Genomic DNA, 57,671 nt, shown 5'->3' on the forward strand with positions numbered 1-57,671 from the left:
TTCCCGCTTCATCTCGTCGTTCGTTTCGGCGCTGCTGTCCTCGACCAGGTCGTATCCGTCATCCAGAAGCGTCTTCGGAACGGTGAGCCGGTACGAGGCCGCCGGAAAATCGCCCGAGGAGCTTCCCGAGGAAGCGCTCCCCCGGTTACCGAGGTAGGAGAGAACGAGAAGCCCCACGACCGACGCCGCGACGATGCCGAGGATCAGCCCGGTCCGGTTCTTGCGCGGCGGCGGCCCCGGAGGGAACTGCCCCCAGGGCGCCTGGCCGGCGTACGGCGGAGGTGGCTGCTGGTACTGCTGGTACTGCCCTGGCGGATACGGGTGGGAGGCGTACGGGTTGGGCTGCTGCGGGGGTCCGTACGGGCCCGGGGGTTGGTGGGGCGGCGGTGGCATGGTCATGATCGCGAATCCTACGCACGCGGCAGATGCGCGCCCTCCCACCCACTGCGCACAAGACGGCCGATCACGACGATGTCCGCTTGAGCGCGATGCGTTCCCCCACGGCCGCCGGAAGCGGATACTCACGCTCCACCGGCAGCAGGGCAGTCACTTCTTCGTGATCCCCAGCACGAACCGCCTGCTCAATATCGCCGACCATGCCGGTGATGTCGGTCATGCCGACGATCCAGTCATCCAGATACCTCTCGACCGCTTCCCCCGACAGACCGATCTGAATGGCGCGCCGGGACAGCGCATTCAGCCCGGTATCGCGGTCCGGGTCCCACTGCACCCGGACCGGACTCGACTCCAGCTCCGCCCGCCACTCCGCCTTGTCACGAAAGCGGGTGCGGTCGAGATGGCTGAGGCACGCATGGGAAAGAGCCCACTCGAATCCGTCCCTCGTGATCTCGATGGACAGGATCCGCTCCTGGTCCGGTTTCGTAGCCCAGCCCGAGCGATACATCATCCAGAGGAACGAGGGCTTGATCCACGTCATCCGGGTGCGCTTGAACGGATCGACGAATGTTCCCGCGGCCACTGCGGGATCAGCGATCCTCGCCGGATAGGCCTGATACACCGTGACGGTTTCTTCCGTGAAAACCGCACGAATTTTCTCAGTCATACGGATTCCTCTGCTGCCCATACCTCTGGACGCCTGAGGATCGGACCTTCGACCTCACGCGCACCGCACGCGTACAGAAGCCAACGCAAATCCTCCCACGCGAAGGACGGCTCACCCCAGGTATCGGCCCAAAGTCTCAGCCCTCCGTTCGGCAGGGACGTCAGATCCCACCACGACCACCCCCGCACCTCCACTTCCGGATCAAATCGGTACAGCCAAGACCGCAAAGCCCAGGGACCTCTTCCAGTCTTCTCGGCGTAGCTCAAACTGCCCATTCGGGCGAAATCCTCGACGAGACCATCACCCTCGTGGCACACTGCACTGAACCAGGCGGGTATGGTATCAACGGGAAAATCATCATCCTCGAACTCCTCCGACATCGCGAGTGTCAAAACCGCGCTCACGGCAGATCGAAGCCGAATCGAATACTCGGCAGCAGGTACCTCGATCGCCAGATCAAAGTGAGCAAGGACCGGAGGGGCGGATGAAAAATCTGGACGTTCAGAAGTGCGAGACCTCTCCAGTTGGAGGTCTCCGATTTCATGCAACATTTATTATCCTCATCAGGCCGCTACTCATTCTGAATAATTTTACCAGAGCCGGGAATAATATTCCTTCGGAGCTCTTCCAGCAGATTTGCTGGAATTCCGTACAGATCATCCCCTCTACTTGGGTCTGAAATTTCCGGATAATCCCTCTTCAGTTCTTTCCACTCCCTTTTGGTGAAGCCCATTTCGGGAGGATTCTCCTGGGGTACGGCCTCCCTTCGGACATGCTCGATATAGCTCCTCTGGACGTCGAACGATACAATCTGCCCACCGTCTCCCGATCGGAATTCAAGCGTATGCCGTATATCTCCGCTCATGTTTAGGTAGAGCTGCTGATTTCCAGATATGTTTACGTTTCCGTTCGCATCAACGTGCACCCGCTGGCTGAGTGGGTGCGCCGTCTGCTTCCGATAGACCGTGGTCTTGCAGTCGTCCGGAGCGAGACCCAGATGGTCAGACCAGGTATGGGGATTACGGACATACGTCGCCGGATTCGGAGCCGGCCCCAAGCCCAGCGGATCCTGGCTGAGGTAGCGGCCCGTTTCCGGGTCGTAGTGGCGGAAGTAGTTGTAGTGCAGGCCCGTTTCCGGGTCGAAGTACTGGCCCGGGAAGCGCAGCGGCGTGTACGCCGTGGCCCTCGTATTCCAGGTTGTCGTGCCCCAGAGGGTGGTGCGGGTGTGCCATGCCGTGGCGCCGTGGTCGTCGATCAGTTCCGTGGGGGTGCCGACCAGGTCCGTGACGATGGCGAAGAAGCGTTCGTCGATGACCTCCTGGGTGTCCGTCGACGTGATGCGTTCGGTCTGGGTCAGGGGGTGCAGGCCCTGGTGGTGCCAGGTGAGGGTGATCCGGTGGGGCTGGGCGGGGGTGTGGGTGGTCTGTTCGCAGAGGGTGGTGCCGTCCCAGGTGAAGTCCACCTGTTCCTCGACCGTAGCGCCGTCGGCCGCCAGGCGCTGTTTGGCGGTGCGGCGGCCCAGGGGGTCGTAGAGGTAGTGCCAGTGGGTGCCGTCGGGGGTGGTGACGTCCGTCAGGCGGTCCTCGGCGTCCCAGGTGTAGCGCCAGGTGTCGGGGGTGCGGGAGAGGCGGGTCCTGCGGCGCTCGGTCGTGCGGCCCTGGGCGTCGTGCGTGTAGTGGACGCCGCCCGCGCGGGTGATGCGGGTGCCCGTGTAGGTGCGGGGGCCTGTCGCCTCCGCGCCGGGGTGGGTCGCGGGCCAGGTGGCTTCCGTCTGGTTGCCCGCCTCGTCGTACGCGTACCCCTCCGTCCAGTCCCTGGCATGGACGGCGGTCACCCGGCCCGCCCCGTCCAGGTCGTAGCGGCGGGCGCCGGTGAGCTGGTCCTCCATGGCGGTGAGGTTGCCGTCGGCGCGGTAGCTGTACGTGCGGCGCTGGAGGCCGCGCACCGTGCCGGAGACCGTGTGCGCGGTGAGGCGGCCCATCGCGTCCCACTCCTGGGTGAGAGTGACGGCGTCCCCGATGCGGCGGGCGAGTTCATTGCCGGCCGCGTCCCGTTCGAAGGTGATCGTGCGGCCCGCCGTGGTCAGGGAGGTGCGCTGATCCGCCGCGTCGTACGTCCACTCCGCCGTGGCTCCCGTGGGCGTGGTCCTGCGTGTGCGCCGCCCCAGGGCGTCGTACGCGTACGAGGTCGTACGGCCCGCGACCGTCTCGGAGACCAGGCGGCCCGCCCGGTCGCGGAGCAGGGTGAGCGTGGCGTCCGGGCCGACCGCCTCGGCAAGGCCATCGGTCAGGTCGTACGCGTACCTCGTCACCGCACCGTCGGCATCCTTGGACTCGATCCTGCCGAGCACGTCGCGCTCGTAAAGGATCGTCTGGCCCATGCCGTTGGTACGGGAGTGGAGGGCTCCTGCCGCGTCATAGGTGTAGCGGAGGACACGGTCGTCGAAGTCCGTTTCGGATACGACGCGGCCGGTCGGGTCGTATCCGTACTCCCAGGTGAGGCCCTGCGGGTTGGTCACCCGGGTGAGGTTGAGGTCGGTGTCGTGGGTGAACTCGTAGCGGGCGCCGTCCGGTCCTGTGCGGGCCGTCAGGAGGTCGAAGTGGCCGTATTCGAAGCGGGAGACAGCGCCCAGCGGGTCGGTGTGGCCGGTGGTGTTGCCCTCGCCGTCGTACGTCCAGGACTCCGCCGCGCCGTCCGGGGCGGTACGCCGGGCGAGCCTGCCCTCCGCCGTCCACTCCAGGCGGGTGGTCGCCCCGAGCGCGTCGGTCAGGGTCACCGGGCGGCCGAAGCCGTCCCGTACGCAGCGCTTCACCGCGCCCAGCGGGTCGGCGACCTCCGTGATCAGCCCGGCCGGGTCGCACCGTACGCGGGTGGTGTGGCCGAGCCCGTCGGTCGTCGTCAGGAGGCGGCCCGCCTCGTCGTACGTGGAGCGCGTGGTGACACCGGCCTGGTCGGTGGCCGAGACGAGGTTGCCCCGGTCGTCGTAGGCGTAGCGCCGTACCGTGCCGTCCGTCGCGCGGACCGTGGTCGGCAGGCCCAGGGCGTTGTACGTCAGCGTTGTCGTCCGGCCGTCCGGGCGTTCGGCCTCGACGAGGTTGCCGTCCGCGTCGTACGCGAACCTCGTCGTCCTGCCGAGCGGGTCGGTCCGCGACAGCAGCCGGTGGTAGCGGTCCCGCTCGAAGCGGGTGACCGCGCCGGCCGGGTCGATCTCCGCGACGACCTGGACGTCCGCGTTGATGAGGTAACGGCTGCTGTGGCCGAGCGAGTTGGTGAGCGTGGTGACGCTCAGGCCGGAGCCCGGGTTCTCCGGGTCGGTCTCCTCGTAGCCGAAGGTGGCGGCCAGATGGCCCGCCGCGCCGCTCTGGTACGTACAGCGGTCGCGTGCGTCGTAGACGTAGTCGAAGCGGCTGCCGTTGGTGTCCGTCCAGGACGTGATGCGGCCGTGCTCATCATTGCCGAAACGCAGAGGCAGGCCCGAGGAGTTGGTGACCTCGGTCAGGTGGCCGTCCGTGTAGGCGTACCGAAGAATCTCCTGGTCGGTGCCGTCAGGAGCCGCCCCCACCAGATGCAGGGCGGTGAGGCGCCCCTCGGCGGTGGCGAGTTTCAGGTGGTAGCCGCCGTGGTGGGCGATCGCCGTGGGGGCTCCGGCGGCGTCGTACTCGAAGGCGATCCAGTTGCCGTTGCGGTCGTCGATCTGTGCGAGGAGCGCCAGGTCGTCGTTGTGTCCGGTGAAGTGGCGGACCTGGCCGGTGGCCGGATCCGTGACCGTGTAGCCGCCGTCCACGTCCCGGTCCAGCGGCCAGCGCTGCCCGTGGAACGGCAGGACGGGAACGCCCGGCGCCGGATGCGGGTAGGCGAGCAGGCTGCCGTCCTCCCCTACGAGGACCACGCCTTCGGAGTCGATCTCCAGCCGCTGGTCGACCGTGCTCGCCCAGGTCGGGCCGAACCAGCCGCCCGCGCGGTACGACGACTCGAAGGTCCGCGCGAACACCAGCGGAAGCGACCCGGGCAGCGCGATGTCCGTCTGGGGCAGGATCATCCTTCCCGTGGCGACATCGACCGGGTCCCCCTTGCAGGTCTTTTCGTCATGCCGCCTGCTGTTGCCCACGGGATCTTCCTTGACCCCCTCGCGCGCGCCCCGTCTTCCTCCCGCCTTCACACCGTCCTTGATCCCGGCACGTGTCACAGAGGCCGCCCGCCCCGCACCCTTCGTACCGAACAGTTCGGGCACGATCCGGCCGAAGAACTCGCTCGGGTCCTTCTTGGCCGCGACCCAAGCGTCCTTGAGTGCCTGATCGGGGTCGGCGCCCGTCGCGACCAGGCCTGCCAGCGTCATGTTGACGCTCTTGTAGTAGTCGGCCGGGTGCGTGATGTTGTAGGCGTCCATCGGGTTGACCGAGCGGGCGAAGTTGACCATGCCGGCCGTGGCCTTGACGGCGCCCGCGCCGAAGTGGGTCAGTTCCGTGGCCTCGCCGACGGAGGAGTCGAACAGGCCGAGTTTCGCCCGCTCCGTCGCCGAAGGAAGCGCGGGCGCGTGGGCCAGGGCCGCCGCGATCGCCTTGCTCGCCGTGTCGCCCGCCTCGTCGCGCTGGCGGCGGGCCTCGGTCAGGATCTCCCGCGCCCGTTCGCGCCGCGCCTCGCCCGGGTCGGTGAACTCGCCCGGATCGGGGAGGGGTTCGGGGCCGTTCCTGGCGGCGTTGTAGGCGTCGACCTTCTTGTTGTACGCGTCCACCGCCGCCTTGGAGGCGCTCTCACCCGCACGGTGGAGGGCGATCGCCTCCCTGGCCTCGCCCTGCGCCCAGGTGACGGTCGTCCCGTACGTCTCCAGTGCCTTCGCCGCATCCCCGAACGAGTCCGCCGCGCGCAGCCAGTCCCCGGCGAGCGGGGCGAACTTCTCCCGGAAGGTGTCGGCCGCCGCGCCCTTCCAGCGGCTGGGGTCCAGCTTCTTCATCCCGCCGCCGACCAGGTCGAACGCGTCGCGGAAGTCCTCAAGGTTCTTGACGCTCGCGGTGATCCTGGCCCGACTGCCGTGGATCAGCTCGTCGGCCTCCTCGCTCCGGCCGAGCTGCTGCTCCCCCACCTTCGCGCCCAGCGAGGACGCGGCGCTGTCGCCCCAGTCCTCGACCTTGTCCGCGAGGCCGTCGGCGCCCGCGTACTCCAGACCGGCGCCGGCCTTGTCCGTCGCCCAGTCGACGCCCTCGCCGACCTTGCGCTTGCCGGCCTCCCAGCCGGCCTCCAGCTTTCCGAGCCCCTTGTCGGCCAGTTCCCCCCAGTCGGTCACCGGCTGTCCGCCCCGGCATCCGGCGCGCCGCCCGTCCCGTACCGCTCATCCGCCTGCTGGACGGCCGCCTCCGAAGGGCCGAAGGTGTCGTGGAGCTTCCTCTCCCCGGCTTCTCCCAGTTCCGGGCTCACGACGCCCGCCTCCTGGAGGTCCTTCAGCGCTTTCCTCTCCGCCACGTACATGGTGTCGCCCCAGTTCTGCTTCACCTCGCCGTGCGCCTCCACCAAGGACTCGGTGCTGTAGTCGGCACCGTCCGTCGTCGTCTGCGAGCGGATCTCGTCCCAGCTCTTGCCCTCGACCTCTTCCTCGCCGAGGTGCGGGTTCCCGTTCACCGAGTTCACCGCGATCTTGAACGTGCCCTTGATGTACTGCTCCTGCTCGTGGAAGGCCCCGGCCGAAAGACCCACTCCGGAGGCGAAGTTGTTCCCTCGCCGCATCAGGGCCCGTACGCCCCACTCCCAGCGTTCGCAGAACGTGTCGAACTGCGCGGCCAGCCCCGCGTGACCCAACTCCAGGCCGGTCAGGGCGAGTTCCGAGAAGCCCCGGCCCGCGGTCGCCCGGCCGATCGCCCCGAGGTCCTTCAGTTCGCCGTGCGCCTTGTCGATGCCCTGGGCTATCAGCGCCAGCGCCTCGTCCGGGGCGTCGAGGTCCGGTACGTCGCCGCTCATCGCGTGCCACCCGCTCGTCCCGGGTCCACCGCCGCGGCGGCTCCGGCGTCCACCGCCGCCGTCTCCGGCACCACCCCGGCCACCGGCGGGAAGAGCGTCCCGCCGGGGCTGCCCGCGTCCAGGGCCACTCCGGCGGGCACGCCCAGCAGCGGCACCATCACGTCCAGCAGACGGGCGCCCAGCACCGTACGGTAGGCCCACTCCCGCGCCGCCTCCCCGCGCGCGAGCGCGAACCGGGCCAGCGCGGCCTCGTCCGAGAAGGCGCAGATCCACCGGATCCCGCCCTGCTCCGCCGTCCAGAGGCCGCCCTGGCCGTCGTCCGGGACGAGTACGGCCGTACGCCGGAATTCCCCCAGCAACGCCGCGAACTCCGCCCTCGCCGCCGCGATCCTGTCGGCGGGCGGCGCCGGCGGGGAGACCGGCGAGGGGCCCGGCGCCGACCGTTCCCCGGCCTCCGAGCGGGCCAGGTCCGCCAGTCTCAGGGGCCGTTCGCGCCCTGGTGTCGCCTCGCCGCTCGTGGTCATGAGCCGGATTCTCTCGTGATCGTATTACCCAACGCAACGCCGAAACAGCGGACCGCGAACGCGGCGTGGCCCGGAACCGTCCGTACGGTTCCGGGCCACGCTCACGAAGGACAGACGTCAGGCCGCGTGGACCACGTCCTTCTCCTCCGCGAAGTGGCACGCCGACTCGTGCGCGCTCCCGCTGTCCGAGTCCTTGAAGCGCTCCGGAATCGCGAGCAGCGGCACCTCCTCCGCGCACCGGTCCTGCGCCTTCCAGCAGCGGGTGCGGAAGCGGCAGCCGGACGGCGGGTTCGCCGGGGAGGGGACGTCTCCGGTGAGGATGATCCGCTCGCGGCCCTCGCGGGCCTCCGGGTCGGGGACCGGGACCGCCGACAGCAGCGCCTGGGTGTAGGGGTGCGTCGGGTGGTCGTAGATCTGGGTGTCCGTACCGATCTCGGCCATCTTGCCGAGGTACATGACGCCCACCCGGTCGGAGATGTGCCGGACGATCGACAGGTCGTGCGCGATGAAGATGTAGGAGAGGTTGAACTCGTCCTGGAGCTTCTCCATCAGGTTGATGACCTGCGCCTGGACGGAGACGTCCAGCGCCGAGACCGGCTCGTCGCAGATGATGACCTCGGGGTTGAGCGCGAGGCCGCGGGCGATGCCGATGCGCTGGCGCTGACCGCCGGAGAACTGGTGCGGATAGCGGTTGATGTACTCCGGGTTGAGGCCCACCACGTCCAGCAGGTCCTGGACCCGGCGCCGCCGGTCGCCCTTCGGCGCCACCTCGGGGTGGATGTCGAACGGCTCCCCGATGATGTCGCCCACCGTCATCCGGGGGTTGAGCGAGGTGTACGGGTCCTGGAACACCATCTGGATGTTGCGCCGTACCGCCTTCAGCGCCCGCCCGGACAGCTTCGTGATGTCCTGGCCCTTGAAGAAGACCTCGCCTGCGGTGGCCGTCTCCAGCATCATCAGCAGCTTGGCGACGGTGGACTTGCCACAGCCGGACTCGCCGACGATGCCCAGGGTCTCGCCCTGGTACAGGTCGAAGGAGATGCCGTCCACGGCCTTGACCGCGCCGACCTGCCGCTTGAAGAGGATGCCCTGCGTCAGCGGGAAGTGCTTGACGAGGTTACGGACCTGGAGGATCGGCTCGCCCCGCTCGACGGGCGCCTCGATCGCGGCGACGGAGGCCGACTCGGTCCCCGCGTCGACCACGTCCACCTCGGTGACGTTCGGGGTGGTGTCCACCGCGTCCGCGCCGTCCATGGCCTCGTCACGTTTCGCCGGCTCAGCCATGGATCGTCTCCTTCCAGAAGTGGCATGCGCTGCCGCGTCCCGGCAGCTCGCCGCCGTCCCGCTCGGTCACCTGCGCCAGGGCGGGGACCTCCGTACGGCAGATGTCCTGCGCCGAGGGGCAGCGCGGGTTGAAGGCGCAACCGCTGGGGATCTTCAGCAGGTTGGGCGGGAGGCCCTTGATCGCGTAGAGCTCGTGGCCCTTCTGGTCCAGGCGCGGGATCGAGTCCAGCAGCCCCCGTGTGTACGGGTGCGCCGGACGCTTGTAGATCTCGTGGACCGGCGCGGTCTCCACGATCCGGCCCGCGTACATCACCGCGATCTTGTCCGCGACATCGGCCACGACGCCGAGGTCGTGGGTGATCAGGATCAGCCCCATGTTGAACTCGCGCTGGAGCTCGGCGAGGAGATCCATCACCTGGGCCTGCACGGTCACGTCGAGCGCCGTCGTCGGCTCATCCGCGATGATCAGGTCGGGCTCCAGGGCCAGCGCCATGGCGATCATGATGCGCTGGCGCATACCCCCCGAGAACTGGTGCGGGTAGTCGTTCACCCGGTCCTTGGCCGCCGGGATACGGACCCGGTCCATCAGCTCGATGGACTTGGCCTTGGCCTCCTTCTTGGAGAGGCCCTGGTGCACCCGGAACATCTCGCCGAGCTGGTAGCCGACGGAGAGCACCGGGTTGAGCGAGGAGAGCGCGTCCTGGAAGATCATCGCGATCTTCCGGCCGCGGATCTTGCGCCGCTCGTCGTTGCTCATCTTGAGCATGTCCTGTCCCCGGAAGAGGATCTCTCCCTGGGGGATACGGCCGGGAGGCATGTCGAGGATGCCCATGATCGCCTGTGCGGTGACGGACTTGCCGGAGCCCGACTCGCCCAGCACGGCCAGGGTCTCCCCGGCGGCGACGCTGTAGTTGACCCCGTTGACCGCCTTGGCCACACCGTCCCGGGTGTGGAACTCCACGTGCAGGTCACGGACTTCCAGCAGCATGCCGCTGTCGCCGTCCGCGTTCTGCGGAGCGGAACGGTCCGCTGTCTTCTCGATGATGGTCATGTACGCCTCCCTCAGCGCAGCTTGGGGTCGAGGGCGTTGCGTACCGCATCGCCGAGCATGATGAACGCCAGAACCGTGATCGACACCATGACGGACGGGATGATCAGGACGAACGCGGCGTTACGGAGCTGCTCCTGGCCCGAGGAGATGTCGACACCCCACGAGACGGTCGGCTCGGCGAGGCCGATCCCCAGGAAGGACAGCGTGGCCTCGGCGGAGATGTAGCCGCCGAGCGCGATGGTGGCGACGACGATGACCGGCGCGATGGCGTTGGGCAGGATGTGCCGGAGCAGGATCCGGGTGGTCGAGGCGCCGAGCGCCTTGGCCGCCATCACATAGTCCGCCTGCTTGACGGTGAGCACCGAGCCTCGGGCGACACGGGCGATCTGGGTCCAGCCGAGGAAGGCCAGGGCCAGGATCACCACGTACACATGACGCTCCTCGAAGGAGGTCAGGACGACCATCGCGCCGAGGATGAAGGGCACGCCGAAGAAGATGTCGGTGATCCGGGACAGCAGCGTGTCGATCCAGCCGCCGAAGTATCCGGCGAGCATGCCGACGACCGTACCGAGCACGGTGACGAGCGCGGTGACGACGAGGGCGACCGTGATCGAGGCGCGGGCCCCGTAGATCACGCGCGCGTAGATCGAGCGGCCCTGGATGTCGTACCCGAACCAGTCCTCCTTGAAGAAGTGGCTCCAGTTCGGCTTCTGCAGGTAGTGGTGGGCGAGGTCCGCGTACCGCGGGTCCGCGCCGGTGAACAGCCCGGGGAAGACCGCCATCACCAGCAGCAGCGCGATCAGCACGGCCGAGACGAGGAAGAGCGGGTTGCGCCGCAGATCGTGCCAGGCGTCCGACCAGAGGCTGCGGGGCTTGCCCATCGAGCCGTCGGCGGGCGACGCCGGGTTCTCCGCCAGTGCCTCGGCCGGTTTCACCCCACCGGTGTCCTTGGTGGTGTCCTTGAGTGCCTCAGGCATAACGGATCCTCGGGTCCAGGACCGCGTAAAGCAGGTCGACGAGCAGGCTGGCGACGAGATACACGACCACGATCAGGGTCACGATGCCCACGACCGTGGCGCCCTCCCGGTGCCTGAGCGCGTCGAAGGTGGCGTAGCCGACACCCTTGACGTTGAAGATGCCCTCGGTCACGACCGCGCCGCCCAGCAGGGCGCCCAGGTCGGTGCCGAGGAAGGTGACCACCGGGATCATGGAGTTGCGCATCAGGTGCACTCCGACGATACGACGGCGCGGCAGCCCCTTGGCCACCGCGGTGCGCATGTAGTCGGAGCGGAGGTTCTCCGCGATCGAGGTACGGGTGAGCCGTGCCACGTACGCGAGCGAGAGGGAGCCGAGCACCACGGCCGGCAGGAACAGTTCGTCCCAGTTCGCTTCCCCGCTCACGTTCGGGTCCACCCAGCCGAGCTGGAAGGCGAAGAAGTACTGGCCGAGGAAGCCGAGCACGAAGGACGGAACGGAGATCAGCAGAAGGGTGATGATGAGCAGCCCGCGGTCCCGGAGGGTGTCGGCCTTCAGACCGGCGAAGACCCCCATCGATATACCGACGAGCACGGTGAAGGCGAAGGCGAACAGGGCCAACCGGACCGTGATCGGGAACGCCTCGGAGATGATGTCGGCGACAGGTCGCCCACTGGCGATCTGGGTTCCGAAATCACCCTGGAACAGGCCGGTCAGATAGTTCCAGTACTGGTGCCAGAGCGGCAGATCGAGCCCGAGATCCTTCTTCATCGCAGCGATCTGCGAGGGATCGACGGTCTGCTCGCCGGCGAGCGCGCGCACCGGGTCGCCGGGCAGCGCGAACATCATGGAGAAGACCAGCAGGGTTGACCCGATGAACACCGGGATCATCTGGAGCAGTCGCCGCGCGACATAACGCCCCATGTGTGCCTCCGAATGAATAACTTCAGCCCCGAAGGCCGCTCCCCGTGAAGGAGGGGAGCGGCCCCGGGACTACCGCAGTCGCGGTTTCTGGCCGAGTGGGGGGGGATGGCCCTCGGGCCGCTGTGTGAGCTACTTGACGGTGACGTCGGTGAGGACGTAGTCACCGTGGAAGTCGATCCCCACGTTGTCCACAGCCTTGGAGTAACCGCCGTTGGTCTTGTACTCCCACAGCGGGATCGCCGGCATCTTCTCCAGGAGCAACTGCTCCGCGTCCTGGAACGCCTTGACCGAGTCGTCCAGGGACTTGGCGTTGTCGCCCTTCTTGAAGGCCGCGTCGACTTCCTTGTCGGAGAAGAAGCCGTTGTTGGCCTCGGCGCCGGTGCCGTACAGCTCCTTCATGAAGTTGGCGTTCACCGGGTAGTCGGCGACCCAGCCACCACGGTACGCGGACTTGACCTGCTTGTTGTCACGCGCCTCCAGGTCGGTCTGGAAGTCCGGCTTGGCGTCCGGGACGCAGTCCACACCGGTGGAGTTACGGATCGACTCGCAGACCGCGGTCACCCACTCCTTGTGGCCGCCGTCGGCGTTGTACTGGATCCACATCTTGTTGTCCGGGACGCCACCGTTCTCGGTGACGAGCTTCTTCGCCTTCGCGGCGTCGAACGTGAAGACGTCGGTGTTCAGGTTCTGGTGGCCGGCGACACCGGGCGGGGTGAAGCTGGTGGCCGGGTTACGGGTGCCGTTGAGGACCGTCTTGGTGATCGTGGCACGGTCGATACCCATCGACAGGCCCTGGATGACCTTGGGGTTGATCCCCTTGAAGGTCTTCGAGTAGAACACCGGCGTGATGGTCTGGAGACCGGCCCACGGCTCATCGATCACACGGTCGCCGAGGTCCGCCTTGTACTTCGGCAGGTCCTTCGGGCCGACCTGCTTGATCAGGTCCAGGTTGCCGGAGAGCAGGTCCTGGTACGCGGCCTCGACGGTCGCGTAGTTCTTGAAGAGGACACCCTTGTTCTTGGCCTTGTTCGGACCCTTGTAGTCAGGGTTGGCCTTGACCTGGATGAGCTTCTTGTGGTCCCACTTCTCGAAGGCGTAGGGACCGTTGCCCACCGGAGCCTGGCCGAACGCCTTGGTGTCCTTGTAGAAGACCTCGGGCAGCGGCGCGAAGGTGGAGTAGCCGAGCTTGTACTCGAAGTACGGCACACCCTCGGTGAGCTCGATGGTGAAGGTCGTGTCATCGACGACCTTCAGTCCGGACATGCTGTCCTTCTTCGCCTTGCCCTTCTCCGGGTGGACGTCGGCGTAACCGGCGATGTCACCGAACCAGAAGGCGTTCTGCATGTTGTTGTCGACGTTGGCGTACCAGTTCCACGCCTTGACGTACGACTCGGCCGTGACGGGGGTGCCGTCGTGGAACTTCCAGCCGTCCTTGAGCTTGACCGTCCACGTCTTCGAGTCGGTCGTCTTGATCGACTCGGCGTTCGTGTAGACGATCCCGCCGTCCTTGTCGAACTCCAGCAACTGGGTGAACAGCGACCTGATGACGTTGGAGCCCACCGACTCGTTGGTGTCGGCCGGGATCAGCGGCTTCTGAGGCTCACCGTTGTCCATGGAGATGTAGCCCGCAGGCTTGCCCTTCTCCTTCGACGCCGAGTCACTGCTGTCATCGCTTCCGCCGCCGCAAGCCGTCGCCGAAAGGGCCACGACAATCGCGCCCACTACCCACTTGGCGCTCTTGGCACCGCGCATGGGTTCCTCCTCATGAGTCCACTAGTCACTACAAGAAGGGCACTGTCTACGCGCGCTGACACCCCTGACAGCGGACTGGTCGGCAGTACCCCGAGTGTGCTCGTGAGTCGGCGCTCCCCATCGCGCATGACCCATTGACCCGAGCTCAACGGAGCCAACTATTGAGTACGACTGACCTGTAAACCACACTTAAAGGGTCTCGTTTTGACAACATCGACCGGCCATGCTCGCCCGAAATCCGGACAAACGAGAACAGACAGACAGGCCCGAAACGGACTGTTAACACATGTTCCGGAGAGTGCGATCCGATATCCGGACGTTCTGGTCGAGCCCCGGGGTGTTCCAGGGGTGTGAATCGCATGGACGAACGGCCCGGTCCGACGCGCTTCCGCGAGGGGCCGGGCCGTCGTTCCGCGTACCTGCTCCGGTCCTGATGACGTACCCGTCCAGGACCGTACGGCGGGTGCCGGCCGGAGCCGGTCCCGAGCGCCGGCCGCGCCCGGACGGAGCCGCGTCGACCGCGTGTCCGCCGGGTCCGGCCGGAGCGCGTCAGCCGTGCTTGGCGCGCGAGGCGGTACGGCCGCGCTGCTTCTGGTCCAGGACGACCTTGCGGATACGGACCGTCTCCGGGGTCACCTCGATGCACTCGTCATCGCGGCAGAACTCCAGGGACTGCTCCAGCGACAGCTTCCGCGCCGGCACCACGTTCTCCGTGGTGTCCGCGGAGGCGGCGCGCATGTTGGTGAGCTTCTTCTCCTTGGTGATGTTGACGTCCATGTCGTCGGCGCGCGAGTTCTCGCCGACGATCATGCCCTCGTACACCTCGGTGCCGGCCTCGGTGAAGATGACACCGCGCTCCTGGAGGTTGACCATCGCGAACGGCGTCACCGAGCCCGAGCGGTCCGCCACGAGCGAGCCGTTGTGACGGGTGCGCAGCTCGCCGAACCACGGCTCGTGGCCCTCGAAGATGGAGTGCGCGATGCCGGTGCCGCGGGTCTGCGTGAGGAACTCCGTACGGAAGCCGATGAGCCCGCGCGACGGAACGATCCACTCCATGCGGATCCACCCCGAGCCGTGGTTCGTCATCGTCTCCATACGGCCCTTGCGGGTCGCCATGAGCTGCGTGATCGGGCCGAGGTGCTCCTCGGGGGAGTCGATCGTCATGCGCTCGATCGGCTCGTGCGTCTTGCCGTCGACCTGCTTGGTGACGACCTCCGGCTTGCCGACGGTCAGCTCGAAGCCCTCGCGGCGCATCTGCTCGACCAGGATGGCCAGCGCCAGCTCACCGCGGCCCTGCACCTCCCAGGCGTCGGGGCGCTCGGTGTCCAGGACGCGCAGCGAGACGTTACCGATCAGCTCGCGGTCGAGGCGGTCCTTGACCTGGCGGGCGGTGACCTTGTGGCCCTTGCCGCCCTTGCCGACCAGCGGCGAGGTGTTCGTACCGATGGTCATGGAGATCGCGGGCTCGTCGACCGTGATCAGCGGCAGCGCGATCGGGTTCTCGGGGTCGGCCAGGGTCTCGCCGATCATGATGTCCGGGATACCGGCGATGGCGCAGATGTCGCCGGGGCCGGCCTTCTCGGCGGGCTTGCGGGTCAGGGCCTCCGTCATCATCAGCTCGGTGATGCGGACGTTGGACATCGTGCCGTCACGCTTGATCCACGTAACGGTCTGGCCCTTCTTCAGCTCGCCCTGCTCGACGCGGCACAGCGCGATACGGCCGAGGAAGTTGTCGGCATCCAGGTTGGTGACATGGGCCTGGAGCGGCGCGGACTCGTCGTACTCGGGGGCCGGGACATGGGCCAGGATCGTGGAGAAGAACGGCTCCAGGTTCTCGCTGTCGGCCGGGACCGTGCCGTCCTCGGGCTTGGTCAGCGAGGCGACGCCGTCGCGGGCGCAGGCGTAGACGATCGGGAACTCGATCTGCTCCTCGGTCGCGTCCAGGTCCAGGAAGAGGTCGTACGTCTCGTCGACGACCTCGGCGATCCGGGAGTCGGGGCGGTCCGTCTTGTTGATGCAGAGGATGACGGGCATCTTCGCCTGGAGGGCCTTGCGGAGCACGAAGCGCGTCTGCGGAAGCGGGCCTTCCGACGCGTCGACGAGCAGGACGACCGCGTCGACCATCGACAGACCGCGCTCGACCTCGCCGCCGAAGTCGGCGTGGCCGGGGGTGTCGATGATGTTGATCGTGATGGGGTCGCCACCCGACTTCGGGTGGTACTTCACCGCCGTGTTCTTGGCGAGGATCGTGATGCCCTTCTCACGCTCCAGGTCGTTCGAGTCCATCATCCGGTCGTCGAGGTGCTCGGCGGCGTGCGCGGCGAAGGCGCCGGCCTGCTTCAGCATGGCGTCGACCAGAGTGGTCTTGCCATGGTCGACGTGGGCGACGATGGCGACGTTACGGATGTCGTGGCGCGTGGGCATGCTGGCTGGCGCTTCTCTCGATCGTGGGTGCGGCGTTTTTCCTCGTACGCCCGCCGGGCGGACACGCCACGGCTCTTCCATCGTACGGGGCCAAGGCGTATGGGGCTTCCCGGCCCGATCGGAGAGGGATGGATCACGGTGGTGCGGGGGTGGGCGCGGGGGGGTGCGCGCGTGCTCGTGCGGGGTGTGAGCGGTGGATCTCGCGGGGGGTGTGAGCGGTGGACACGGAGGGTGGAGCAGGGTGGAGACGCCCGGGTCAGGGACGGGAACGAGCTTGCCCGCCGGGGTGGCCGGCGGGCAAGTGAATTGATGGGTTCCTGAGCTTACGAAGCGGCGCTGACCTGGCGCTTCTCGGCTGTTTGCGGGCCGCTTCCCGTTTTCCGCCCCGTCCCCTTCTTCTCCCGTTCCTCGCGCCGCCTCCTGGTGTCGGCTACTTCTTCTTGTTGGCGTTCGGGCCCGCGTCGCCCGGCTTCTCCCAGCCGATGTCCTCGTAGCGGGGGGCGGCGAAACCGAAGGCGCCCGCGTTCACCACTCCCGGCTTGACCGCCACGAGCTGAGGGCGCTGGTAGAGGGGGATGGATCCGGCGGCGGCCCAGATCCGGGCGTCCGCCTGCCGGACGAGCTCGCGGGAGGCCTTCTCGTCGAGTTCGGCGGCGGCACGGTTGAAGAGCTGGTCGATGTGGTCCGTACCGACCCGGGTGTAGTTCTGCTCCACCAGCAGCGATCCGTCGCTGGCGGGGACGGGCTTGGCGTAGATCGGCCGGCCGTCGGTGGCCGGGTACGGGCTGGCGGGCCAGGAGTAGAGCGCCAGGTCATAGTCGCCGGAGGCGATGTGGTCCTTGAAGTAGCTGTCGTCGGCGACCTTGGTGACCTCCGTGCTGATCCCGACGCGGTCGAGCATCCGCGAGATCCGCTCGCCGACGGCGCGCAGCGACTCGGTGCCCTCACCGGCGGGCAGGACGAAGCGGAGGGTGAGGGGCTTGCCCTCCTTGCCGAGCGGGCCGCCGACCGGGACGGGCGAGGCGGACGCGGAGCCCTTGGCCCCGGCGCTGGGCGCGGGGGCCTCCGTACCGCGCGGGGCGTACGCGCCCGCCATGCCGCCCGGCCGGTCCTGGCTGTCCTGGGCGGCCTTCACGGCCTGCCGCGCGGTGTCGGTGTCGTCGACCGCGGCGGCCTGGCGCAGCAGTGCGGTGGTCTGGAGGGCGGCGACCGTCGCGGGGGCGAGGACGTACGTGGCGGCCTCGGAGCGGGGCGCGGGGCGGCCCGGCTTGCCGTCGTCGCCGACGATGTACATGCCCTCGTCGGTGGCGGCGTCGTCCGCCGCGTCGTCCGCGTCCCGCTTCTTCCCGCTCGCGGCCTGGTCGGACTCCTGGCCGGGCCGGCCGCGTTCGGTGCGCTTCTCGTCGGTCGTCGACTCGTCGGACTCGTCGGTCGTCCCGCCGTCCTCGCCGTTCTCCCCGGCGGCCTTCTTCCGCTCGCCCGCGCTCCCGGCCTTCGTCCCGTCCGGCTTCTTCACCGCGCCGCCGGGCGTCCAGCCCGCGTCGGCCAGCAGCGCCAGCGCCTCGTGCGTGTCCTGCTTGCCGAGCGCCCGGCTGCTGTCCGCGTACGCCTGCTGTCCGGCCAGGGCGAGATGGCTGCCCGGCGGCTTGGCCGGCAGGTCGAGCGGTTTGAGTACGGTCTCGGCCAGCTCCTTGCGGTCGAGCGCGCGGGCCACGGCGCGCCGCACCCGCTCGTCGGCGAGCGGCCCGGACTCCCCGTTCAGGGCGAGCTGCGTGTAGGCGGGCTCCAGCGACTTGCGGACGAGGATCCCGCTCAGTCCGCGCTGTTCGGTCGCGTACCGCTGGACGGCCTCGGCGTTCTCCTTCCTGGCCTCCTGCGCCAGTTCGGCCGACTCCTCGTCGGAGCCGTGGGCCAGCGCCCAGGAGCGGAGGGCGGAGGCGGGGGTGGTCTCGGAGCCGGGGCCGTGGGTGAGCGCCTGGCCGCCGGATCCCTTGTCCTTGATCGCCAAGGCGATACGTTTCGCCGCGCCGCTGTCGATCTCCGCGAGATCGAGCTTCCCCGCGGCGAGTTCGGCGGCCCGCTTGGAGCGCGGTACGGCGCTCAGCACGAGCGAGTCGAGCTTGGCGGGCTGTCCCCACCAGCGCGGGTCGCGGACGAGCGTGACCTGCTTGCTCTTGCGGTCCACCTTCTTGAGGGTGAAGGGGCCCGCCGTCTTCTTCAGAGCGGTCCTGGCGCCGTCGTTGAAGGCGTTGGGCTTCCCCGTCACCTCCTTGGGATAGAGGGGGGTGAACAGGGACTTCCAGTCGGCGTAGGGCTTGTTGAAGGTGACACGCACCTCCAGGTTGTTCGCCCCGCGCTCGATCTTCTCGATCCGCTCGTAGCCCGCGTTGCGCGCCGTCCAGAACGCGGAGTCCTTGCCGCGCAGGGCGTGCCACTGCGCCACGAAGTCCGGTGCCCCGATCTCCCTGCCGTCGCTCCACACCGCCTGCTGGTTGAGCTTGTAGAGCACGACCTGCTTGGGCTCCCGCTCGACGATCTTGGCGGATTCCAGATAGTCGGGGTTGCGCTGCGGCCGCCCGGCCTTGTCGGTCCGGAAGAGCGAGGGCAGTACGGCGTCGGCGATCCGGCCGGTGGCCGCGTCCGCGTCGGCCTGGAAGGCGTTGAGGGTGGCGGGCATGGTGTCGATCGCCCAGCGTACGGAGCCGCCCTGTTTGACCCCGTCCCGGTGGGTGGCCGCGATGTCCGGGGCGGCGGCGGCCGAGGCCTCGCTCCCGTCCGTCTCCGAGGTGCATGCGGACAGGGTGGGCAGGGCGAGCACACCGGTGGTCAGAAGCGCGACGGAGCGGAGCGTTCGGGAGCATGTCCTCCCGCGTGGGGCGCCGACGTGGGACATGGCTTGTACCTCTTCGTCCTGTTTGTGGAATTTAGAGATGATCACACCTATTGCCCACTCACTGAAGGGGACGGGACAGGAGTGACGGCGCAGACACGTCGGCGCGCGCCGTGAATGCCACCCGCACGGCGCAACGCGCCCCGGCGCGCACCCGGGCGGGCGTCCCGCGAGGACCGGCCGGGCCCCGTTCCGAAAAGACCGGCCGACACCTTCACAACCGGGTGTGTGACGCGCGACACTCGCAGCCGCACACAGAGAGCGTCCGACGGGTCACCCGGCGGATCCCCGCATGCCACCGGCGATCGTGGAAGTGAGGGCAACTCATGTCCCTGCAAGACGAGATGGCAGCGGTCCTGCGCCGCCTCGACGACCTGGAGTCCACCGTCGAGCGGCTGGAGGGCCTACTGGCCCAGGCCCGCGAGAACGAGTTCCGGCCCGAGCGCGACCGCCCGGCCGACGACCTGGTCACCATCCCCGACACCCCGTACGACGCGGCCCTGTGGACGGACTCGGACGACGAGGGTCTGGGCGTACGGGACCGGCGCGCCCCCTGAGGACCCGCGCGGCCCGGGCGCCCAGCCGCCCCGGCCTGCGCCCTTCGTCCCTGGCCTGCGCCCTTCGCCCTCGCCCTCGCCGCTGCCTTCGCCCCGGCACGGGCGCGGGCCCCACGCCCGCCCCCGTGCCCCCTCCCGGCCCCCGTACTGCGAGGAGACCTCGTTGGCCACCGGTACTCAGCCCCCGGCCCCCGGCACCGAAGCGCCCCGCGGCGGACGCGGTGTGCGCGGCGCCTCGCGCGCCGCCATCGCGCCCCGCCATCTGCGGACCGACCGCTGGTGGCTCGCGCCCGCCGGGACAGCCGCCGGGCTCTTCGCCTTCATCGTCTACTCGACCTGGCGCGCCTTCGCCAACGGCGACTACTACGCGGCGCCGTACGTCTCACCGTTCTACTCGCCGTGTCTCGCCGAGAGCTGTGTCCCGATGCGGCACGGCCCCAACTGGGAGCTGTTCGGAAGCTGGTGGGGGCTCTCCCCCGCGCTGCTGATCCTGATCTTCCCGCTCGGCTTCCGGCTGACCTGCTACTACTACCGCAAGGCCTACTACCGGGGCTTCTGGGCCTCGCCGCCCGCCTGCGCCGTCGCCGAGCCGCACGCGACGTACACCGGCGAGACCCGCTTCCCGCTGATCCTCCAGAATCTGCACCGGTACTTCTTCTACGCGGCGGTGCCGGTCGCCGGGATCCTCTCGTACGACACGGCCCTCACGTTTCGCGACGAGCACTACGCCTGGGGCCATATGGGCCTGGGCACGCTGCTCTTCCTCGTCAACATCGGGCTGATCTGGGCGTACACCCTCTCCTGCCACTCCTGCCGGCACATCGTCGGCGGCCGGCTGCGGCACTTCTCGAAGCACCCTGTGCGCTACCGGCTCTGGGGCTGGGTGGGGAAGCTGAACGCGCATCACATGCGGCTCGCCTGGGCCTCGCTGATCAGCGTCGCCCTCTGCGACTTCTACGTCTATCTGCTGGCCACGGGCGTCTTCGACGATCCGCGCCTCTTCTAGTGCCGCCGGTCACAACACCGGCCGCAACACCAGCCATTCCGACAGCCACTCCGAGGTGAGCCTTCACATATGACGCAACTGGAACGCCGGCCGTGGGACGTCGTGGTGGTGGGCGCGGGCGGCGCGGGACTGCGCGCCGCCGTCGAGGCGCGCGAGCGCGGTGCCCGTACCGCCGTCATCTGCAAGTCCCTCTTCGGCAAGGCCCATACGGTGATGGCCGAGGGCGGGATCGCCGCCTCCATGGGCAACGTCAACGCGGGCGACAACTGGCAGGTGCACTTCCGTGACACCCTGCGCGGCGGGAAGTTCCTCAACCAGTGGCGGATGGCCGAACTGCACGCCCAGGAGGCCCCCGACCGGGTCTGGGAGCTGGAGACCTGGGGCGCGCTGTTCGACCGTACGCCCGACGGCAGGATCTCCCAGCGCAACTTCGGCGGCCACGAGTACCCCAGGCTCGCCCATGTCGGCGACCGCACCGGCCTCGAACTGATCCGTACCCTCCAGCAGAAGATCGTCGCACTCCAGCAGGAGGACTTCCGGGAGTACGGCGACCACGAGGCGCGCCTGAAGGTCTATCAGGAGTGCACGGTCACCCGGATCCTGAAGGACGGCGGCGGGCGGGTCGCCGGGACCTTCTGCTACGCGCGGGAGTCCGGCCGCTTCTTCGTGCTGGAGGCCCCGTCCGTCGTGCTCGCGACGGGCGGCATCGGCAAGTCGTTCAAGGTGACGTCCAACTCCTGGGAGTACACGGGCGACGGCCACGCGCTGGCGCTGCTCGCGGGCGCGCCCCTGCTGAACATGGAGTTCGTGCAGTTCCACCCGACCGGCATGGTCTGGCCGCCCTCCGTGAAGGGCATCCTCGTCACGGAGTCCGTGCGCGGCGACGGCGGGGTACTGCGCAACTCCGAGGGCAAGCGGTTCATGTTCGACTACGTGCCCGATGTCTTCAAGGAGAAGTACGCGGAGTCCGAGGAGGAGGGCGACCGCTGGTACGAGGACCCGGACCACAACCGGCGCCCGCCCGAACTGCTCCCCCGCGACGAGGTGGCCCGCGCCATCAACTCCGAGGTGAAGGCGGGCCGCGGCTCGCCGCACGGCGGGGTCTTCCTCGACGTCTCGACGCGGATGCCCGCCGAGGTCGTACGGCGGCGGCTGCCGTCGATGTACCACCAGTTCAAGGAGCTGGCGGACGTCGACATCACGGCCGAGCCGATGGAGGTCGGCCCGACCTGCCATTACGTGATGGGCGGCATCGCCGTCGACTCGGAGACCGCCGCCGCGGCGGGTGTGCCGGGGCTGTACGCGGCGGGCGAGGTGGCCGGGGGCATGCACGGCTCCAACCGGCTCGGCGGGAACTCCCTCTCCGACCTGCTGGTCTTCGGCCGGCGGGCGGGCCTGTACGCGGCGGAGCACGCGGCCGGGTTCGCGGACGGGGCCGAGGCCGGGGCCGGGGGTGCCGGGCGTCCGGTCCCCGACGAGGCGCAGATCGACGCAGCGGCGGCCGAGGCGCTGCGCCCCTTCAGCGCGGAGGGGCCGGTGGACGGCCCGGGCGGCGGACCGGCCGAGAACCCGTACACCCTGCACCAGGAGCTCCAGCAGACGATGAACGACCTGGTCGGCATCATCCGGCGCGAGGGCGAGATGGCGCAGGCCCTGGAGAAACTGGCCGAGCTGCGCGTACGGGCCGCACGCGCGGGGGTCGAGGGGCACCGGCAGTTCAACCCGGGGTGGCACCTCGCCCTCGACCTGCGGAACATGCTGCTGGTCAGCGAGTGCGTGGCGCGGGCGGCCCTGGAGCGTACGGAGAGCAGGGGCGGCCATACGCGGGAGGACTGGCCGGGCATGGTGGCCGACTGGCGCCGGATCAATCTGTACTGCCGTCTCACGCAGGGTCGTATCGAACTGGGCCGGCGGACGACGGAGCCGATCCGGCCGGACCTGCTGGCGCTGTTCGACAAGGAAGAGCTGGTCAAGTACCTCGCCGAAGAGGAGCTTCACGAGTGAGCACAGAGACGGGTGCGGGCGCGAGTGGGGGGACGGGCGCGGACGCGGGGACGGGCGCGGGCGCAGGGGCCGGCGCGGACGCGGGGGCAGGCGCGGCCTCCTCCTCGTACGAGGCGAGGTTCAGGCTCTGGCGCGGCGACGCGGAGGGCGGGGAGCTGACGGACTTCGCGGTCGAGGTCAACGAGGGCGAGGTCGTCCTCGACCTCATCCACCGGATCCAGGCGACCCAGGCCCCGGACCTCGCGGTGCGCTGGAACTGCAAGGCTGGCAAGTGCGGTTCGTGCAGCGCGGAGATCAACGGCAGGCCCCGGCTGATGTGCATGACCCGGATGTCGGTCTTCTCGCGGGAGGAGACCCTGACGGTCACGCCGCTGCGCGCCTTCCCGGTGATCCGTGACCTGGTGACGGACGTGTCCTTCAACTACGCGAAGGCGCGGGAGATCCCGGCGTTCGTACCGCCGCCGGGAGTGGCCGCCGGTGACTACCGGATGCAGCAGATCGACGTGGAGCGCTCGCAGGAGTTCCGCAAGTGCATCGAGTGCTTCCTGTGCCAGGACACCTGTCATGTGGTGCGGGACCACGAGGAGAACAAGACAGCCTTCGCCGGGCCGCGCTTCCTGATGCGCGTGGCCGAGCTGGACATGCATCCGCTGGACGCGGCCGGGGAGTCGGGGCTCGACCGCGGGAGGACGGCGCAGGACGAGCACGGGCTGGGGTACTGCAACATCACCAAGTGCTGTACGGAGGTGTGCCCCGAGAACATCAGAATCACGGACAACGCCCTGATCCCGCTCAAGGAGCGGGTGGCGGACCGGAAGTACGACCCGCTGGTGTGGCTGGGCAACAAGATCCGGCGCCGGGGCGCGTAGCGACGCCGGCCCTGGTCAGCCGAGCAGCTTGATGATCTCGTCGGTGGTGCCGGTCTCGCCGAGCGCCGGGAAGATCCGCTCGACGGAATTGCGGTGGGCGGCCTCGTCCATGTCGGTGACCGCGTCCGTGGCGACCGTGACGTGGTAGCCGTGCTCGTAGGCGGCGCGGGCCGTGGACTCGACGCCCTTGCTGGTCGCGATGCCGGTCACCACGGTCTGGGTGACGCCCAGCCGGCGCAGCAGCAGATCGAGATCGGTGCCGTGGAAGGCGCCCCACACGCGCTTGATGACGACGAGGTCGCTCTCCTCGGCTCCCAGGCCGTCCGCCGGGTCGGCCCAGTCGGCGGCGGGCCGGCCGCCGCCGCGCATCGGCCTCTCCGTACGGCCGGGGGCGGCGGCCACGGCGCGGACGAGGACGACGGGCAGGCCCTTGGCCCGGAAGGCGGCGGCGAGTTCGGCGGAGCGGGCGACGATGTCCTCGGCCGGATGGGCGGTGGGCAGGCCGACGACGCCCTTCTGGAGGTCGACGACGACCAGGGCGGTCCTCGGGTCCAGGGTGGTGGCGGTCATGGGGGTGGCTCCTTGCGTGAGGCGTGAGGCGTGAGGGACAGGGACAGGGGGAGGGGGAGGGGGAGGGGGAGGGGCTTCGAGGGGGCCGGCCGTCATCTCCCGCCGAGGCGGCGCATCAGCACCGTGGCGTCGGCCAGCGCCCGGCGCTCGCCGGGGTCGAGTTCGTCGGCGATCGCCCGCGAGAGCCAGTCCTGCTTGGCCGCGTACACGGCGGCGAGCGTCCTGCGGCCGGTCTCCGTGACGGAGACGACGGACTGACGGCCGTCGTCGGGGTCGGAGGTCCGCTCGACGAGGTGCTGCTCCTCCAGGGCGGCGACGGTCTGCCGCATGGACTGCGGCCGTACATACTCGGCGCGGGCCAGCGCGGCCGTGGTGGCCGGGCCCTCGCCGCTCAGGCGGGCCATGACCGAGCGCTGGGAGGGCGTGAGGCGGTCGTCGGGCGAGGTGGTACGGAGCCGGCGCATCAGCCGGCCGACGACGGCGGTCAGCTCGGCGGCGATCTGCTCGGGGCTCGGCTCCCCGCTCTCGTACGGTGCGGGCGGTCCGCTCGGCTCGGGCATGGGCCCACCGTACGAGAAGAGCAGGCAACCTTGCAAGGTTGCCTGTCTTTCTTACCTGTCTTTCTTACCTGTCTTTCTTGCCCGTCTTTCTTGCCCGTCTTTCTTTCTGGCGCCTTTACCGTGCGCGGGCGCTCAGCCGTTCCGCGAAGAAGCGCCGGCGCGCCGAGGCCAGTTCCTTCGTCTCCTGCTCACCGCCCGCGTGCTCGAAGTGGCCCGCCGACAGGACACGCAGCTCACGCGGGCCCGCCAGCGCGTTGTAGACGGCGAACTGGCCCGGCGGCGGCACGGCCGGGTCGAAGAGCGCCGGCGCCACCAGCACCGGCACCCGGGTCCTGCTCGCGGCCGTGGCGGCGTCGAAGCGGGACAGGACCTCCGTGACCTCGGGGTGGTCGCGATGGCAGCGGGAGCGGTACGGCGTCGCCGGCGTCCTGGCGTCCGCCGTAGCCGTGCCCGACGACGAAGCCGTGCTCCGCCGGACCGTCGGCGGGCGCCGTCGCCACCCGGCGCGCCGCCTCGTACCGCGCCTGCCAGAACGTGTCGAAGTCCGGCGGTGCGGCCGGCGCGGGGAGGGCGAGGAGCTGGTCGAGACTCCGGCCGTACGCCGGATCGAAGGGGAAGCCATGCTCGAACACGGACATGATCGCGACATTAGCGGACCGGTCGGCCACCGGACAGGACGTGCGGGTGAGGCGGCCTGCGGCCCCTCGGCGGTCCCGTCGCGGCCCCTTCGACGGTCCGGTCGCGGCCCCTTCCGCACGGACATAACCTCCGAAATGTGACGCCCTTCGAGAGCCGCCCCCCGCCCCGTACCGCCGTTCGGCCGCTGGTGGCCCTGCTGGTCCTGGCGTACTGGCTGCTGCTGCCCGGGGCCGGGGGCGCCCGCGCCGAGGACCCGGTCACGCTCTCCCGGCAGGGCCGGATCACCGACCGGGTGGGCGCGCTCGACGGCCACACGGCGCAGGTCGCCACGGCGCTGAACCGCCTCTACGACAGTCATCGCGTCCAGCTCTTCGTGGCGTACGTACGGGACTTCTCCGGCCGGCCGGCGCAGAGCTGGGCCGATGCCACGGCGAGCCGCAACCGCCTCGGCCAGAGGGACATCCTGCTCGCCGTCGCCACCCACGACCGGCGGTACGCCTGCTCCGCCGGCGCCGGTTCGGCCCTCACCGGGGCTCAGCTCGCCGATGTCGCCAGGACCGCGATCGAACCCGCCCTGCGGCAGAACGACTGGGCGGGCGCGGCGCTGGGCGCCGCCGGCGGGTACGGCGCCGTGCTGGCGGGCCGGCCCGTGCCCGCCCCGGCCGTCACCCCCGGCGAGGCCGATCCGGGCGGCGCCGCGGCGGACGCGGGCGCCGCGACCAATCTGGTGCTGCCGGTCGTCGTGGTGGTCGGCGCGGGGGCGGTCGCCACGTACGCCTTCGCCAAGCGCCGGCGGCGGTTCGGCGCCCGTACGACGCCGGGCCACGGCCACGACGGCGGCTGGGCGGCGGGGAGCCGCGAGCGGGAACCCCCGGTGCCCCCGCTGCCCGAGCTGGACGCGGCGGCGAAGCGGCGGCTGGTCGAGACGGACGACGCCCTGCGCACCAGCGAGGAGGAACTCGGCTTCGCCAGGGCGCAGTTCGGCGAGGAGGCGGCGGCGCCCTTCACCGACGCGGTGGCGTTCGCGAAGGGGGAACTGACCGTGGCGTTCCGGCTGCGCCAGGAGCTGGACGACGCGTATCCGGAGGACGAGGCGACCCGCCGCGGGATGCTCGACGAGATCATCGCGCGCTGCGCGGAGGCCGACCGCAGGCTGGACGCGGAGTCCGGGGCGTTCGACCGGCTGCGGTCCCTGGAGCGGACCGCGCCGCAGGCGCTCGCCGCGGTCCGTGCCGCCTTCCGTGAACTGGGCGAACGGGCCGGCACGGCGCGCACCACCCTCGCGGGGCTGCGCGAACGGTACGCGGAGTCGGCGTCCGCGCCGGTCGCCGACTGCCCCGCCCAGGCGGAGGACCGGCTCGTCTTCGCGTCCGACAGCCTGGACACGGCGGGCGGTTTCGTGGAGTCGGGCGAGAACGGGCACGCCGCCGTCCATGTACGGGCCGCCGAGGGCGCCGTCGGGCAGGCGGCGACGCTGGTCGACGCGGTCGAGCGGCGGGCGCGGGAGCTGACGGAGGCGGCCGGGAAGCTCCCCGGCGCGCTCACGGAGACGGAGACGGATCTCACGGACGCCCGGGACCTGCTGAAGGGCACCCCGGCCGGTGTGCCGACCACCGACCTCCAGGGGCGGATCGGCCGGGCCGAGGCGGTGACGGCGGAGGTGCGGCGCGCGGTCAACGCGGGACCGTACGACCCGATCGACGCGCTGCGCCGGGTCGAGGAGGCGGACGCGGTGCTGGACGAGGCGCTGACCGGCGCGCGACGGCGGGAGGAGGGCGACCGGCGGGCGGGCACGCTCCTCGACCAGGCGCTGCTGACGGCGCGTTCGGCGGTCGGCGCCGCCGCCGACTACGTCACCACGCACCGCGGGGCGGTCGGCAGCCAGGCGCGGACCCGGCTGGCGGAGTCCCAGCGGCGGCTGGAGTGGGCGCGGGCCCAGGCGTCGACGGGCGGGATCCGGCCGGCCCTGACGGAGGCGCAGCGGGCGGACGCGCTGGCGCGGCAGGCGCAGGAGCTCGCGGAGCGGGACGTGCTGTCGTACGGGAGCCACTACGGCGCGGGCGGGGTACGGGGCACGGGCGGCGGGGTCGGCGGGGCCATGCTCGGCGGCATCCTCCTGGGCGGCCTGTTCGGCGGCGGACGCGGGACGGGCGAGGGCGGAGTCGGGGGCGGAGTCGGGGGCGGATTCGGCGGGGGGTACGGCGGCGGGCGCGGTCCCGGCAGCTTCGGCGGCGGCGGTACGCGCGGCCGGATGGGCGGCAGCGGGCACCATCGTTAATCTCCGGCTGCTGGAACAGGACCACCTGGAGGGCACCGAGGCGGCCCGGGAGTGGGACGCGAAGGCGGTCGCGGCCGGCAGGAAGGCCGACGAGCTGCGGGCGGCGGTCCAAGGCGCGGGGGGCGATGGGCAAGCGGGAGCCGGCCGCGCTGAAGGCGGCCTGACGCGCGCCGGGGCGCGGGGCTGGGCGCAGGGCGGGGAGCACGGCGGGGAGTGCGGGCCCGGAGGCTGCGCCGTACGCCCGCCGGGGCATCCCAGAACGCTCAGAACATGCTCGCCTCAGAACATGCTCAGAAGCTGCTCCACGGTCGGCTCCGCCGTCGAGTCCCCGTCCGGCAGCGCGAGTTCGAACCAGACTGTCTTGCCGCGCGGTGTACGGCGCGAGCCCCACGCCGCGCTCAGCAGCCCGACCAGTTGCAGCCCCCGGCCGCCCTCGTCGGTGTCGCGGGCCCGTCGCCGTCTCGGCTGGACGAGGCCCGCGTCCCAGACCTCGCAGACGAGCGTACGGTCGCGCAGCAGCCGTAGCCTGATCTCGCCCTCGCCGTACCGCAGGGCGTTGGTGACCAGCTCGCTGACGAGCAGTTCGACCGTGTCCACCAGCGGTTCCAGGTCCCAGGCGACGAGCTGGGCACGGACCAGCTCCCTGGCGCGGCCCACCGAGCGCGGCTCGCGCGGCAGGCTCCAGTCGCCGACGGCCTCGGCGGGCAGCCCCTGGATCCGGGCCATCAGCAGGGCGATGTCGTCCTCGCCGTGCCGGGTGTCGAGCGTGTTGAGGACGTGGTCGCAGACGTCCTCCAGCGGGCGGGCCGCGTCGCCGAGGGCCGCGCGGAAGGCGCTCAGCCCCTCGTCGAGCGGCTGGTCCCGCGACTCGACGAGGCCGTCCGTGTAGACGGCGAGCAGCGACCCCTCGGCCAGGTCGACCTCCACCTGTTCGAAGGGCTCCCCGCCCACCCCGAGGGGCATGCCGGGCGGCACGTCGAGCAGCAGCGCCGCCTCGCCCGGTTCGACGACGACGGGCGGCAGATGGCCGGCGTTGGCGAACGTGCAGCGCCGGGTGACGGGGTCGTAGACGGCGTACACGCACGTGGCCAGGTACACCTCGGAAAGCTCCGCGTCGCGGGACTTGTGGGCGACCCGCGACGCCTGTTGCGCGCCGCTGGGGGTGCCGAGACCGCGCGCGATCTCGTCGAGCGCGGAGAGCACCTCCGCGGGCTCCAGGTCGAGCAGCGCCAGGGTGCGTACGGCCGTACGGAGTTCGCCCATCGCGACCGCCGCGCGCAGGCCGCGCCCCATGACGTCGCCGACGACCAGCGCGGTCCGGTGGCCCGGCAGTTCGATGACGTCGAACCAGTCGCCGCCGACCTCCGTGGCGGTGTTGCCCGGCAGATAGCGGCAGGCGATGTCGAGACCGGCGGCCTCCGGGTCCCCCGGCGGCAGCAGGCTGCGCTGGAGGATCAGCGCGCGCTCGTGCTCCCTGCGGTAGAGCCGGGCGTTGTCGATGCAGACCGCGGCGCGCGCGGCCAGTTCGACGGCGAGCGCCCGGTCCTGGTCGCCGAAGGGCTCGCTGCCCTTCGTACGGGAGAACTGGGCGAGGCCGATGACCGTGTCGCGGGCGACCATCGGAACGGCCAGCGTGGACCGTACGAGACTGCCGGCCTGCCCCGGGATGGACTGCACCCGGGCGGTGCGCAGGGCGCTCGCGCTCAGCGAGCTGAACGGGAAGCGGTGGACCGCGCCGACGTCCGGTGACACATATCCGTCGCTGCCGCCCGGCGCGCCCAGGGGGCCGTCGGAGACCGCGCTGGCGAAGGCGACCCGGCGCAGCCTGGCGCTTCCGCCGCCGGACTCGGCCCCGGAGGAGCCCCACCGTCCCGGTGGCGCCTCCTCGCCGGTGAGCAGGGACTGGTAGAGGTCGACGGCGGCGAGGTCGCAGAAGCCGGGGACGGCGACGCCGAGCAGTTCGCGCGCGGTGGTCTCCAGGTCGAGGGAGTTGCCGATGCGGGCGCTGGCCTCGTTGAGGAGGGCGAGGTCGCGCCGGGCGCTGGCGGCCTCCCTGGCGGCGTTGTGACGGCGGGTGACATCCGTGCCGACCCCGGCGACGCCGATGGTCCGCCCCGAGCCGCTGTGCACCCGGTAGAGGTTGATCGACCAGTGCCGCCGCTCCTGATCCTCGGGGGCGGTGCCGACGATCTGGAGGTCACTGACGGTGTCTCCGGTCTCCAGCACCCGCTTGAGGGCCCCGGTCAGCCGGTCGGCCTCGGGGCGGGAGAGGTAGTCGTGGACCGTACGGCCCCGGTGGTCGCCGGTGGTGCCGCCGAAGACCGTCGCGAAGCGCTGGTTGGCGCGGCGCACCTTGAGGTCGGTGCCGAACAGCAGGAAACCGAAGGGAGATTGGCCGAAAATCGCCTGCGAAGAGGCCAGATCGGTTTCGATCCGCTGAAGCGCGCGCACGTCCACGACGAGACAGAGCGCTCCCCGATCGCCGCTCTCCGTCTCGCTCGGCATGACATAGATCTCGGCGAGCCCGCGCTCCACGCCCCCCTCGCCGGCCCGGAACGGGACCAGTCCGGTCCATTCCTTGCCGTCGAGGATCTCCTTGACCGCGCGGTGACCTTGTTGGCGCAGCTCCGCCGGTACGAACACCTCGACCGGGTCCCTGCCCCTGACCTGGTGCGCACTGATGCCGAACAGCTCGGCGGCGCGCCCGCTCCACTGGTCGACCAGCCCGTCGGGGCCGATCGAGAAGGAAGCCACCTTGATGTAGTCATAGATCGAGCCGGGTGGATTGCTCTGCCATACGACGTCACCCGCCGTCCCAGATATCTCGCTCACGCGACCGTCCCCTCCAGCTCACGCACCGGACCGGCCATGCCCGCAGTATTCAGCACTACGGCCCCGGCCGGCACGCCGTTCACGATCACAGCACAGTCTCGCTCTTTTTGAGCCGAGTCCGTCGTGATCGTTCTCCCTTCACTCTTCTAACCAGGGAGGGGCAGCTCGAACCACACGGTCTTGCCCGTCTTCCCGCGCCGGGTCCCCCAGCGCCGGGCGGAACAGGCCACGAGCCGCAGCCCGCGGCCCCCTTCGTCCTCGGGACCCGCGAGGCGTTCGGTCGGGGGATCGGGCAGCGGGTCGGAGACCTCCACCAGCAGGGCGGCGTCGGCCCCGGCCGTTCCCCCGGCGGCCTCAGCCCTCTCGGTCCTCTCGGCGCTCTCCACCGCGAGGGCGTGGACGGCGAGCCGTACGCCGATCGGCCCGGAGGTGTAGCGCAGGGAATTGGTCACCAACTCGCTGACGAGCAGGACCGCCAGATCACGCAGGGCGGCGGGCGCGCCCCAGGCGTGGAGGGTGTCGTGCACGGCGTGACGTGCGGTGCGTACGGTGTCGGGTTCGGCAGGGAAGGTCCACTCGGCGCGGGCGCCATCCGCTGTGTCGATCAAGCCGACCACATCCCAGGACCGACGGCACGCCCTCACCGTACGAGAGGGGCAGTTCGACATATACCCGGAATTCGGGACAACTACCCTCGTGGGTCCGCGAGAGCCGACGGGCGCGGAAGCGCGGGCCGGAACGGAAGCGCGGGCCGGAACTGAAGCGCGGGCGGGCCCGGGGCGCGGATCACGGGCGCCGGCGTCACGGGAGCCGACGGGCCGCCTCGGCGACCGCCGGGCGGTCCTGGTCGAGCCAGTCCACCGTGTGGATCTCGTCCGGGCCGAGCCAGCGCAGCTCGTCGTGGTCCTCAAGAGGCAGCGGTTCCGGCTCCCCGGCGAGCAGCCGGGCCGTCCACACCTGGAGCACATAGCCCGGCTTGAGCGGCCACTCACCGGGGACCCGCTCCATAGGGCGCGTCTCCACGCCCAGTTCTTCCCGCAGCTCACGCACGAGGGCCTGTTCGGGACGCTCCCCCGGCTCCACCTTGCCGCCGGGCAGCTCCCAGCGGCCGGCCAGCTCGGGCGGCGCACTGCGCCGGGCGGCCAGCAGCCTGCCGCGGTCGTACACGGCGCCCGCCACCACCACACGATCACTCATGCGCCGGAGCGTAACGTGCGGACGCCACCACGGAGCGGTGCGCCCTCCAAGGGCCCCGAGGGGCCGTGCTACGGGGTGGTCTGGCTGACGCGCTCCACCCAGTACATCTGCCGGTGTCCGCGCGTCCCGAGGTTGTCGGCCATCTTCTGGGCCTCGTCCTCCGTGGCGTACCTGCCGACGCGGTAGCGATTGCCGTTGTCGTCCTGCCGTATGACCAGCCATGGGAGCAGGGCTCCGCTGTCGTTCATCGAGCCCCTTCCACCGACGACCCGCGTCTCTCCGAGGTTCTCCAGGAAACCGCATTCCGCATATGCCCGAGCGTACGCCTGACCTTTACTGAGCGAATACGGGTTCACACAAAGAGGTACGCATCCGGCCAACAAAGCGCCGAAAACCAAGGGGAGGGGGCGCACTCAGCCGAACGCGCCCCCTGTACGGACCGGTCCCCCCGGCCCGCTCCCGGCCGGCGTCCGTTCACCCGGCGGGCCGCTCCGCCCCGGGGACGGCGTGGCCCAGGGGAGGGAATCGGCCATGGTCAGGCCCCTCACATCCGATCCGCACGGCCGTGGGAGCGGCGCGCGGGAGACAGGGCGCGTCCGCCGGAGCTCGCTCACCGTCACCACCGTGCGGGCGGGAACACCCGCCCTCCGGTCATTTGACCGAAAGGTGGTAGGCGATCCGGTAGCGGTCGGCCGGGACCACGACATCCGCCGTCTCCACCGCGCGCCCCGACGCGTAGTACGTCCGCTCCAGGACCATCACCACATGGCCGGGCACGCCGCCGAGCGTGATCAGCTCGTCCGCCAGCCCCGGGCGCGCGCCGACCTCCTCCAGGACGTTGTCCACGACGATGTCGATGGCCGCCATCCGCTCCACCACCCCGCAGCCGCCGAGCGGCCCCTCCTCGGGCAGCATCACCGGCGTACGCCCCGTCACCGCCAGGGGCTCCCAGGAGGTGGAGAGCATCATCGGATCGCCCGCCTCCCGGAAGACGTAGCGCGTACGCATCACCCGGTCGCCGGGCTCGATACCGAGCCGGGCGGCGATCTCCTGCGACGCCTCGCCCTGCTCGCTCCTCGACTCCCACGTGCCCCGCACTCCCGCCTCCGCCTGCTCCTGGCGGAACGGGCTGGACCCCACCGGCGGCCGGTAGCCGGACCGGGCGATCCGGCGCGGCACGGGACGCTCCCGTACGTACGTACCCGACCCGGAGCGGCCCTCCACCAGGCCCTCGGCCATCAGCACCTTGCGCGCCTCCAGCGCGACCGTGTCGGAGACGCCGTACTCCTGGCGGATGCGGGCCTGCGACGGGAGGCGGGTGTGCGGGGGCAGCGCGCCATTGACGATCTTCTCGCGCAGATCACTCGCCACGCGCAGATAAGCGGGCTGCTCACCGAAGGCCACGGGCCACTCCCATCAGGTTGACAGACAGCAACAGATTGGCAACCGTCGGTTGTGGACCGCAAGCGTGGGCCAGGGTTTCACTCGAAGTGATGATTTGCGTTTACGCTGCGGCTTCCCGGAGGAACCGCCCCACCGCCGGTCCCCGCGCCGCGCGCGCCGTGCCGGGCCGCTGGGCACGCCCTTCCTACCGTCGTACCCGTGACCCCCTCCCCTTCCCCCTCCCCGCGCACCCGGCTCGCCGCACCGCTCGTCGTCGCCGTCACGCTGCTGCTGGCCGTCCTGCCGCCCTCGTACGCGGACCCCGCCCCTGGCGCCCGCACCGTCCCCGGGCCCGACACGCCGTCAGAGCCGCCCTGCGGGCAGGAGACCGGGCCCGGCTGGTCCCCCACCGCCACCCGGTTCGATCCCGCCGGCAGCTACCACGCCTACACCGGCAACGGTTATCTGGGCGTCCGCGTCCCGCCCACCGGCGCCGGGTACGACGAACCGGGCGGCGCGACGGGGTGGCCGCTGTACACGCCCCGCTACGACGGCGCGTTCGCCGCCGGGCTCTACGCCCACGAACCGGACATCACCGCCGACCGCCAGGTGATCGCCGCCCTGCCCACCTGGACGGCGCTCGACGTCCGCGTGGGCGACGAGACCTTCGGCCCCGGGAGCCGGATCTCCCACTACCGCCAGCGCCTGCTGCTGCGCTGCGGGGTCGTCGTCACCAGCCTGCGCTGGACCACCGCCGACGGCCGCGCCACCGATCTGACGTACGAAGTGCTCACCGACCGCTCCGACGCGCACACCGGCGCCGTACGGCTGCGGCTGACCCCGCACTGGACCGGCGGGGCCACCGTCACCGGCGCGCTCGACTGGCGCGGGGCGCGCCGGCTGACCCGTACCGGAGGCGACGCGGAGGCCGACACCTTCCGTGCCAGGGGCACGGGGACGGCCGGCGCGATCGCCGCGGTGGCGCGGCCCGCGCTCCGGGGGCCCTTCGCCGTGCGGGCGGACCGTACGTACACCTTCGTGAAGTACGTCGGCGTCAACACCGCGCTGACCGCACGCGATCCGCGCGCCGCCGCCGTCGCCACGGCCCGGCGCGCGGCCGCCCGCGGCTGGCCCGTGCTGTTCGCCGCCAACGCCGCCGCCTGGGCGCCCCTGTGGTCCGCCGACATCGATGTCCTCGGACGGCCGGACCTGGGGGCGTGGCTGCGCGCGGCCCGGTACGGGCTGCTGACCGGCGCCCGGGAAGGCAGCGCCGACAGCATCGCGCCGACCGGGCTGAGCAGCGACAACTACGCGGGCCTGATCTTCTGGGACGCCGAGATCTTCATGTTCCCGGCCCTGCTGGCCACCAGCCCGGAACTGGCGCGCTCCGTCGTCGAGTACCGCCACCGCACCCGGGAGGCCGCCGCCGAGAACGCCGCGAAGCTCGGCTTCAAAGGGCTCTTCTACCCGTGGACCAGCGGCGGTTCCGGCTATCTGTGGACGGAATGCCAGTCCTGGAACCCGCCGCACTGCGTCACACAGAACCATCTCCAGAGCGACATCGCCCTCGCCGTCTGGCAGTACTACGAGGCGACCGGGGACCGCGACTGGCTGCGGGAGCGCGGCTGGCCGCTGCTGAAGGGCATCGCGGAGTTCTGGGCCTCCCGGGTCACCGCCAACGACGACGGCACCTACTCCGTCAAGGAGGTGGCGGGCCCCGACGAGTACAGCAACGGCGTCACGGACGGCGTCTTCACCAACGCGGGCGCCGCCACCGCGCTGCGCCGCGCCACCGAGGCCGCCGCGCTCGTCGGTGAGGAGCCACCCGCCGCGTGGACCCGTATCGCGGACCGGATCCGTATCCCCTACGACGCGGAGCGCGAGATCTACCTCCAGTACGCGGGGTACGACGGCTCGCGCATCAAACAGGCCGACACCGTCCTGCTGACCTATCCCCTGGAGTGGCCGATGCCCCCGGGCGCGGCGGCGGCCACGCTCGACCACTACGCGGAGCGCACCGATCCGGACGGGCCCGCCATGACGGACTCGGTCCACGCGATCGACGCGGCGGCCGTCGGGGAGCCGGGGTGCGCGACGTACACGTATCTCCAGCGGGCGATCCGGCCCTTCGTCCGGGGCCCGTTCGCGCTCTTCTCCGAGGCACGCGGCGACAAGGCGGGCGCGGACGATCCCCTCTCCGGCTCGCCCGCACAGGACTTCCTCACCGGCAAGGGCGGCTTCCTCCAGGTCTTCACCCACGGTCTGACGGGGCTCCGACCGCGTACGGACGGCGTACGGCTCGACCCGATGCTGCCGCCGCAGCTCGCGCGGGGTGTGACCGTACGGGGGCTGCGCTGGCGGGGGCGTACGTACGACGTGGCCCTCGGCGCGTACGAGACGACGGTACGGCTGAGGTCCGGCGCGCCGTTCACCGTGCACACCCCGGCGGGCGACCGCCGGCTCGACTCCACGCTCACGCTGCCCACGCGCCGCCCCGACCTGGCCGCGACGGAGAACGCGGCCCGCTGCCGACCGGTGAGCGCCACCTCGGAGCAGCCGGGTCTGTACGCGGCGGCGGCGGTGGACGGCAGTCCGGCCACCGCGTGGGTCCCCAAGGACACCACCGCGGCCCTCACGGTCGATCTGGGGCGCCCGGAGCAGGTCGTCTCCGTCACCCCGCGGTGGACGGACACGCCCCCCAAGGGGTTCGAGATCGAGACATCCACGGACGCGGCCCACTGGGGGCCGCTGCGGCCGGGCGCCCCGGCCCGCCACATCCGGGTCACGCTCCACGCCGAGGCGGCCGGCTCGGACGCGGGCATCCGCGAACTGACCGTCAGGGCCGCCCGTACCGGCGGCGCGGCACCGGCGGCGGGCACTTCCGGTTGAGAATTCACACACCCGGGGGCTGGATTGGTAAGGCTTGCCTTATATGCTGCCTTCGCTCCCGGAGTGACAGATGTCCCTGCGGGCATCACCCGGCCCGTACAGAAGGACCTGTCCCATGCGCACCACCACCCGCGGCGTGCTCGCAGCGCTCGCCCTACCGCCCCTGCTGGCCGGCTGCTTCGCCGCGAGCCCTGACTCCGCCTCCGGCCAGGGGTCCGGTCCTGACGGCACGAAGCGGCTGCGGGTCGCCCTCGCCGTACCGCCGGTCCAGGCGCTCTCCCCGTACAGCAACGACGCCACCGTGCTCAGCAAGCTCTCCGTCGCCGAGGGCCTGACCGCCCTCGGCGCCGACGGCACCGCGAAGGCGGCGCTCGCCACGTCCTGGAAGCGGACCGACGCCACCACCTGGACCTTCGAGCTGCGCAAGGCGTCCTTCCAGGACGGCACCGACGTCACCGCCGCCGCCGTCGTGAACGCGCTCGACCACGCGGGCGCCGCGAAGACCACACCGCGCGTGCTCAGCGACATCACGCTGACCGCGAAGGCCGAGGGCACCGGCACGGTACGGATCACCACCAGCGCGGCCGACCCGGTGCTGCCGCTGCGCCTCGCCAGCCCGGCGCTCGGCATCCTCGCCGCCGGCGCCTACGCGAAGGACGGCGCCGTCCATCCGGCGGGCAACGGCACAGGACCCTTCGAGATCACCAAACTCACCGGCACCTCCAAGGCCACCCTCCGGCGCTTCGACCACTACTGGGGCGGCAGGGCGAAGGCCCCCGGCATCGACGTCTCCTGGATCGCGGACGGCACCGCCCGCGCCAACGCGCTGCGCGCGGGCGACGTGGACATCGCCGAGTGGATACCCACCTCGCAGGCGAAACTCCTCGACGGGAAGACCCGGCACGAGGTGCCGTCCGTACGCACCGACAGCCTCGTCCTCAACACCGCGCGCGGCATCTTCACCGCCGCCCCGCTGCGCGCCGCCGCCCGCGAGGCCGTGGACGGCTCGGCGCTGGTCGACTCCGTCTTCGGCGGGTACGCCGACGCGCCGAAGGGGCTCTTCGGCCCCGGCATCCCCTGGGCGGCGGGCGACCGCGTCGCCGTGACGGGCCGCGCCGGGGCCGCGACCGCGGCGCAGGTGAGGTCCGCGACGAAGGGGAAGACGCTGCGCCTGGCCACGTACACCAACCGCGGCGAACTGCCCGAGGCCGCGACCGTGCTCCAGCAGCAGCTGGAGAAGGCCGGGTTCACGGTGAAGCAGGACGTCCGCGAGTACACGCAGATGGAGGCGGACCTGCTCGCCGGGAAGTACGACGCGCTGGTCTTCTCCCGCGTCACGCTGCTGGACACCGGGGACGCCGTCTCGTACCTCGCCAGCGACTTCACCGGCAAGGGCGTCTACAACATCGCCGGGCTCAAGGACCCGGCCGTGGACCGGGCCATCGCGGCGGCCGCCGAGGAAGGCGACACCGAGCGCAGGCGGCAGAAGATCATGGCGGCCGAGGCGGCGGTCCTGCGCACCGACGCCGTCGTACCGCTGGTCCACGAGAAGGTCGTGCAGGGCATCGCCACCGGTGTCGAGGGCGTCCTCCTCGACCCGCGCGAGCGCTCCCTGATCGACACCGACACCCGCCTGCGCTGAATGGCCGTCACCACCGGCACCACCGGCCCCGCCCCGTACCGCCGCCTCGCGTGGCGGGCCGGGGCCGGCCGGCTGGCCGCCGGCGCCGCCCTGCTGGTCACCGTCGCGCTGCTGCCCTGGCTGTCACGCACCGACCCGGCGCTGACCGTGCTGCGCACCCGGTCGGCCGAGCAGGACCCGACACCGCAGGCGCTCGCCGCCGTACGGGAGCAACTCGGCCTGGACGACGGGCCGCTCGCCCTCCTCGGCCGCTGGCTCGGCGGCCTGGCGCGCGGCGACGCGGGCACGTCATGGGTGTCGGGCGAACCGGTGCTGCCCGAGGTGACCGCGGCCTTCGGGATCTCGGGGACCCTGGTGCTGGGCGCACTGCTGGTCACGGCCCTGGTCGCCGGGGCGATCTGCGCCCGTACGCTCCTGCTCGGCTCCCGGCGGAAGCTGCGGTACGGCGGGGCGGGCGGAGTGGCGGCGCTGCTGGCCGCGCTGCCGAAGTTCCTGCTGGCGTCGACGCTGGCCACGGTGTTCGGGGTGGGGCTCGGCTGGTTCCCGTCGAGCGGCTGGGACGGCCCGGGCTCGATGGTGCTGCCCGCGCTGGCCCTCGGGGTGCCGTCCGGCGCGATGATCGGCGGGCTGCTGGAACAGTCACTGCCCGCCGCGTTCAACGAACCCTGGGCGCGCACCTGGCACGCCGCCGGCTTCCCGCCCGGTCACACCGCCCGGCACGCGCTGCGCCGGACGCTGCCCGGAGTGCTCCCGCAACTGCTGCCCACGCTCGTCGCGCTGGTCGGCGGCGCCGTCGCGGTGGAGAAGATCTTCAACATCCCGGGGCTGGGCCGGCTCGTCCTGGACGCCGCCGTCGCCCAGGACCTGCCGCTGCTCCAGACCGGCACCCTGACGCTGATCGTGCTCGGCACCGGCGCGGGCCTCGCCCTGGGCGGTCTGCGGCGCGCTCTGCTCGGCCCCGCGCTGCGCGCCGGCGCGCTGCCCGCCCTGCACCGGCCGCCGCTGCCCAGGCGGCGTTCCGTACGGTACGCCGCCTGGGGCTGCGCCCTCGTCCTGGTGGCCCTCGTCACGGCGGGGGCGCTACGCGATCCGCTGCACGTCGACACGGCCGCGCGGCTGCTGCCGCCGTCCGCCGCGCACCCCCTGGGCACCGACGCGCTCGGCCGTGACCTGCTGGCGCGGATCGGCCACGGCGCGCTCCGCACGGCCCTCGTCGCGCTGGCGGTGACGGCGGTGAGCGCGCTCACCGGGGTGCTGCTCGGGCTGGCGCCGCGGGTGAGCGCCGGACTGACCGACGTGGTGGCGACGCTGCCCGCCGTTCTGGCCGGGCTGCTGGTCACGGCGGTCACCGGGCCTTCGGTGTACGGGGCCGCGCTGGCGGTCTGCGTGGTCGGCTGGAGCCCGTACGCCGCCCAGACCGCGGCGCTGCTGGAACAGGAGCGCGCGAGCGGCCATGTCGCCGCCGCGACGGCGCTCGGCGCGGGGCCCGGCCAGGTGCTGCGCCGCCATCTGCTCCCCGCGCTGGTCCCGCCGCTGCTGCGCAACGCCCTGCTGCGGCTGCCGACGGCGGTGCTGGTCCTGGCCTCGCTCGGCTTCCTGGGCCTGGGCGAGCAGCCGCCGGCCCCGGAGTGGGGACGGCTCCTGTCGGAGAACCAGCCGTACGCGGAACTGGCCCCCTGGACCGTCCTGGGCCCGGCCGCGGCGCTGGCCCTGCTCGCCGTCCTGGCGGTCACGGTGGGCGGGGAGGGGCCGCGCCCGGGTCGGCCCCGACGGTTCACCACGGGCCGCCGCGGGTGAACGGGGCGGTCCGTACATCGAGCCACTCCATCCCGGCCCACGCGGCGAGGGCGAGCACCGCCACCATGACGAGCGCGGCCGCCCCCTCCCTGGCCCGCAGGACGCCGGAGACCAGCGCCCACACGGCGAGGGCGAGCGCGGGCATCCCGAAGAGCAGGAGGGGCAGTTCGACGTAGACGAGGCTGAGATCCCGCTCGCCCTCCAGCCCGCCCCGTACCCCGGGCCCGGCCCCGGCCGTCCACACCGCGGCCCCCACCAGGAACCCGCCCACCACGGCCAGGCAGCCGGCCCACCCCAGGGCGGCCGGCTTCCCGTCTCCGTACCTCTCACGCAGCGTCATCATGGCGAGGGACGCGCGGCCGGGCGGCTCCGGTTCCCGCGACCGCCGCTCAGGACCGGCGGCGCGGCTTCCCGCGCTTGGCCGGCTTGCCGGCCCCGGACCTGCGCCCCGCGCCGGCCCCGCCCGCACTCCGGGACGCCGGCTTCGGGGCGGGCTTCGACTTCGGCTTCGCGGCGGAGGCGGAGGCGGGGGCAGGGGTGGACGCGGGTGCGGGACGCCCCCGGGTGCTGTTGACGGTCCGCCCCCGGACGATCCCGATGAACTGTTCGACCAGGTCGGTCGTCTCGTCCTCCAGCCACGACAGCGCCACCCGCGACTCGGGGGCGTCCGTCACCGGCCGGTACGTGAGGTCCCTGCGGTGGTGCAGCCGGGCCAGCGACTGCGGCACCACGAGCAGCCCCACCCCCGCCGCGACCAGTTCGACGGCGTCCGCCGTCGTCGCGGGCCGCTCGACCGCCGGCAGCCCCGGCGGGCGCTCCCACTCCAGGGTGTCGTCGAGCGGGTGCAGCACCACCTCGTCGGCCAGATCCGCGGCGCAGACCTCGTCGACGGCGGCCACGACATGATCCTTGGGCACGATCACGACGGTCGTCTCGGTGTAGAGGGGGATCGCGCTGAGCCCCGTCCGGTCCATCGGCAACCGCACGAGCCCGGCGTCGGCGCCCCGGCCCCGCAGCACGCCGGGCGCCTCGGCGGCGGACACCCCGTCGACGGCCAGCGGGACCTCGGGCAGCCGCTCGTGCCAGATCCGCACCCACTTGGTGGGCGTCACCCCCGGTACGTAGGCGAGCCTGAATGAGGGAGATGTGTCCGAGCCTGTCACCCGGCCAGGTTACCGGCCGTGGTCGGAAGCCGCTCACACGCTCGATACGCTTGACTTCATGACATCGCACAAGACCACTGTCCAGACGATGAAGCCCGCGACCGCGGCGAAGAAGCTGGGCGTGTACCTGGAGGCCACCCCCGCGGAGTTCCAGGAGGGCGTCGTCTCCCGCAACGAGCTGAACGCACTGCAGACCGACCCGCCCGAGTGGCTGACGACCCTCCGCCGCACCGGCCCCCACCCCCGCCCGGTCGTCGCGGCCAGGCTGGGCGTCTCCATCGCGGGCCTCGCCCGCGGCGGCGTGACGGACCCCCTCACCACGGAACAGATCGACGCGCTGAAGGCGGAGGGCCCCGAATGGCTGGTCCGGGAACGCGCCACGCAGGCCGAGGTCCGCAAGGAGGCGGCCCGCATCAAGGAGAAGAACGCGGAGCGCGCCGCACAGTCCCCCGGCGACCGCTCCTGATCCGTACGGCCCTTCACCCGTACACCCGTACGACCGTGCGGTCCTCCCGGCCCTGATCTTCGATCCCGACGGCCTCGTGATCACCGTTGACCCCCGTGATCACAAGGACGTTCGACAGCCACCGGTTGTCACCGGCTGTTGCCGCGGCCTCGCGGACAGTCGTAGGCTGAGGATTTGCCTCAGCGGCAACCCGGCCGGTGTCATGGCCCGTTCGCCGCGCGAGGTCGTGCACCCGGCGTCACGCGTCGGGCCGGCATGCGACCGCGTGCCGGGCCGTCTGGGACGTCGTCACAGCTCACGGGGGAGGTCGTGGCCATGCCACCGGTCCAGAAAAGTCTGCGCAGAGCGTTAGGGAGCTGGGAAGAGGGGCGCGGCTTCGAGGACAAGGGGCAGTTGGTGGGCGCGGCCCACTCGTACACCCGTGGGCTCGGCAGCTTCCTGACCTACGTGAAACTCGCCCCCGATCTCCAACTGGCCCCCGCCTACCACGCCTTCGGCGCCCTCGGCCGCGAAACGGCCCGGCTGCTGGGCCCGTCGAACCGGTCCGCCGCGCTGCGGTACGCGCGGATGGCGCTGGCCGCGTCCCATCTGGCCGATCCGACGCGCGGCCGGATCGAGCTGATCGAGCGGGCCGTACGGGAGGACCCCGACCGGCGCCTCCGGCTGATCTCCCCGGGCCCGGGCGCCGCGCCACTGACCCCCGAGGCGCGGATCGCGGGCGCGGCGGACGCGCGGGACCTGCTGGCCGCCCTGCTCGGCGGGGACACCCGGCCCGGCCCCCAAGAGCTCTGGCCGATCGGCAGCGGTGCCCGTCTCGGCCCCGGACCGATCGGCTACTGGAAGGAGCGCAACCGTTTCATGCGGGCGACCGTGCCCGGCTGCGAGGACCTGGACGAGCGCCGGGAGGGAGCGGCGCTCCGGTCGCAGGCCGATGCCGTACACCGCGAACTACGGCGCGCGGCACCACAGTTCCACCCGGGGCCGCGCCCCGACCGCGGCAGCGTGTCCGGCGGCCCGTACCGCCGGACACCCGGCGGCGAGCGGCCCGGAACCTCCCGGGACCGGGGGAATGCGGACCGGTCGCGGCGCGGATGGGGGCCGGAGTGAGTCCGCGGCGGATACGGCCCCATCTGCACACCGCGCTCGCCGCCTGGGAACGGGCCAGGACCGTCGCGGAGAGCGCCGACCCGCTGCGTACCGGCCTCACCTACCACCGGGCCGTCCAGCATCTCCAGTGGTACGTCAGCCTGTTGCGGACCGCGCGCGACCCCGCGTTCGGCGACGAGGTGAGCGCCGCCTGCCACGCGCTGTCCTTCCTCGGCCGGGAGGCCCTGCCGAAGGTCAGGGCGGCGCGCGCCACGCGCCAGGTCGTCGTCCACGCCCGGATCACCCTCGCCGCCGCCCATCTGGCCGACCCGGCGCACGGCGACCCGCACCGGGTCCCCGAGGTGTGGGACGGGCCCGTGCTCGACCGCCTCGCGCCGGACGGTGTCGGCGACGTGACGGTCGCGGAGCGCGTCCGCGCCGCGGCCGACGTCCGCCTGCTCGTGGCCGAGCTGTTCGCGGGCCATCCGCAGGTCGCGGTCCCCACGGGGGGCCGCTGGGCCGTCACCGGGACCGTCCGCACCGGAATCGGCGCACCGTACCGGGACCGGCACGACTTCCAGCGGGCGGTGCTGCCCAGTTGCGCACAGCTGGACGCGTCCGGTGAGGCCGTACAACTCGGTTACGAGAGCGTCCGGTTGCACGCGGCACTGGCGCGGGAGCTGCCCGGGCACACCGGGGAGTACGACCGCGCGAAGCGGGCCCTGGAATCCCTCGCGGCCCGCGTCGGCGTGACCGCGCCGACCGTGCGGTGAGCCGGGGGCGAGACGGCGGTGTCGCAGTGGGCACAGGCGCTCGGGGCGCTGGCCGCCCTGGTCATGGTGGTCTTCGGCGGCGCCAACTGGCGCTTCCCGTTCCTGGAGCGGTACGGCAACTTCGGGTTCGGCGTCGCCATGCTGACGTGGGTCTGCGCCAGGTTCGACGGGGCGGGCGGCCGGCAGCCCGAGTGGTACGACACGGCGGGGTTCTCCGCCATGGCGTTCGTCGGTGTCTCCCGCGTGGTCCGGCTGTCGCGGAACGGGACGGGCTCCGCGACCGGCGACACCGTGACCGGCGAAGGCGCCCCTCTGCACGCCGCCGACGCCGAGAACAATCTGCGTTTCTACTTCCGGCACGACGCGCTCCCCGCCCTGCACAAGGCCGTCGACGACTACCGTGCCGCCGTGCGCGCCACCGAGGGCGCTCCCGGTCAACTCCGCCACCAGGCCCAGCTGCTGAAGACCCTGCGCATCCGGTACGAGCGGCTGCGGGACCGCGCCGATCTCGACGAGGCCGTGGAGCTCGGCCGCCGGGCCCGCACACGGCGCGGCGCCCGGTCGCACCGGGCGCTGCTGCTGACCGAGTCGAGCACGGCGCTGCGGCTGCGCCACGACCACACGGGAGCCTCCGAGGACCTGGCGCGGGCGCGCGACCACGGCGCGGCGGCGGTCGCTCTGCTGCACCCGCGCCATCTCCTCTTCCCGCTGTGCGCGTCCCGTCTGAGCCATGTGCTGTTCAGTTCGTACGAGCACACCGGCGACCCGGGCGGCCTCGACGACGCCCTCGGCCATCTCCGCCGGGCACTGGACTCGGCCGCCCGGCGCGGCTACGCGCGGACCGCGGACGAGATCCGGCTGTGCTTCCTGCTCACCGAGCGCGGGCGGCGGACGGGGAGCGCCGGGGATCTCGCCGAAGCCGTCGCGACCGGCGACCGTACCCTGGCGCGGATCACGCCCAAGGACCCGCTGTACACGTCCTGTCTGCACCATCTCTCCGTGGCCGTACGCGCCACGGGCACCCGGTGGGAGCGGGCCGAGAACCTGGCGCGCCGGGCACTGCTCGGAGTGGCCGACGGCGCGCCCGAGCAGGCGCGGGCGCAGCTCAACCACGCGCTGGCCCTGTACGACCTGTACGGTGCGCGCGCGGAGCCCGGCAGTCTGGCCCACGCCCTGGCGCGGGCGCGCGCGGCGGCCCTGCATCCCACCGCCGACCTGCCGACCCGGATTCGGGCCGGCCTCGTCTGGAGCGACATCTCCGTCGCCGGGCACCGGGACGGGGAGGCGGTGGAGGCGGGAGAGGCGGTGGAGGCGTTCGAGAGCGTGATCGGGCTGCTGCCGCAGCTCGCCTCGCAGGAGTTGTCACGAGCCGATCAGGAGGGCCGGATCGCCCGCTGGGCGGGGGTCGCGGGCCCGGCGGCCACCAGCGCCGTGGCGGCCGGTGAGCCCGCGAAGGCCGCCGTCCTGCTGGAACACGGCCGGGGGGTGCTGATCTCGCGCACCCTCGCGCTGCGTACCGACGCCGGAGCGCTGCGCGCGGCGCACCCGCGGCTCGCCGTCGAACTCGACGCCCTGCGCCGGGAATTGACCTCACCGGCAACGGGCCGGGACCCGGAGACCCAGCGGTCCGTGCGCCGGGAGCGGGAGGGCCGCTGGGAGCGGCTGCTGCGGGAGATCCGCTGCCTGCCGGGGTTCGAGGACTTCGCCCAGCCGCCCACCGAGGCCCAGTTGCGTGCCATGAGCGCGTCCGGCCCGCTGATCTATCTCACGGTGACGGCGCACGGCTCGGCCGCGATCGCGGTGACCCCGGACGGGATCCGGGCGGTGCCCCTACGGGTCACCCCCGAGGAGGTGGCGGAGCGGGCGCGGGTGCTGCGGTTCTGTTTCGCCCCGGAGCGGGTCGGCAAACACACGTTCCAGGGCCCGGCCTTCGAGGTCCTGGGCTGGATGTGGGACCGGATCGTCGCCCCCGCGCTCTCCGCGGCCTTCCCGGAGCACACCGCGCCCCCGTCCCCCGGCGGTCGCCCGCCACGGGTCTGGTGGGTGCCGACCGGGCCTCTCGTGGAGCTGCCGCTGCACGCGGCCGGCCACCACCGCGGCGGCGGCCCCGCCCTGCTCGACCTGGCCGTCTCCTCGTACGCTCCGACCGCGCGGGCGCTGGCGGCGGCCCGCGCACGGTCCGGGCCGGCGCTGCCGTGTGGCAGCCGGCTCGCCGTCGCCGTACCCGCCGCGCCGGGGTTCACCCCGCTGCCGCGGTCCGTGCGGGAGGCCCGGCTCGTCGGCCGTTCGGCGCCCGGTGCCCTGACCGCCCTGACCGGCGGGGACGCGACGCGTGACCGGGTCCTGGCGGAGCTGCCCCGGCACGTGTGGGCGCACTTCGCGTGCCATGCCGTCCCGGATCGGACGACGCCCTCGCACGGCAAGCTGGTGCTCCCCGACCATCTGGACACCCCGCTGACCGTCGCCGACATCTCCGCGCTCGATCTGCGCGGCTCGCGCCTCGCGTACCTCTCGGCGTGCGAGACGGCCGTGACCGGTCCGCGCCACCGGGACGAGGCGATCCACTTCGCCTCGGCGTTCCAGCTCGCGGGGTTCCCGCATGTGATCTCGACGCTGTGGCGGGTGCCCGACCGGATCGCGTACGACCTGGCGGACACGATGTACGAGGGGTTCGCGGCGGCCCCGGAGGGCACGGAGGTCGCCCGGGCCGTCCACGACGTGACCCGGCTGACCCGCGAGAAGATGTGCCCGAACCTGCCGGGGATCTGGTCGGCGCCGGCACACGCGGGGCCCTGACCCGGGCGCGCGCCGCGCACCTCACTCCCCGTCCGGCACCTGCGGCGGGTCCTCCGGCCCGGCCGGCGCTCCGCCCCGCGCGGGTCCGGCACTCGCTGGGTCCGAGGGCGCCACGGCCGGCTCGGGAACGCCGTCGACCGGCGAGTGGCCGCGCCCGTCGAAGGCGTCGGCCTCCTGGAGTTCGCGTTCGTACGGGGTCAGTTCGGGTTCATCGGCGTCCACGGGCCGACCGCCTTCCTCATTCGCCGGATCCATCACTCCCGCCCCTGTCCGTATCGCTGTCGCCGCCGGGCGGCGCGGGAGCCTCCGGCGGCAGCAGGACCTCCAGGACGTCCGTGTCGGCGGCCCGCACATACAGCCCGCCGCTGCCTTCGATCCGCCGGTCGAAGCTGCCGTCAGGCCGCATCAACCAGGCCGATTCCAGGAACAGTTCCGCCGGGTGCGGATACGAGGTGGCGTACGAGCGCGTGCCGTACCAGCCGCCGACCCAGACACCGTCCCGCAGCCGCAGCCGCAGCCGCACGAAACAGGAGCCCCGTTCCTGGAACATCCGGTCCCACGCGGTCGGAGTGGCGCGATACCGCACGGCGGTCACCTTACGGCGCTGCCAGTAGGTCACGGCCGCCGCGACGACGGCGGGCGCCGCCACGAACAGCCCGAGAACGGCGAGCCCGGCGAGCCGGGGCCGACCGCTGAGATGGGACCACCCCTCGCGGTCGACCCCCTGCACCAGCCGCATGAGCTGCGGCCCGAAAACGATCAGGTACAGAGCGTCGAGCACCACGGACGCGGCGAGCGCGCGCATGACCCGCTCCCCGAGGTTGCGCTCCCCCGGCGTCGGACCGCGCCAGAACTCGCGCAGGAACTGGTAGACGATCCCGGGCAGTACGACGAGGACGAGCAGCGCCAACTGCACCACCGTGGACGGGGCGCCCGCCATCACACACCCCCCGGCCCGATATCGGGATCCCGGGCCAGCCGCGCGGTCGCGAGGGCCGCGGCGGACAGCGCCGCGACCAGGGCGAGCGAGAAGACAACGATCCAGGGCTTGCGGTACGCCACCCAGGAACCGGCCTGCTCGAAACGGACGTTGGCCACGACCAGCAACCCCAGCGCACCTGCCCAGGCCCCGGCGAGCACACTGCGCCGCACGGTCGTCAACTCGGCCAGCAACAACGCCCCGGCCCCCACCCCGGAGACCCCGCACACCAGCGCTCCGCCCCCGCCGCCCAGCAGCACCAGGCCGCCCCCGGCGAGCCCGGCGGCGCACAGGGCCGTACGGCGCACACGGCCGCGCCGCAACGCGACACCGAAGGCGGCGGCCACCAGCAGATCCCCGGCAATGAGATACGTGTCCACACCGCCCCCGTCTCCCGGTATGTGCGCCCGGCGCTCTCCGGCTCTGTGCCGTATGCCCGGGAACGGCCCGAAGTCCGCACGGGCAGCCTACGACAGCCGGGGATGGATCCGTCCGGAACGGCACCAGGTACCGCGGGGCGCCCTCCTCCAAGGACCGACAGGTCACTTCAGGTTGTCGCGGAAGAACCTGGTCAACTTGGCGAAGGGGATGAGGTTGACGCGGTCGTAGAGGTCGACGTGGCCGGCGCCGGGCACGACCACCAGCTCCTTGGGCTCGGCGGCGAGCCGGTGGGCCTCGTGGCTGAACTCCCTGGAATGGGCCTGGTCACCCGTGATGAAGAGCATCGGACGGGGCGAGATCGTCTCGATGTCGTTGAACGGGTAGAAGTTCATGAACTTGCTGTTGCTGGTGAGCGTCGGGTGCGTCGTGGTGCTCGGGTGATTTCCCCTGGCGGTGCGGTAGAAGTCGAAGAATTCGCGATCGACGTCCGTCGAGTTCTCGTTCAGCTCCTCAGGAGTTCCGCCCGTGTACTCGGTCCTGCCACCCACGAATTCGGCATCGCGCTGCCGCGCCGCCCGTTCGAGAGTCGCCTGTCGCTGTTCGAGGGTGACGGAGTGGTTGAGGCCGTTGCGGTTCGCGGCGCCCATGTCGTACATGCTGACCGTCGCGACGGCCTTGATACGCGGGTCGATCTTGGCCGCGCTGACGACAAAGCTTCCACTGCCGCAGATGCCGATCGCGCCGATCCGCTCCCTGTCGATGAACTTCTTCGTACGCAGGAAGTCCACCGCGGCGCTGAAGTCCTCGGCATAGACCTCCGGAGAGACCATGTTACGAGGACGGCCGGCGCTCTCACCCCAGAAGGACAGGTCGAGAGACATGGTGACGAATCCCTGCTCGGCCATTTTCGTGGCGTACAGATTCGCGCTCTGTTCCTTGACCGCGCCCATGGGATGTCCGACGACCATGGCCGGATACTTCGTCCCGCGATTCAGGTCCTTGGGGACGAACAGATTTCCCACGACGGTCATCTGGTACTGGTTCTTGAAGGAGACCTTCTGGACCGTCACCCTGTTGCTGGTGTACCAGTTGTCGGCACCGTTGGACGTGTCGCCGGGCGGCAGGTCCGGCTTCTTCCGGTTCACCGCCGACGAGGACGCGGCGGCTTCCCCGCTCCCGGTCCAGCCTGTTGCCGCCAGGACGCCGACCGAGGCGGCACCGGCCGCGGTCAGCTTGATCAGGCTACGACGCTGGAGCCTGCGCGGCCCGGGTGTCGCCGCGTTCTCCTGGTCACCGATGTCAGATGTGTTGTTCATCGTTGCTGCTCCTTGACGGTGCGAAGGGAAGGTTTCGCCGGGGAGGGGCATGGACCGGCCGGACGGCACCTTTCCGGGCGCCTCTGGAACAGTGCTTGATGAGGGCCTGGAGTTTCTGCGGTGTTGCCGTCGAGGCGCGCCGGCGCGCCGAAACCGAGTCCGCGGGAATTCCCCATGCCGACTCGTGCGGTCAGCATGACATCGGTCGCACGCCTCGCGGGAGGGAGAGATTCCTCCCTGGATGCTTTACTCCTGCTTTTGAAATACCTCACGTTATGGATGAAGGGGCGATGTGGCCGCGGGCCGCTTCAGCGGAGCGAGGAGGAGGCCGACATGTTCTGGTCGGCGGCCCAGGAGGCGAGGGTGCGCAGCCGCTCGTGGGTGGGAGAGCCCGGGGCGGCGGTCCAGACGGTCAGGTGCTGGTCGGGATCGGTGTTGGCGGTGAGGGTGTCCCAGTCCAGGACGAGTTCGCCGACGACCGGATGGTGGAGGGTCTTCGTGCCCACCGTGCGGGCGGCGACCTTGTGATCGCCCCACCACTGGGCGAACTGCGCGTCCCGCGTGGACAGTTCACCGACCAGCTCGATCAGCCGCGGGTCCTCGGGATACGCCGCCGCCTCCATCCGTAGCTGCGCCACGGCGATCCGCGCCGAGGCCTTCCAGTCGGCGTACAGGCCGCGCATCGCCGGATCGATGAAGACGAGCCGCGGGTAGTTGCGGTGCTTCTCCGGAATACGGGCGAAATCGGTGACCAGCGCGGCAGCCAGTGCGTTCCACGCCAGGATGTCGCCGCGCCGCCCCTGCACGATGGCCGGGGTGGCGCTGAGGTCGTCCAGCACGCGTTGCAGTTGCGGCTGGACCTTCTGCCTGCCAGGCCGCCGAGCGCGGGCGGTGGGCCTGCCCGCGAGCCGGAAAAGATAGCCCCGTTCGTCGTCGTCCAGGTGCAGTACCCGGGCGAGGGTGTCCAGCACAGGAGCGGACGCCTGCATACGCCCCTGCTCAAGGCGTGTGTAGTAGTCGGTGCTGATCGAGGCGAGCTGGGCGACCTCCTCACGGCGCAGCCCGGTCACCCGGCGGGGCCCGCCCGTCTCCGGCAGCCCGACCGTGCGCGGGCTCAGCTCGGCGCGACGCTTCTTGAGGAATTCTCCCAGTTCATTCAGGGTGGCGTTGCTGGTCATGCTTCCCAGCATTACACCGTTCCCTCCCGGGAAAGGGGGAGAATTTCCTCCCAGGATGTTTTTCTCCCCGGATAGATCCCTCCGCTTTTCGCGCCCGCCCTCGCGTGTGAGGCTCGATGTCGAGCAGCTCTTCCTGACTTTGACCGCGGCTCACCGCACTCGTACCGAAGCCCCCGTACGCGCCTACCGCAAGCCTGACCCGTGAACCGCCCGTCCCCCTCCCCACCAAGGACTCACCGTGACCACCTTCGCCCTCATCGGCGCCGGCCCCGGCCTCGGGCTCGCCACCGCCCGCCGCTTCGGAACCGCCGGCCACACCGTCGCCCTCATCTCCCGCAACGTCCAGCGCCTGGACGACCTGGCCGCCGCGCTGGCCCATGACGGCGTTCAGGCCCGCGGCTTCGCCGCCGACGTCCTCGACCCCGCCTCCCTGACCGCGGCCCTGCACACGGCGGCCGACACCCTGGGGCCCGTCGAGATCCTCCAGTACAGCCCCGTGCCCCGCGCCGACTTCATGAAGCCGGTCCTCGACACCGGCGCCGACGACCTCGACGCCCCGCTCGCCTTCTCCGCCAAGGGGCCCGTCACGGCCGTGAACGCCGTTCTGCCCGGCATGCGTGAGCTCGGCCGCGGCACCCTGCTCTTCGTCAACGGTTCCAGCGCCGTACGCCCCAACCCGAACGTCGCGGGCACCTCCATCGCCTTCGCCGCCGAGAGCGCCTACGCCCGCATGCTCCACGACACGCTCGCCCCGGAGAACATCCACGCCGCCCAGCTGATCGTCCCCGGAGCCATCAGGCCCGACTCGGAGCACAGCAGCCCCGAGGCCCTGGCCCAGCTCCTCCACGACATCCACCGCGAGCGTGACGGCTTCCGCCACTATTCCGAGCCCCTCCCCGACTGAATCCCCTGGACGCCCCGTGATCCCGGCCGCACTTCCCGCCCTCGCCCGTGCGGTCACAGCCGCCGCCCTGCTGATGGCCGTCACCGCCTGCACCGAAGACTCGACGCCCTCCCCGGCGCCGTCCTCGTCGTCGGCCTCGTCCCTGCCGGCGGGCACGCCGGAGCGGCCGGCGACAGGTCCCGCGCCCACCACACCCTCCGGCAGGTCCTCCGCCTTGAAGATCCGGATCACCATCGACGGCACCCCGGTCGACACCACGCTGAACAACAGCGACGCCGCCCGTGACTTCGCCGCCCAGCTCCCGCTCACCCTGAACCTGACCGACTTCCACCAGAACGAGAAGATCGCCGACCTGCCTCGTCGGCTTTCCACCTCCGGCGCCCCGAGCGGAGTCCATCCCCGTACGGGCGACCTCGCCTACTACGCGCCCTGGGGCAACCTCGCCATCTACTACCGCGACGGCTCGCCCAGCGCCGGCAACGACCTGATCATCCTGGGGCACCTGCCCGAAAGTGCCACCGCGCGGCTCGCCGGCGACGACGAGGTCGGCGTCACCATCGACAACGTCCCCTGACCGTTCCGGCCGCTGCCGCACGCACCGGCGAGCCCGCCCGTATCCCACATCATCGGACGGCGTCGCATCACTGGGTCCGGCCGTCCTCCGCCACAAGCCGACGCGTGTTTCCGCCGCACCGAACGAGAGGACCCGCCATGAACCCCACCTACGACTTCACCGGACAGGTCGCCCTGGTCACCGGAGCCGGCTCCGGCATGGGGCTGGCCACCGCCCGCGCCTTCGCCGAGTCCGGGGCCGCCGTCGCCCTGACCGACATCGACGAAGCCACCCTGCACGCCGCCGCGAGGGACCTCACCGACGCCGGCCACCAGGTCCTCGCTCTCACCTGCGACGTCAGCGACGAGGACCAGGTCGCCGCCGCGGTCGACCGTACGGTCGAGACCTTCGGCCGTCTCGACATGGCCTACAACAACGCAGGCATCCAGATCCCGCCCAGCGACGCCGCCGACGAGCCCGCCGAACGGTTCGACCGTGTCAACGCCATCAACCTCCGAGGCGTCTGGGCCTGCATGAAGCACGAGCTGCGGCACATGCGCGCCCAGGGCAGCGGCTCCATCGTCAACTGCTCCTCGCTCGGCGGCCTGGTCGGCCTCCCCGGCCGCGCCTCCTACCACGCCTCCAAGCACGGAGTGATCGGCCTGACCACCAGCGCGGCCCTCGAATACGCCCCCCGTGGCATCCGCGTCAACGCCATCTGCCCCGGCACCGTCAACACGCCCATGGTCAGCGACATGATCGACAAGGGTGAGCTCGATCGCGCCGAGGCCGAGGCCAACCAGCCCATCAACCGGCTCGGCACCGCCGAGGAGATCGCCCAGGCCGTCCTGTGGCTGTGCAGCCCCGGCGCAGGCTTCGTCGTCGGCGTCGCCCTCCCCGTCGACGGCGGCTACGTCGCCCGGTAGACACCGGCCACGACACCCGCGTCTCCGCACGGGGAGCGAACGGCGACCTACCTCCCCGGCATGACGCCCACCGTGCGGCCGCGGCCCGAAGTGCCCGGCTCCCGCTGGGCAGTGCGGTGGATCGGGCCGGCGATCCGGGACAGTGGCAGTCCGGTGCCCGCGTTGGTGTGGGCGATGATCTCCGCCGCCATGGAGACGGCGGTCTCCTCCGGCGTGCGCGCTCCGAGGTCGAGGCCGATGGGTGAGTGCAGCCGGGCCAGCTCCTCTTCGCGCACGCCGGCCTCGTCGAGCAGGCGCAGGCGCTCGTTGTGGGTGCGCCGGGAGCCCATCGCGCCGATGTAGCCGACGGGCAGCGTGAGTGCGAGGCTCAGGAGGGGGATGTCGAACTTGGCGTCGTGGGTGAGGACGCAGACGGCGGTACGGGCGTCCACCTCGGTGCGCTCCAGGTAGCGGTGGGGCCAGTCGGCCACGATCTCGTCCGCGTACGGGAACCGGGCCTCCGTGGCGAAGACCGGGCGGGCGTCGCACACGGTGACCCGGTAGCCGAGGAACCGGCCGGCCTGGCTGAGGGCAGCGGCGAAGTCGACCGCGCCGAAGATCAGCATGCGCGGGCGCGTCGTGTGCACGTGGACCAGTACGGACAGCCGCTCCGGACACGTCGCGGCGTCCCCGCCGATCTCCGCCCGGGCGGTGCGGCCTGCCCGCAGCAGCGCCCACGCCTGTGCGCCGACCTCCCGCCGTACCGCTCCGGTCAGCGTGCCGTGATGGACGCCTCCCGCCGCGTCGACGTACAGCATCCGTCCGAGCAGTTCCTCCGGGCCGTCGACGACCTGTGCCACGGCGGCGGGCCGGCCCTCCACGACCTCGGCGAGGGCAAGGCCGAGGTGGGGCAGGGCGGTGGGGTCGACCCGCCGGACCAGGACGTCGAGTTCGCCGCCGCAGGTCAGTCCGGCGGCGAAGGCGTCGTCGTCGGAGTACCCGAACCAAGCCCGCCGCGGGGCGCCCGCGTCCTTGAGCACCTGCCGGCACAGTTCGTAGACCGCTCCCTCGACGCAGCCGCCGGAGATGCTGCCGATCGCGTTGCCCTCGGCGTCGACGGCGACCGAGGTACCCGTGGGCAGGGGTGCGCTGCCGCGGACGCCGACGACGGTGGCCAGGGCGAAGGGGCGTGCGTCGCGGCACCAGCGGTGCAGTGTTTCCGCGATGTTGAACATGGGTGGGTCTCCGTGTGGGGCGAGGGGATCGGAGAGTCGGGCGGGCCGCCGCCGCGCGCCCGGCGGGGGGCGTGTACGCGGCGGCGGCCCCGGGAAAGTCCGGCAGCCGGACGGGGGCCGGACGGCAGCCGGACGGGGGCCGTCTGGCGGACGAGCAGGCGCACCTCGGCGGCCCGGGGCGCGCCCCGGCTCAGAGCAATGCCTCGGCGGTGATGGGCAGTTCCCGGATCCGGCGGCCGGTGGCGTTGAAGACCGCGTTGGCGATGGCGGACGCCACGCCTACCTGGACGATCTCTCCGACCCCCTTGACGCCGAGCGGGTCGGCCCGCATGTCCTCGCCCTCCAGGTAGATCGCCTTGAGGTCGGGGATGTCGGCGTTGACCGGGACGAGGTAGTCGGCGAGGCCGGAGTTGACGATACGGCCGTCACGGTGGTCGGTGACGGTCTGCTCCAGCAGCGCCTGGCCGATGCCGCCGACCATGCCGCCCAGTGCCTGGCTGTCGGCGAGTTTGGGGCTGACGATGCGGCCCACGTCGTACACGCCGAGCATCCGCCGCACCCGCACCAACCCCAGCGTCGCGTCCACCGCCACCTCGGTGAAGACCGCGCCGTAGGAGAAGTACGAGTGCCGCTCGGGATCCGGCGGTCCGGTGTACGAGCCGTCGGCTTCGAGGCGGGTGAGGTTGTTGCGGGCGAGCAGCCGCTGATAGGTCTCGCCGCGCGCCGGGTCGCCCTGTACGTGCAGCCGCCCGCTGCGCACCACGATGTCCTCGGCCCTGACGCCGTACAGCGGCGATCGTTCGTCCTCGACGGCCAGTTCGACCGCCTGCCGACGCACCTTGTCGCAGGCGTCGAGGGTGGCGGAGCCGACGCTGGCCATGGTCATCGAGCCGCCGTGCGGCGGCGTCTGCGGATACAGGGAGTCGCCGAGCCGGAAGGTCACCGCGCGCATGGTCAGCCCGAGCGCGTCGGCGGCGACCTGTGTCTGGGAGGTGTAGGTGCCCGGTCCCATGTCGCTGGAGGCGGCCTCGACCACGGCGGTGCCGTCCGCGTCCAGGCGGGCCCTGGCCTGGGCCGGGGCGCGCCCGGGGTCGTACACGGCCGCGGCCATGCCCAGACCGATCAGCCGATCGCCGTCCCGTGTCGAGCGGGGTTTCGGGTTGCGCCGGTCCCAGCCGAACTCCCGGGCGCCCACGGTGTAGCACTCGCGCAGCCGACGGGTGGACCAGGGCAGCCCGTTCGACTCGTCCTCGGACGGCTCGTTGCGCAGGCGCAGTTCGATCGGGTCGATACGGAGCCGGTCGGCGAGTTCGTCCATGGCCGACTCGATGGCGAAGGACGCGTTCGCGAAGCCCGGACCGCGCATCCAGATCGGGGTGTTCACGTCCAGGGGTACCTTCCGGTACGCCTGGCTGACATGGGGCGTGCTGTAGAACATCTGGCCGGCGAGCATGATGGCCTCTTCGAACTTCTCGTACGACGAGGTCTCCGCGTCCATCTCGTGCACGGCGGCGGCCAGTCGGCCCCGCCGGTCGCTGCCCAGGCGCAGCCGGTACTCGTACGAGGGCCGGAAGCCGGTGCCGAAGTACTGCTGCTTGCGGCTCAGGACGACTTTGACGGGGCGTTTCGTCTCACGGGCGGCAAGTGCGGCGACCACCGTGTGCGGCCAGCAGCGCAGTCCGCTGCCGAAGCCGCCCCCGACGAACGGCGAGATGACCCGTACGGATTCCATGGGCAGGCCGAACACCGTGGAGAGTTCGGTCTGGGTGCCCACCACCCACTGCGTCTTGTCCCATACGGTGAGCTTGTCGCCGTCCCAGCGGGCGATGGTGGCGTGCGGCTCCATCGGATTGTGGTGGTTACGCGCCATGCGGTACGTCAGGTCCATCCGCACCGCCGCGTCGCGCAGCCCGGCCTCGGCGTCACCGCGCGCGTACGTGGTCGGCTCATCCGCCGTGGCACGGCGCATGTCGGTGGAGGGCCGCCGGGCGTCGTAGCCGACCTCGACCAGGCTCGCGCCGTGCTGTGCGGCCTCCGCGGTGGTGGCGATGACGACGGCGACCGGCTGACCGTGGAAGAGGACCTTGTCGTCCTGGAAGACCCGCAGCCGGCGGCCCTGCGGGTTGTTCGATCCGGGATTGTCGCGGTACGGCAGCTTCGGCGCGTCGCGATGGCTGATCACCCTCAGCACGCCCGGATGGGCCAGCGCGGCGTCCGTCCCGACGGACGTGATGCGGCCGAGGCCGATGCCGCTGTCGACGATCACCGCGTGCAGGACGCCCTCGACGTCGTGCTCGGCGGCGTACAGGGCCTGACCGGTGACCTTCAGCCGCCCGTCCACCCGGGACAGCGGCGCACCCACGGCGGCCCGGGGCTGGGGACTCACTTCGCACCTCCTACGACGCGTAGCTGACGCTCGACGGTCCGCTTGAGCAACTCGGGCTTGAAGCCGTTGTGCCGCAGCGGACGTGCCCCGTCCGCCGCCTTCTCGGCGGCGGCTGCCCACAGGGCTCGCGAGGGGCGTTCGCCGACCAGGTGCCGCTCCACTGCGGGCAGCTTCCAGGGCACGGTGCCCACCCCGCCGGCGGCGACCTTCGCCTCCTGGATCACCCCGCCGCGCACATGCAGCGCGACGGCCGCCGAGGTGAGGGCGAACTCGTAGGACTGGCGGTCGCGCACCTTCAGATAGCCGGACCTCAGCGGACGAGGCAGGGCGGGTATCTCCACCGCCGTGATCAACTCGCCCTGCCGGAGGGCGTGTTCACGGTGCGGTGTGGTGCCGGGCTTGAGGAGGAAGTCGGCGAAGGGGATACGGCGTTCCCCGTCCGGGCCGAGCAGGTGCACGGCCGCCTCCAGTGCGGCGAAGGCCACGGCGACATCGGAAGGGTGGGTGGCCACGCAGGCGTCGGAGGTGCCGAGGATCGCGTGGGTGCGGTTGTGGCCTTGCAGCGCGGCACAGCCGGAGCCGGGGTCACGCTTGTCGCAGTCGGCGGTCACGTCACGGAAGTACGTGCAGCGGGTGCGCTGCATGATGTTGCCGCCGATGGTGGCCATGTTCCGCAACTGGGCCGACGCGCTCAGTTCCAGCGACTCGGAGACGACCGGGTACAGGGCGCGCACCTTGGGGTGGGCGGCGGCCTCGGCCATCCGCACCAGCGCGCCGATACGCAGCCCGCCGCGCTCGGTGACGGTGACCTCGCGCAGGGGCAGGTCGCTGATGTCGACCAGCGTCTCGGGGCGCTCGACGGTCTCGCGCATCAGGTCGACCATCGTGGTGCCGCCGGCGATGTAACGGCCGCCACGACGACCGGCGTGGAGAGCCTCACGGGTGGTCGTGGCCTTCAGGAAGGAGAAGGGATGCATCGGGTCCTCACTTCCGTCCGGCGGTCTGCTCGACCGCGCGCACGATCTTCACGTAGCAGCCGCAGCGGCAGATGTTGCCGCTCATCCACTCCCGGATCTCGTCCCCGGAGCCGGTGTGGCCCTCCTGGATGCAGCCGACCCCGGACATGATCTGGCCGGGTGTGCAGTAGCCGCACTGGAACGCGTCCTGGTCGATGAACGCCTGTTGCAGCGGATGGAGCCGCTCACCGTCGGCGAGCCCCTCGACGGTGGTGACCTCGGCGCCGTCGAGCCGCACGGCGAGCAGCAGGCAGGCGTTCTGCCGCCGCCCGTCGACCAGCACCGTGCAGGCGCCGCAGGCCCCGGCGTTGCAGCCCTTCTTGGAGCCGGTGAGGCCGAGGTGCTCGCGCAGCAGATCCAGCAGCGAGGTCCGGTTGTCCACCGTCACCGTGTGCCGGCGGCCGTTGACCGTCACGGACACGCGGCTGGAGGTGCGAGCCTCGGCGGCGGCCTGGCCCGATCCCCCGGCCGGCGCTCCTGCGAGCACACCTCCCGCGACGACAACACCTCCGACGGCGGTGCTGGTGGCTATGAAGGTGCGCCTGCTCGGCGACGTGGCGGACGCGGTGGATGGGGTGGACGGGGAGGACGTGGTGGATGGGGAGGGGGGCGGGGCCGCGGGTTCGGTTGACATGTGTACGCCTTCGTATCGTGGACGAGTCAGTCGTACGTTCCATGGGCGAATCAGTCGTACGTGCCGGCACGGGCGGGCAGGGCCGCCCTGGCCGTGGGAGAGCGACGCCCGTGCGTCCTCAGACGGTGAGCAGCGCCTTGACGGCGCGGCGCTCGTCCATGGCCTGGTACGCCTCGGCGGCCCGGTCGAGGGGGACGGTGAGGTCGAAGACCTTGCCGGGCTGGATCTTCCGCTGCCAGATCAGGTCGATCAGTTCGGGCAGGTACTGGCGCACCGGGGCGGGGCCGCCGACCAGGTGGACCTGGGAGAAGAACAGTTCCTCGCCGGCGAGGGAGACGTCGTGGGAGACGCCCACGAAGCCGACATGGCCGCCCGGCCGGGTGGAGCGGATGGCCTGCTGCATGGACTCCTGGGTGCCGACCGCCTCGACGACGGAGTGGGCGCCCAGACCGCCGGTCAGCTCCTTGGCCTTCGCCACGCCCTCGTCGCCGCGTTCGGTGACGATGTCGGTGGCGCCGAATTCGAGGGCGAGCTTCTGGCGGGACGCGTGGCGGCTCATCGCGATGATCCGCTCGGCGCCGAGCTGCTTGGCGGCCAGCACCGCGAGCAGGCCGACCGCGCCGTCGCCGACCACCGCGACCGTCCTGCCGGGGCCGGCCTCGGCGGCGACCGCCCCGAACCAGCCGGTGCCGAGCACGTCGGAGGCCGCGAGCAGGTGCGGGATCAGGTCGGCGTCGGGCGTTCCCGGGGTGGGGACCAGGGTGCCGTCGGCGTTGGCGATCCGGGCGCGTTCGGCCTGGGTGCCGGACTGGAAGACGCGGTTCACGCAGGAGGACGGCCA

At 71.5% G+C, this 57,671-nt stretch carries 47 protein-coding genes and 2 pseudogenes (2 of these 49 cut by a window edge); 16 read left to right on the forward strand and 33 right to left on the reverse strand.

What is annotated here, in order from left to right; genetic code table 11:
• The 13 genes from ACIQ7D_RS13285 to ACIQ7D_RS13345 all read right to left on the reverse strand — a co-directional run.
• Positions 1-399, reverse strand: the 5' portion of a protein-coding gene (locus ACIQ7D_RS13285) for a hypothetical protein (protein ID WP_403936834.1). The gene continues 429 nt to the left of window position 1, outside the view; the window shows 399 of its 828 coding nt (coding positions 1-399); it begins with the start codon at positions 397-399; its stop codon lies beyond the left edge, outside the window.
• A 64-nt stretch (positions 400-463) separates the two neighbouring features.
• Positions 464-1,063, reverse strand: a complete 600-nt coding sequence (locus tag ACIQ7D_RS13290; protein ID WP_403936835.1) for a DUF4291 domain-containing protein — start codon at positions 1,061-1,063, stop codon at positions 464-466.
• Complete coding sequence (locus ACIQ7D_RS13295) at positions 1,060-1,614, reverse strand: hypothetical protein (protein ID WP_403936837.1); 555 nt, start codon at positions 1,612-1,614, stop codon at positions 1,060-1,062. Before ACIQ7D_RS13295 ends, ACIQ7D_RS13290 begins: the two co-directional genes overlap by 4 nt.
• Before the next feature lie 20 nt (positions 1,615-1,634).
• Complete coding sequence (locus tag ACIQ7D_RS13300) at positions 1,635-6,344, reverse strand: putative T7SS-secreted protein (RefSeq protein ID WP_403936839.1); 4,710 nt, start codon at positions 6,342-6,344, stop codon at positions 1,635-1,637.
• On the reverse strand, positions 6,341-7,012 hold the full coding sequence (locus tag ACIQ7D_RS13305; RefSeq protein ID WP_403936841.1) for a hypothetical protein: 672 nt from the start codon (positions 7,010-7,012) through the stop codon (positions 6,341-6,343). Before ACIQ7D_RS13305 ends, ACIQ7D_RS13300 begins: the two co-directional genes overlap by 4 nt.
• The gene (locus ACIQ7D_RS13310) at positions 7,009-7,536 is read right to left on the reverse strand and encodes an SseB family protein (RefSeq protein ID WP_403936843.1); all 528 of its coding nucleotides are present in this window, start codon (positions 7,534-7,536) and stop codon (positions 7,009-7,011) included. The genes ACIQ7D_RS13305 and ACIQ7D_RS13310 overlap by 4 nt, the downstream gene beginning before the upstream one ends.
• A gap of 117 nt (positions 7,537-7,653) precedes the next feature.
• Positions 7,654-8,820, reverse strand: a complete 1,167-nt coding sequence (locus ACIQ7D_RS13315; RefSeq protein ID WP_403936845.1) for an ABC transporter ATP-binding protein — start codon at positions 8,818-8,820, stop codon at positions 7,654-7,656.
• A complete protein-coding gene (locus ACIQ7D_RS13320; protein WP_403936846.1) occupies positions 8,813-9,871 on the reverse strand; it encodes an ABC transporter ATP-binding protein in 1,059 nt (352 codons plus the stop codon). The genes ACIQ7D_RS13315 and ACIQ7D_RS13320 overlap by 8 nt, the downstream gene beginning before the upstream one ends.
• Positions 9,872-9,882: 11 nt before the next feature.
• Positions 9,883-10,848, reverse strand: a complete 966-nt coding sequence (locus ACIQ7D_RS13325; RefSeq protein WP_403936848.1) for an ABC transporter permease — start codon at positions 10,846-10,848, stop codon at positions 9,883-9,885.
• Complete coding sequence (locus ACIQ7D_RS13330; RefSeq protein WP_384997552.1) at positions 10,841-11,770, reverse strand: ABC transporter permease; 930 nt, start codon at positions 11,768-11,770, stop codon at positions 10,841-10,843. The genes ACIQ7D_RS13325 and ACIQ7D_RS13330 overlap by 8 nt, the downstream gene beginning before the upstream one ends.
• A gap of 129 nt (positions 11,771-11,899) precedes the next feature.
• Positions 11,900-13,522 (reverse strand): ABC transporter substrate-binding protein, encoded by a 1,623-nt coding sequence (locus ACIQ7D_RS13335; RefSeq protein ID WP_403936850.1) that lies wholly within the window; start codon positions 13,520-13,522, stop codon positions 11,900-11,902.
• Positions 13,523-14,071: 549 nt separating this feature from the next.
• The gene (gene typA, locus ACIQ7D_RS13340; protein WP_403936852.1) at positions 14,072-15,946 is read right to left on the reverse strand and encodes a translational GTPase TypA; all 1,875 of its coding nucleotides are present in this window, start codon (positions 15,944-15,946) and stop codon (positions 14,072-14,074) included.
• Between the two features lie 430 nt (positions 15,947-16,376).
• Positions 16,377-18,839 (reverse strand): ABC transporter family substrate-binding protein, encoded by a 2,463-nt coding sequence (locus ACIQ7D_RS13345; protein WP_403936854.1) that lies wholly within the window; start codon positions 18,837-18,839, stop codon positions 16,377-16,379.
• A gap of 323 nt (positions 18,840-19,162) precedes the next feature.
• Between ACIQ7D_RS13345 and ACIQ7D_RS13350 the strand changes: the two genes are divergently transcribed.
• The 4 genes from ACIQ7D_RS13350 (at position 19,163) to ACIQ7D_RS13365 (ending at position 23,272) form a co-directional block, all read left to right on the forward strand.
• Complete coding sequence (locus tag ACIQ7D_RS13350; protein ID WP_403936855.1) at positions 19,163-19,393, forward strand: hypothetical protein; 231 nt, start codon at positions 19,163-19,165, stop codon at positions 19,391-19,393.
• A gap of 163 nt (positions 19,394-19,556) precedes the next feature.
• The gene (locus tag ACIQ7D_RS13355; RefSeq protein WP_403936858.1) at positions 19,557-20,399 is read left to right on the forward strand and encodes a hypothetical protein; all 843 of its coding nucleotides are present in this window, start codon (positions 19,557-19,559) and stop codon (positions 20,397-20,399) included.
• Positions 20,400-20,468: 69 nt separating this feature from the next.
• A complete protein-coding gene (locus ACIQ7D_RS13360; RefSeq protein ID WP_403936860.1) occupies positions 20,469-22,403 on the forward strand; it encodes a fumarate reductase/succinate dehydrogenase flavoprotein subunit in 1,935 nt (644 codons plus the stop codon).
• The gene (locus ACIQ7D_RS13365; RefSeq protein ID WP_403936862.1) at positions 22,400-23,272 is read left to right on the forward strand and encodes a succinate dehydrogenase/fumarate reductase iron-sulfur subunit; all 873 of its coding nucleotides are present in this window, start codon (positions 22,400-22,402) and stop codon (positions 23,270-23,272) included. Before ACIQ7D_RS13360 ends, ACIQ7D_RS13365 begins: the two co-directional genes overlap by 4 nt.
• Before the next feature lie 15 nt (positions 23,273-23,287).
• On the opposite strand, the gene ACIQ7D_RS13370 is transcribed toward ACIQ7D_RS13365, so the two are convergent.
• The 3 genes and pseudogenes from ACIQ7D_RS13370 to ACIQ7D_RS13380 all read right to left on the reverse strand — a co-directional run bounded on the left by ACIQ7D_RS13370 (position 23,288) and on the right by ACIQ7D_RS13380 (position 25,040).
• Positions 23,288-23,842: an isochorismatase family protein gene (locus tag ACIQ7D_RS13370; protein WP_403936864.1), complete on the reverse strand. Its 555-nt coding sequence runs from the start codon at positions 23,840-23,842 to the stop codon at positions 23,288-23,290.
• Positions 23,843-23,934: 92 nt separating this feature from the next.
• Positions 23,935-24,402: a MarR family winged helix-turn-helix transcriptional regulator gene (locus ACIQ7D_RS13375; protein ID WP_403936866.1), complete on the reverse strand. Its 468-nt coding sequence runs from the start codon at positions 24,400-24,402 to the stop codon at positions 23,935-23,937.
• Positions 24,403-24,517: 115 nt separating this feature from the next.
• Positions 24,518-25,040, reverse strand: a pseudogene (locus ACIQ7D_RS13380) (acetylxylan esterase).
• Between the two features lie 137 nt (positions 25,041-25,177).
• Between ACIQ7D_RS13380 and ACIQ7D_RS13385 the strand changes: the two are divergent.
• Both ACIQ7D_RS13385 and ACIQ7D_RS13390 read left to right on the forward strand, forming a co-directional pair.
• Positions 25,178-27,319, forward strand: a complete 2,142-nt coding sequence (locus tag ACIQ7D_RS13385) for a TPM domain-containing protein (RefSeq protein WP_403936869.1) — start codon at positions 25,178-25,180, stop codon at positions 27,317-27,319.
• Positions 27,294-27,446: pseudogene (locus tag ACIQ7D_RS13390) on the forward strand (PspA/IM30 family protein); the annotation flags it as partial. The gene ACIQ7D_RS13385 and the pseudogene ACIQ7D_RS13390, both read left to right, overlap by 26 nt.
• Before the next feature lie 152 nt (positions 27,447-27,598).
• On the opposite strand, the gene ACIQ7D_RS13395 reads toward ACIQ7D_RS13390, so the two are convergent.
• From ACIQ7D_RS13395 to ACIQ7D_RS13415, 5 genes are all read right to left on the reverse strand, one after another.
• The gene (locus ACIQ7D_RS13395; RefSeq protein ID WP_403936870.1) at positions 27,599-30,151 is read right to left on the reverse strand and encodes a SpoIIE family protein phosphatase; all 2,553 of its coding nucleotides are present in this window, start codon (positions 30,149-30,151) and stop codon (positions 27,599-27,601) included.
• Positions 30,152-30,297: 146 nt separating this feature from the next.
• Positions 30,298-30,768, reverse strand: a complete 471-nt coding sequence (locus ACIQ7D_RS13400) for an ATP-binding protein (protein ID WP_403936872.1) — start codon at positions 30,766-30,768, stop codon at positions 30,298-30,300.
• Positions 30,769-30,952: 184 nt separating this feature from the next.
• On the reverse strand, positions 30,953-31,348 hold the full coding sequence (locus tag ACIQ7D_RS13405; protein WP_403936874.1) for a (deoxy)nucleoside triphosphate pyrophosphohydrolase: 396 nt from the start codon (positions 31,346-31,348) through the stop codon (positions 30,953-30,955).
• Between the two features lie 68 nt (positions 31,349-31,416).
• Positions 31,417-31,596, reverse strand: a complete 180-nt coding sequence (locus ACIQ7D_RS13410; protein ID WP_385003720.1) for an SPOR domain-containing protein — start codon at positions 31,594-31,596, stop codon at positions 31,417-31,419.
• Between the two features lie 403 nt (positions 31,597-31,999).
• On the reverse strand, positions 32,000-32,752 hold the full coding sequence (locus ACIQ7D_RS13415; RefSeq protein ID WP_403936876.1) for a GntR family transcriptional regulator: 753 nt from the start codon (positions 32,750-32,752) through the stop codon (positions 32,000-32,002).
• A gap of 198 nt (positions 32,753-32,950) precedes the next feature.
• On the opposite strand from ACIQ7D_RS13415, the gene ACIQ7D_RS13420 reads away from it, so the two are divergent.
• The 3 genes from ACIQ7D_RS13420 to ACIQ7D_RS13430 all read left to right on the forward strand — a co-directional run bounded on the left by ACIQ7D_RS13420 (position 32,951) and on the right by ACIQ7D_RS13430 (position 39,059).
• Positions 32,951-35,620, forward strand: a complete 2,670-nt coding sequence (locus ACIQ7D_RS13420; RefSeq protein ID WP_403936878.1) for a discoidin domain-containing protein — start codon at positions 32,951-32,953, stop codon at positions 35,618-35,620.
• A 115-nt stretch (positions 35,621-35,735) separates the two neighbouring features.
• On the forward strand, positions 35,736-37,262 hold the full coding sequence (locus ACIQ7D_RS13425) for an ABC transporter substrate-binding protein (protein WP_403936880.1): 1,527 nt from the start codon (positions 35,736-35,738) through the stop codon (positions 37,260-37,262).
• Positions 37,263-39,059 (forward strand): ABC transporter permease subunit, encoded by a 1,797-nt coding sequence (locus ACIQ7D_RS13430; protein WP_403936882.1) that lies wholly within the window; start codon positions 37,263-37,265, stop codon positions 39,057-39,059.
• Here the strand turns inward: ACIQ7D_RS13430 and ACIQ7D_RS13435 are convergent.
• A complete protein-coding gene (locus ACIQ7D_RS13435; protein ID WP_403936884.1) occupies positions 39,037-39,399 on the reverse strand; it encodes a hypothetical protein in 363 nt (120 codons plus the stop codon). The genes ACIQ7D_RS13430 and ACIQ7D_RS13435 overlap by 23 nt on opposite strands.
• A 49-nt stretch (positions 39,400-39,448) precedes the next feature.
• Positions 39,449-40,222 (reverse strand): LysR family substrate-binding domain-containing protein, encoded by a 774-nt coding sequence (locus ACIQ7D_RS13440; protein ID WP_403936886.1) that lies wholly within the window; start codon positions 40,220-40,222, stop codon positions 39,449-39,451.
• Between the two features lie 58 nt (positions 40,223-40,280).
• On the opposite strand from ACIQ7D_RS13440, the gene ACIQ7D_RS13445 reads away from it, so the two are divergent.
• The 4 genes from ACIQ7D_RS13445 to ACIQ7D_RS13460 all read left to right on the forward strand — a co-directional run bounded on the left by ACIQ7D_RS13445 (position 40,281) and on the right by ACIQ7D_RS13460 (position 45,343).
• The gene (locus tag ACIQ7D_RS13445) at positions 40,281-40,688 is read left to right on the forward strand and encodes a DUF5997 family protein (protein ID WP_403936887.1); all 408 of its coding nucleotides are present in this window, start codon (positions 40,281-40,283) and stop codon (positions 40,686-40,688) included.
• A 315-nt stretch (positions 40,689-41,003) separates the two neighbouring features.
• Positions 41,004-41,795 carry a hypothetical protein gene (locus tag ACIQ7D_RS13450; RefSeq protein WP_403936889.1) on the forward strand — a complete coding sequence of 264 codons (792 nt, stop codon included), beginning with the start codon at positions 41,004-41,006 and terminating at the stop codon, positions 41,793-41,795.
• Positions 41,792-42,547 (forward strand): hypothetical protein, encoded by a 756-nt coding sequence (locus tag ACIQ7D_RS13455; protein ID WP_403936891.1) that lies wholly within the window; start codon positions 41,792-41,794, stop codon positions 42,545-42,547. The genes ACIQ7D_RS13450 and ACIQ7D_RS13455 overlap by 4 nt, the downstream gene beginning before the upstream one ends.
• A gap of 18 nt (positions 42,548-42,565) precedes the next feature.
• The gene (locus tag ACIQ7D_RS13460) at positions 42,566-45,343 is read left to right on the forward strand and encodes a CHAT domain-containing protein (RefSeq protein ID WP_403936893.1); all 2,778 of its coding nucleotides are present in this window, start codon (positions 42,566-42,568) and stop codon (positions 45,341-45,343) included.
• Positions 45,344-45,364: 21 nt separating this feature from the next.
• Here the strand turns inward: ACIQ7D_RS13460 and ACIQ7D_RS13465 are convergent, their stop codons facing one another.
• From ACIQ7D_RS13465 to ACIQ7D_RS13485, 5 genes are all read right to left on the reverse strand, one after another.
• Positions 45,365-45,565, reverse strand: a complete 201-nt coding sequence (locus tag ACIQ7D_RS13465) for a hypothetical protein (protein WP_403936895.1) — start codon at positions 45,563-45,565, stop codon at positions 45,365-45,367.
• Between the two features lie 16 nt (positions 45,566-45,581).
• Positions 45,582-46,283 carry a DUF6338 family protein gene (locus tag ACIQ7D_RS13470; protein WP_403936897.1) on the reverse strand — a complete coding sequence of 234 codons (702 nt, stop codon included), beginning with the start codon at positions 46,281-46,283 and terminating at the stop codon, positions 45,582-45,584.
• Positions 46,283-46,702 (reverse strand): hypothetical protein, encoded by a 420-nt coding sequence (locus ACIQ7D_RS13475; RefSeq protein WP_403936898.1) that lies wholly within the window; start codon positions 46,700-46,702, stop codon positions 46,283-46,285. The genes ACIQ7D_RS13470 and ACIQ7D_RS13475 overlap by 1 nt, the downstream gene beginning before the upstream one ends.
• A 162-nt stretch (positions 46,703-46,864) precedes the next feature.
• A complete protein-coding gene (locus ACIQ7D_RS13480) occupies positions 46,865-48,019 on the reverse strand; it encodes an alpha/beta hydrolase (RefSeq protein ID WP_403936900.1) in 1,155 nt (384 codons plus the stop codon).
• A gap of 308 nt (positions 48,020-48,327) precedes the next feature.
• A complete protein-coding gene (locus ACIQ7D_RS13485) occupies positions 48,328-49,197 on the reverse strand; it encodes a helix-turn-helix domain-containing protein (protein ID WP_403936901.1) in 870 nt (289 codons plus the stop codon).
• Positions 49,198-49,435: 238 nt separating this feature from the next.
• Here ACIQ7D_RS13485 and ACIQ7D_RS13490 point away from each other — a divergent pair, with 238 nt between their 5' ends.
• The 3 genes from ACIQ7D_RS13490 (at position 49,436) to ACIQ7D_RS13500 (ending at position 51,580) form a co-directional block, all read left to right on the forward strand.
• Positions 49,436-50,101 carry an SDR family oxidoreductase gene (locus tag ACIQ7D_RS13490; protein ID WP_403936902.1) on the forward strand — a complete coding sequence of 222 codons (666 nt, stop codon included), beginning with the start codon at positions 49,436-49,438 and terminating at the stop codon, positions 50,099-50,101.
• 16 nt (positions 50,102-50,117) lie between these two features.
• Entirely contained in the window at positions 50,118-50,675 is a 558-nt protein-coding gene (locus ACIQ7D_RS13495; protein WP_403936903.1) for a cyclophilin-like fold protein, read from the forward strand.
• 137 nt (positions 50,676-50,812) lie between these two features.
• On the forward strand, positions 50,813-51,580 hold the full coding sequence (locus ACIQ7D_RS13500; protein ID WP_403936904.1) for an SDR family NAD(P)-dependent oxidoreductase: 768 nt from the start codon (positions 50,813-50,815) through the stop codon (positions 51,578-51,580).
• 47 nt (positions 51,581-51,627) lie between these two features.
• Here the strand turns inward: ACIQ7D_RS13500 and ACIQ7D_RS13505 are convergent, their stop codons facing one another.
• From ACIQ7D_RS13505 to ACIQ7D_RS13525, 5 genes are all read right to left on the reverse strand, one after another.
• Positions 51,628-52,794 carry an XdhC family protein gene (locus tag ACIQ7D_RS13505; RefSeq protein WP_403936906.1) on the reverse strand — a complete coding sequence of 389 codons (1,167 nt, stop codon included), beginning with the start codon at positions 52,792-52,794 and terminating at the stop codon, positions 51,628-51,630.
• A gap of 190 nt (positions 52,795-52,984) precedes the next feature.
• Positions 52,985-55,180: a xanthine dehydrogenase family protein molybdopterin-binding subunit gene (locus tag ACIQ7D_RS13510; RefSeq protein WP_403936908.1), complete on the reverse strand. Its 2,196-nt coding sequence runs from the start codon at positions 55,178-55,180 to the stop codon at positions 52,985-52,987.
• Positions 55,177-56,157, reverse strand: coding sequence for an FAD binding domain-containing protein (locus ACIQ7D_RS13515; protein WP_403936910.1), 981 nt, complete (start codon positions 56,155-56,157; stop codon positions 55,177-55,179). The genes ACIQ7D_RS13510 and ACIQ7D_RS13515 overlap by 4 nt, the downstream gene beginning before the upstream one ends.
• 7 nt (positions 56,158-56,164) lie before the next feature.
• Positions 56,165-56,830, reverse strand: a complete 666-nt coding sequence (locus ACIQ7D_RS13520; protein WP_403936911.1) for a (2Fe-2S)-binding protein — start codon at positions 56,828-56,830, stop codon at positions 56,165-56,167.
• Between the two features lie 118 nt (positions 56,831-56,948).
• A protein-coding gene (locus tag ACIQ7D_RS13525) for a zinc-dependent alcohol dehydrogenase family protein (protein ID WP_403936913.1) crosses the window boundary here: on the reverse strand, positions 56,949-57,671 show its 3' portion. Its footprint extends 294 nt past the window's final position; only the last 723 of its 1,017 coding nucleotides appear in the window; the start codon falls outside the window, past its right edge; it ends in the stop codon at positions 56,949-56,951.

It is taken from the genome of Streptomyces sp. NPDC096310 (genome assembly GCF_044763125.1).
In the GTDB taxonomy this organism is placed as follows: Bacteria; Actinomycetota; Actinomycetes; order Streptomycetales; family Streptomycetaceae; genus Streptomyces.

Bases quoted from the DNA above. Each gene is read 5' to 3' on its own strand.
- ACIQ7D_RS13430 (WP_403936882.1), top strand. From the start codon at position 37,263: ATGGCCGTCACCACCGGCACCACCGGCCCCGCCCCGTACCGCCGCCTC.
- ACIQ7D_RS13485 (WP_403936901.1), bottom strand. From the start codon at position 49,197: ATGACCAGCAACGCCACCCTGAATGAACTGGGAGAATTCCTCAAGAAG.
- ACIQ7D_RS13500 (WP_403936904.1), top strand. From the start codon at position 50,813: ATGAACCCCACCTACGACTTCACCGGACAGGTCGCCCTGGTCACCGGA.
- ACIQ7D_RS13325 (WP_403936848.1), bottom strand. From the start codon at position 10,848: ATGCCTGAGGCACTCAAGGACACCACCAAGGACACCGGTGGGGTGAAA.
- ACIQ7D_RS13410 (WP_385003720.1), bottom strand. From the start codon at position 31,596: ATGAACGACAGCGGAGCCCTGCTCCCATGGCTGGTCATACGGCAGGAC.
- ACIQ7D_RS13480 (WP_403936900.1), bottom strand. From the start codon at position 48,019: ATGAACAACACATCTGACATCGGTGACCAGGAGAACGCGGCGACACCC.
- ACIQ7D_RS13305 (WP_403936841.1), bottom strand. From the start codon at position 7,012: ATGAGCGGCGACGTACCGGACCTCGACGCCCCGGACGAGGCGCTGGCG.
- ACIQ7D_RS13375 (WP_403936866.1), bottom strand. From the start codon at position 24,402: ATGCCCGAGCCGAGCGGACCGCCCGCACCGTACGAGAGCGGGGAGCCG.
- ACIQ7D_RS13515 (WP_403936910.1), bottom strand. From the start codon at position 56,157: ATGCATCCCTTCTCCTTCCTGAAGGCCACGACCACCCGTGAGGCTCTC.
- ACIQ7D_RS13315 (WP_403936845.1), bottom strand. From the start codon at position 8,820: ATGGCTGAGCCGGCGAAACGTGACGAGGCCATGGACGGCGCGGACGCG.
- ACIQ7D_RS13290 (WP_403936835.1), bottom strand. From the start codon at position 1,063: ATGACTGAGAAAATTCGTGCGGTTTTCACGGAAGAAACCGTCACGGTG.
- ACIQ7D_RS13445 (WP_403936887.1), top strand. From the start codon at position 40,281: ATGACATCGCACAAGACCACTGTCCAGACGATGAAGCCCGCGACCGCG.
- ACIQ7D_RS13470 (WP_403936897.1), bottom strand. From the start codon at position 46,283: ATGGCGGGCGCCCCGTCCACGGTGGTGCAGTTGGCGCTGCTCGTCCTC.
- ACIQ7D_RS13505 (WP_403936906.1), bottom strand. From the start codon at position 52,794: ATGTTCAACATCGCGGAAACACTGCACCGCTGGTGCCGCGACGCACGC.
- ACIQ7D_RS13335 (WP_403936850.1), bottom strand. From the start codon at position 13,522: ATGCGCGGTGCCAAGAGCGCCAAGTGGGTAGTGGGCGCGATTGTCGTG.
- ACIQ7D_RS13310 (WP_403936843.1), bottom strand. From the start codon at position 7,536: ATGACCACGAGCGGCGAGGCGACACCAGGGCGCGAACGGCCCCTGAGA.
- ACIQ7D_RS13425 (WP_403936880.1), top strand. From the start codon at position 35,736: ATGCGCACCACCACCCGCGGCGTGCTCGCAGCGCTCGCCCTACCGCCC.
- typA (WP_403936852.1), bottom strand. From the start codon at position 15,946: ATGCCCACGCGCCACGACATCCGTAACGTCGCCATCGTCGCCCACGTC.
- ACIQ7D_RS13370 (WP_403936864.1), bottom strand. From the start codon at position 23,842: ATGACCGCCACCACCCTGGACCCGAGGACCGCCCTGGTCGTCGTCGAC.
- ACIQ7D_RS13330 (WP_384997552.1), bottom strand. From the start codon at position 11,770: ATGGGGCGTTATGTCGCGCGGCGACTGCTCCAGATGATCCCGGTGTTC.
- ACIQ7D_RS13320 (WP_403936846.1), bottom strand. From the start codon at position 9,871: ATGACCATCATCGAGAAGACAGCGGACCGTTCCGCTCCGCAGAACGCG.
- ACIQ7D_RS13520 (WP_403936911.1), bottom strand. From the start codon at position 56,830: ATGTCAACCGAACCCGCGGCCCCGCCCCCCTCCCCATCCACCACGTCC.
- ACIQ7D_RS13435 (WP_403936884.1), bottom strand. From the start codon at position 39,399: ATGACGCTGCGTGAGAGGTACGGAGACGGGAAGCCGGCCGCCCTGGGG.
- ACIQ7D_RS13295 (WP_403936837.1), bottom strand. From the start codon at position 1,614: ATGTTGCATGAAATCGGAGACCTCCAACTGGAGAGGTCTCGCACTTCT.
- ACIQ7D_RS13345 (WP_403936854.1), bottom strand. From the start codon at position 18,839: ATGTCCCACGTCGGCGCCCCACGCGGGAGGACATGCTCCCGAACGCTC.
- ACIQ7D_RS13360 (WP_403936860.1), top strand. From the start codon at position 20,469: ATGACGCAACTGGAACGCCGGCCGTGGGACGTCGTGGTGGTGGGCGCG.
- ACIQ7D_RS13450 (WP_403936889.1), top strand. From the start codon at position 41,004: ATGCCACCGGTCCAGAAAAGTCTGCGCAGAGCGTTAGGGAGCTGGGAA.
- ACIQ7D_RS13405 (WP_403936874.1), bottom strand. From the start codon at position 31,348: ATGAGTGATCGTGTGGTGGTGGCGGGCGCCGTGTACGACCGCGGCAGG.
- ACIQ7D_RS13350 (WP_403936855.1), top strand. From the start codon at position 19,163: ATGTCCCTGCAAGACGAGATGGCAGCGGTCCTGCGCCGCCTCGACGAC.